The organism is Veillonella parvula, assembly GCF_036456085.1.
Lineage (GTDB): Bacteria > Bacillota > Negativicutes > Veillonellales > Veillonellaceae > Veillonella > Veillonella parvula_E.
Genome location: NZ_CP138632.1, coordinates 865,073 through 922,743, shown reverse-complemented (window position 1 = coordinate 922,743; position 57,671 = coordinate 865,073). Strand labels below are relative to the sequence as shown.

At 40.0% G+C, this 57,671-nt stretch carries 51 protein-coding genes, 1 tRNA gene and 3 rRNA genes (1 of these 55 cut by a window edge); 50 read left to right on the top strand and 5 right to left on the bottom strand.

Translation table 11 applies throughout. The features are described from left to right. The 4 genes in view from carA to PK1910_RS04405 are tightly spaced (at most 5 nt apart) and all read left to right on the top strand, a layout consistent with a single transcriptional unit that may run on beyond the window. Positions 1-991 carry the 3' portion of a glutamine-hydrolyzing carbamoyl-phosphate synthase small subunit gene (carA, locus tag PK1910_RS04420; RefSeq protein WP_004695539.1) on the top strand. It extends 77 nt beyond the left edge of the window, so only the last 991 of its 1,068 coding nucleotides appear in the window; the start codon falls outside the window, past its left edge; it ends in the stop codon at positions 989-991. 1 nt (position 992) lies between these two features. Continuing rightward, positions 993-4,193, top strand: a complete 3,201-nt coding sequence (gene carB, locus PK1910_RS04415) for a carbamoyl-phosphate synthase large subunit (RefSeq protein ID WP_058948520.1) — start codon at positions 993-995, stop codon at positions 4,191-4,193. A 5-nt stretch (positions 4,194-4,198) separates the two neighbouring features. Further along, positions 4,199-4,966, top strand: a complete 768-nt coding sequence (locus tag PK1910_RS04410) for a dihydroorotate dehydrogenase electron transfer subunit (protein WP_004698480.1) — start codon at positions 4,199-4,201, stop codon at positions 4,964-4,966. Further along, a complete protein-coding gene (locus PK1910_RS04405; RefSeq protein WP_004698485.1) occupies positions 4,966-5,916 on the top strand; it encodes a dihydroorotate dehydrogenase in 951 nt (316 codons plus the stop codon). The genes PK1910_RS04410 and PK1910_RS04405 overlap by 1 nt, the downstream gene beginning before the upstream one ends. 188 nt (positions 5,917-6,104) lie before the next feature. On the opposite strand, the gene PK1910_RS04400 is transcribed toward PK1910_RS04405, so the two are convergent. Beyond that, on the bottom strand, positions 6,105-6,995 hold the full coding sequence (locus tag PK1910_RS04400) for a LysR family transcriptional regulator (protein WP_004695545.1): 891 nt from the start codon (positions 6,993-6,995) through the stop codon (positions 6,105-6,107). Between the two features lie 195 nt (positions 6,996-7,190). On the opposite strand from PK1910_RS04400, the gene PK1910_RS04395 reads away from it, so the two are divergent. After that, complete coding sequence (locus PK1910_RS04395) at positions 7,191-7,376, top strand: hypothetical protein (RefSeq protein ID WP_004698441.1); 186 nt, start codon at positions 7,191-7,193, stop codon at positions 7,374-7,376. 23 nt (positions 7,377-7,399) lie between these two features. Here the strand turns inward: PK1910_RS04395 and PK1910_RS04390 are convergent, their stop codons facing one another. Beyond that, positions 7,400-8,053: a YigZ family protein gene (locus tag PK1910_RS04390; RefSeq protein WP_058948521.1), complete on the bottom strand. Its 654-nt coding sequence runs from the start codon at positions 8,051-8,053 to the stop codon at positions 7,400-7,402. A 407-nt stretch (positions 8,054-8,460) separates the two neighbouring features. Here PK1910_RS04390 and PK1910_RS04385 point away from each other — a divergent pair, with 407 nt between their 5' ends. Both PK1910_RS04385 and PK1910_RS04380 read left to right on the top strand, forming a co-directional pair. After that, positions 8,461-10,635: a heavy metal translocating P-type ATPase gene (locus tag PK1910_RS04385; protein WP_058948522.1), complete on the top strand. Its 2,175-nt coding sequence runs from the start codon at positions 8,461-8,463 to the stop codon at positions 10,633-10,635. A gap of 207 nt (positions 10,636-10,842) precedes the next feature. After that, on the top strand, positions 10,843-11,370 hold the full coding sequence (locus PK1910_RS04380) for an ECF transporter S component (RefSeq protein WP_024060993.1): 528 nt from the start codon (positions 10,843-10,845) through the stop codon (positions 11,368-11,370). A gap of 195 nt (positions 11,371-11,565) precedes the next feature. On the opposite strand, the gene PK1910_RS04375 is transcribed toward PK1910_RS04380, so the two are convergent. Then, a complete protein-coding gene (locus PK1910_RS04375; RefSeq protein ID WP_058948523.1) occupies positions 11,566-12,891 on the bottom strand; it encodes an FAD-containing oxidoreductase in 1,326 nt (441 codons plus the stop codon). A gap of 327 nt (positions 12,892-13,218) precedes the next feature. Between PK1910_RS04375 and ylxM the strand changes: the two genes are divergently transcribed. From ylxM to rrf, 27 genes are all read left to right on the top strand, one after another. Next, positions 13,219-13,554: a YlxM family DNA-binding protein gene (ylxM, locus tag PK1910_RS04370; RefSeq protein ID WP_004695559.1), complete on the top strand. Its 336-nt coding sequence runs from the start codon at positions 13,219-13,221 to the stop codon at positions 13,552-13,554. Beyond that, positions 13,544-14,896 (top strand): signal recognition particle protein, encoded by a 1,353-nt coding sequence (gene ffh / locus PK1910_RS04365; RefSeq protein ID WP_058948524.1) that lies wholly within the window; start codon positions 13,544-13,546, stop codon positions 14,894-14,896. The genes ylxM and ffh overlap by 11 nt, the downstream gene beginning before the upstream one ends. 60 nt (positions 14,897-14,956) lie before the next feature. Next, complete coding sequence (gene rpsP, locus PK1910_RS04360) at positions 14,957-15,220, top strand: 30S ribosomal protein S16 (protein ID WP_004695565.1); 264 nt, start codon at positions 14,957-14,959, stop codon at positions 15,218-15,220. Positions 15,221-15,241: 21 nt separating this feature from the next. Next, positions 15,242-15,469 (top strand): KH domain-containing protein, encoded by a 228-nt coding sequence (locus tag PK1910_RS04355; protein ID WP_004695567.1) that lies wholly within the window; start codon positions 15,242-15,244, stop codon positions 15,467-15,469. A 14-nt stretch (positions 15,470-15,483) separates the two neighbouring features. After that, on the top strand, positions 15,484-15,891 hold the full coding sequence (locus tag PK1910_RS04350) for a YlqD family protein (protein WP_004695569.1): 408 nt from the start codon (positions 15,484-15,486) through the stop codon (positions 15,889-15,891). Beyond that, positions 15,891-16,388, top strand: a complete 498-nt coding sequence (gene rimM / locus PK1910_RS04345; RefSeq protein WP_058948525.1) for a ribosome maturation factor RimM — start codon at positions 15,891-15,893, stop codon at positions 16,386-16,388. The genes PK1910_RS04350 and rimM overlap by 1 nt, the downstream gene beginning before the upstream one ends. Before the next feature lie 120 nt (positions 16,389-16,508). Next, positions 16,509-17,339, top strand: a complete 831-nt coding sequence (gene trmD, locus PK1910_RS04340) for a tRNA (guanosine(37)-N1)-methyltransferase TrmD (protein ID WP_058948526.1) — start codon at positions 16,509-16,511, stop codon at positions 17,337-17,339. A 111-nt stretch (positions 17,340-17,450) separates the two neighbouring features. After that, the gene (locus tag PK1910_RS04335) at positions 17,451-18,515 is read left to right on the top strand and encodes a hypothetical protein (RefSeq protein ID WP_004695575.1); all 1,065 of its coding nucleotides are present in this window, start codon (positions 17,451-17,453) and stop codon (positions 18,513-18,515) included. Between the two features lie 36 nt (positions 18,516-18,551). Then, positions 18,552-18,983 (top strand): DUF350 domain-containing protein, encoded by a 432-nt coding sequence (locus PK1910_RS04330; RefSeq protein WP_004695577.1) that lies wholly within the window; start codon positions 18,552-18,554, stop codon positions 18,981-18,983. A gap of 11 nt (positions 18,984-18,994) precedes the next feature. Then, complete coding sequence (locus tag PK1910_RS04325; protein WP_004695579.1) at positions 18,995-19,555, top strand: hypothetical protein; 561 nt, start codon at positions 18,995-18,997, stop codon at positions 19,553-19,555. A 14-nt stretch (positions 19,556-19,569) separates the two neighbouring features. Beyond that, positions 19,570-20,871, top strand: coding sequence for a glutathionylspermidine synthase family protein (locus PK1910_RS04320; protein ID WP_287511624.1), 1,302 nt, complete (start codon positions 19,570-19,572; stop codon positions 20,869-20,871). A gap of 115 nt (positions 20,872-20,986) precedes the next feature. Continuing rightward, complete coding sequence (locus tag PK1910_RS04315; protein WP_058948528.1) at positions 20,987-21,559, top strand: RNA methyltransferase; 573 nt, start codon at positions 20,987-20,989, stop codon at positions 21,557-21,559. 9 nt (positions 21,560-21,568) lie between these two features. Next, entirely contained in the window at positions 21,569-22,306 is a 738-nt protein-coding gene (locus PK1910_RS04310) for a YebC/PmpR family DNA-binding transcriptional regulator (protein ID WP_004695585.1), read from the top strand. Between the two features lie 203 nt (positions 22,307-22,509). Continuing rightward, the gene (gene ruvC, locus PK1910_RS04305) at positions 22,510-23,004 is read left to right on the top strand and encodes a crossover junction endodeoxyribonuclease RuvC (protein ID WP_004695586.1); all 495 of its coding nucleotides are present in this window, start codon (positions 22,510-22,512) and stop codon (positions 23,002-23,004) included. Next, complete coding sequence (gene ruvA, locus PK1910_RS04300) at positions 23,004-23,612, top strand: Holliday junction branch migration protein RuvA (RefSeq protein WP_039965487.1); 609 nt, start codon at positions 23,004-23,006, stop codon at positions 23,610-23,612. Before ruvC ends, ruvA begins: the two co-directional genes overlap by 1 nt. Positions 23,613-23,614: 2 nt before the next feature. Beyond that, on the top strand, positions 23,615-24,619 hold the full coding sequence (ruvB, locus tag PK1910_RS04295; RefSeq protein ID WP_004695590.1) for a Holliday junction branch migration DNA helicase RuvB: 1,005 nt from the start codon (positions 23,615-23,617) through the stop codon (positions 24,617-24,619). A gap of 2 nt (positions 24,620-24,621) precedes the next feature. Continuing rightward, positions 24,622-26,412 carry a SpoIID/LytB domain-containing protein gene (locus PK1910_RS04290; protein WP_039965486.1) on the top strand — a complete coding sequence of 597 codons (1,791 nt, stop codon included), beginning with the start codon at positions 24,622-24,624 and terminating at the stop codon, positions 26,410-26,412. A gap of 11 nt (positions 26,413-26,423) precedes the next feature. Further along, positions 26,424-27,449 carry a tRNA preQ1(34) S-adenosylmethionine ribosyltransferase-isomerase QueA gene (gene queA, locus PK1910_RS04285; RefSeq protein WP_008603395.1) on the top strand — a complete coding sequence of 342 codons (1,026 nt, stop codon included), beginning with the start codon at positions 26,424-26,426 and terminating at the stop codon, positions 27,447-27,449. A gap of 8 nt (positions 27,450-27,457) precedes the next feature. Beyond that, positions 27,458-28,573, top strand: coding sequence for a tRNA guanosine(34) transglycosylase Tgt (gene tgt / locus PK1910_RS04280; RefSeq protein ID WP_008603393.1), 1,116 nt, complete (start codon positions 27,458-27,460; stop codon positions 28,571-28,573). A 77-nt stretch (positions 28,574-28,650) separates the two neighbouring features. Continuing rightward, a complete protein-coding gene (gene yajC / locus PK1910_RS04275; protein WP_004695596.1) occupies positions 28,651-28,941 on the top strand; it encodes a preprotein translocase subunit YajC in 291 nt (96 codons plus the stop codon). Next, positions 28,941-29,507, top strand: a complete 567-nt coding sequence (locus PK1910_RS04270) for a 5-formyltetrahydrofolate cyclo-ligase (protein WP_004695599.1) — start codon at positions 28,941-28,943, stop codon at positions 29,505-29,507. The genes yajC and PK1910_RS04270 overlap by 1 nt, the downstream gene beginning before the upstream one ends. Before the next feature lie 18 nt (positions 29,508-29,525). Then, entirely contained in the window at positions 29,526-30,800 is a 1,275-nt protein-coding gene (gene secD / locus PK1910_RS04265) for a protein translocase subunit SecD (RefSeq protein WP_004695600.1), read from the top strand. After that, positions 30,797-31,690, top strand: coding sequence for a protein translocase subunit SecF (secF, locus tag PK1910_RS04260; protein WP_004695602.1), 894 nt, complete (start codon positions 30,797-30,799; stop codon positions 31,688-31,690). The genes secD and secF overlap by 4 nt, the downstream gene beginning before the upstream one ends. Before the next feature lie 231 nt (positions 31,691-31,921). Next, positions 31,922-33,097, top strand: coding sequence for an MFS transporter (locus PK1910_RS04255; RefSeq protein ID WP_021147928.1), 1,176 nt, complete (start codon positions 31,922-31,924; stop codon positions 33,095-33,097). 460 nt (positions 33,098-33,557) lie between these two features. Further along, positions 33,558-35,120, top strand: a 16S ribosomal RNA gene (locus PK1910_RS04250). Between the two features lie 600 nt (positions 35,121-35,720). Further along, positions 35,721-38,655, top strand: a 23S ribosomal RNA gene (locus PK1910_RS04245). Between the two features lie 219 nt (positions 38,656-38,874). Continuing rightward, positions 38,875-38,991 (top strand): 5S ribosomal RNA (gene rrf, locus PK1910_RS04240). Together the 16S, 23S and 5S rRNA genes form the textbook arrangement of a ribosomal RNA operon. A gap of 682 nt (positions 38,992-39,673) precedes the next feature. Here rrf and PK1910_RS04235 read toward each other — a convergent pair. Together PK1910_RS04235 and PK1910_RS04230 are read right to left on the bottom strand one after the other, a co-directional pair. Beyond that, a complete protein-coding gene (locus PK1910_RS04235) occupies positions 39,674-39,883 on the bottom strand; it encodes a TOBE domain-containing protein (RefSeq protein ID WP_004693239.1) in 210 nt (69 codons plus the stop codon). Between the two features lie 88 nt (positions 39,884-39,971). Then, a tRNA-Gly gene (locus PK1910_RS04230) sits at positions 39,972-40,045 on the bottom strand. 138 nt (positions 40,046-40,183) lie between these two features. Between PK1910_RS04230 and PK1910_RS04225 the strand changes: the two genes are divergently transcribed. The 16 genes from PK1910_RS04225 (at position 40,184) to PK1910_RS04150 (ending at position 57,565) form a co-directional block, all read left to right on the top strand. After that, positions 40,184-41,515 carry a PepSY-associated TM helix domain-containing protein gene (locus PK1910_RS04225; RefSeq protein ID WP_008600513.1) on the top strand — a complete coding sequence of 444 codons (1,332 nt, stop codon included), beginning with the start codon at positions 40,184-40,186 and terminating at the stop codon, positions 41,513-41,515. A 97-nt stretch (positions 41,516-41,612) separates the two neighbouring features. Then, positions 41,613-42,770, top strand: coding sequence for a Na+/H+ antiporter NhaA (gene nhaA, locus PK1910_RS04220; RefSeq protein WP_004693243.1), 1,158 nt, complete (start codon positions 41,613-41,615; stop codon positions 42,768-42,770). Between the two features lie 35 nt (positions 42,771-42,805). Then, positions 42,806-43,978: a Na+/H+ antiporter NhaA gene (gene nhaA, locus PK1910_RS04215; protein ID WP_024060197.1), complete on the top strand. Its 1,173-nt coding sequence runs from the start codon at positions 42,806-42,808 to the stop codon at positions 43,976-43,978. A gap of 261 nt (positions 43,979-44,239) precedes the next feature. Further along, complete coding sequence (locus PK1910_RS04210; RefSeq protein WP_004693247.1) at positions 44,240-44,848, top strand: peptidoglycan-binding protein; 609 nt, start codon at positions 44,240-44,242, stop codon at positions 44,846-44,848. Positions 44,849-45,074: 226 nt separating this feature from the next. Next, entirely contained in the window at positions 45,075-45,893 is an 819-nt protein-coding gene (purR, locus tag PK1910_RS04205) for a pur operon repressor (protein WP_008713583.1), read from the top strand. A gap of 131 nt (positions 45,894-46,024) precedes the next feature. After that, positions 46,025-47,398, top strand: a complete 1,374-nt coding sequence (gene glmU / locus PK1910_RS04200) for a bifunctional UDP-N-acetylglucosamine diphosphorylase/glucosamine-1-phosphate N-acetyltransferase GlmU (protein ID WP_008713585.1) — start codon at positions 46,025-46,027, stop codon at positions 47,396-47,398. 127 nt (positions 47,399-47,525) lie between these two features. Then, positions 47,526-48,479 (top strand): ribose-phosphate diphosphokinase, encoded by a 954-nt coding sequence (locus PK1910_RS04195; RefSeq protein ID WP_008713587.1) that lies wholly within the window; start codon positions 47,526-47,528, stop codon positions 48,477-48,479. A gap of 10 nt (positions 48,480-48,489) precedes the next feature. After that, a complete protein-coding gene (pth, locus tag PK1910_RS04190; protein WP_024060200.1) occupies positions 48,490-49,068 on the top strand; it encodes an aminoacyl-tRNA hydrolase in 579 nt (192 codons plus the stop codon). 57 nt (positions 49,069-49,125) lie between these two features. Further along, the gene (locus tag PK1910_RS04185; protein ID WP_058948399.1) at positions 49,126-50,607 is read left to right on the top strand and encodes an aminotransferase class I/II-fold pyridoxal phosphate-dependent enzyme; all 1,482 of its coding nucleotides are present in this window, start codon (positions 49,126-49,128) and stop codon (positions 50,605-50,607) included. Between the two features lie 2 nt (positions 50,608-50,609). Continuing rightward, positions 50,610-51,296 carry a dTMP kinase gene (locus PK1910_RS04180; protein WP_058948400.1) on the top strand — a complete coding sequence of 229 codons (687 nt, stop codon included), beginning with the start codon at positions 50,610-50,612 and terminating at the stop codon, positions 51,294-51,296. Positions 51,297-51,371: 75 nt separating this feature from the next. Continuing rightward, a complete protein-coding gene (locus tag PK1910_RS04175) occupies positions 51,372-52,412 on the top strand; it encodes a DNA polymerase III subunit delta' (protein ID WP_058948401.1) in 1,041 nt (346 codons plus the stop codon). Continuing rightward, positions 52,413-53,258 carry a PSP1 domain-containing protein gene (locus tag PK1910_RS04170; RefSeq protein ID WP_008600533.1) on the top strand — a complete coding sequence of 282 codons (846 nt, stop codon included), beginning with the start codon at positions 52,413-52,415 and terminating at the stop codon, positions 53,256-53,258. After that, positions 53,251-53,976, top strand: coding sequence for a tRNA1(Val) (adenine(37)-N6)-methyltransferase (locus PK1910_RS04165; protein ID WP_058948402.1), 726 nt, complete (start codon positions 53,251-53,253; stop codon positions 53,974-53,976). Before PK1910_RS04170 ends, PK1910_RS04165 begins: the two co-directional genes overlap by 8 nt. After that, positions 53,966-54,814: a 16S rRNA (cytidine(1402)-2'-O)-methyltransferase gene (gene rsmI / locus PK1910_RS04160; protein ID WP_058948403.1), complete on the top strand. Its 849-nt coding sequence runs from the start codon at positions 53,966-53,968 to the stop codon at positions 54,812-54,814. The genes PK1910_RS04165 and rsmI overlap by 11 nt, the downstream gene beginning before the upstream one ends. Before the next feature lie 34 nt (positions 54,815-54,848). Beyond that, a complete protein-coding gene (gene metG / locus PK1910_RS04155) occupies positions 54,849-56,795 on the top strand; it encodes a methionine--tRNA ligase (RefSeq protein ID WP_058948404.1) in 1,947 nt (648 codons plus the stop codon). Further along, positions 56,795-57,565, top strand: a complete 771-nt coding sequence (locus tag PK1910_RS04150) for a TatD family hydrolase (RefSeq protein ID WP_004693274.1) — start codon at positions 56,795-56,797, stop codon at positions 57,563-57,565. The genes metG and PK1910_RS04150 overlap by 1 nt, the downstream gene beginning before the upstream one ends. The last annotated feature ends 106 nt before the right edge of the window (positions 57,566-57,671 follow it).

Here is a 57,671-nt window from a genome sequence, read left to right as displayed (position 1 = left end):
AGTTGTATTTAACACAGGTATGACAGGGTATCAAGAAATCTTGACTGATCCATCCTATGCGGATCAAATTATTACATTAACCTATCCTTTAATTGGTAATTATGGTACTTTAAATTCTATTACTCAAGGTCCTAAACCATATTGTAAAGGTTTTATTGTAGGTGAACTGTGTGACTTTCCATCTAACTGGCAAAATGAAGGCCTATTTAGTGAGTATCTTCGTTTGCACGGCATCCCTTGCCTTTATGATGTAGATACACGTGCAATTACACGTGTTCTTCGTAACCATGGTGTAATGAAGGGCGTACTAGTACGCTCTGATTACCCTATGGAGGATATTCAAAAATTGTTTAAACAAGACTTGCCAACAGATCAAGTTATGCGTGTAACTACAAAATGGCAAGGTATGCGTGGAGATAAAAATGCTGAATTCCACGTAGCGGTAATGGATTATGGTGTAAAGGAAAATATCCTTCGCTCTCTAGAAGCTGCAGGCTGTCGTCTTACTGTATTTCCTGCAGATGCTAAGGCCGAAGATGTGTTGGCAGCAAATCCAGATGGTATCTTTTTATCTAATGGCCCTGGAGACCCTCAAGATCTTGGCTATGCAGTAGAAGAAGTAAAGAAGATGTTTGGTAAGAAACCAATCTTTGGCATCTGTATGGGGCATCAAGTATTGGCACAAGCCTATGGTGGGACTACATTCAAATTGAAATTTGGTCACCGTGGTTCTAACCATCCTGTACAAGATTTACGTACTGGTCGGGTATATATTACATCTCAAAATCATGGCTATGCGGTAGATGATACTTCTTTGCCAGCTTTTGTAGAAATTACACATCGTAGTGTAAATGATGGAACCGTAGAAGGTATGCGTCATAAAGAATTGCCAATCTTCTCCGTACAATACCATCCAGAAGCATCCCCAGGACCTACTGATAACCTATATTTATTTGACGAATTTGAAGACTTAATGAGAAAGGGAAAATAATATGACCTCAGAAGCAAAAAAAGTACTTGTAATTGGTTCTGGTCCAATTATTATCGGCCAAGCTGCAGAGTTTGACTATGCTGGCACACAAGCATGCCGTTCCCTTCGAGAAGAGGGTTATAAAGTAGTATTGGTTAACTCTAACCCTGCTACTATTATGACTGATACAGATATTGCAGACCGCGTATATGTAGAACCGATTAGTTTTGAATTCGTAACAGAAGTAATTAAAAAAGAACGCCCTTGGGGCTTGTTGGCTACATTAGGTGGTCAAGTAGGCCTTAATATGGCCGTACAATTGTCTGAAGCTGGCGTATTAGAAGAATATGGTGTAAAACTTCTTGGTACAACTCTTGAAGCTATTAAACAAGCCGAAGACCGTGAACTCTTCAAAGAAGCGATGAAGGAAATTAATCAACCAGTTCCTGAATCCGATATCTTTAACGATCTTGAAGAAGCAGTAACCTTTGCTAATCGCATTGGGTATCCTATTATCATCCGTCCTGCATACACATTAGGCGGTACTGGTGGAGGTATTGCCCATAATGAAGATGAAATGTATGAAATCACACGTCGTGGTTTGAAACTTTCACCAATTCACCAAATTCTAGCAGAACGTTCTGTTGCAGGCTGGAAAGAGATTGAATACGAAGTAATGCGCGATAGTGCAGATAACTGCATCATCGTATGTAATATGGAAAATATTGACCCTGTTGGTGTGCATACTGGGGATTCTATCGTTGTGGCACCAAGCCAAACCTTGAACGATATTCAATACCAAATGCTGCGTACCGCATCTGTAGAGATTATCCGTTATTTAAAAATCGAAGGCGGTTGTAACGTACAATACGCTTTGAATCCAAATAGCAACGAATATATTGTTATCGAAGTAAACCCTCGCGTATCTCGTTCCTCTGCATTGGCATCTAAAGCAACTGGGTACCCAATTGCGAAGGTAGCAGCAAAAATTGCAGTAGGCATGACATTGGATCAAATTACAAATGCTGTAACAGGCGAAACAAAAGCATGCTTCGAGCCTACACTCGACTATGTAGTAACGAAGTTCCCACGTTGGCCATTTGAAAAATTCAATTTGGCGGACCGCACATTGGGCACTCAAATGAAGGCTACTGGCGAAGTTATGGCTATCGACCGCTCTTTAGAAGGGTCTTTGTTAAAAGCAATTCGTTCCTTGGAGATCGGTTTAGACCATATTGAGCTTAAGAAAATCGCCCATGAATCCATGGAACAGCTTATCGAACGTTTACACTTAGTAGATGATGAACGTATCTATGTTGTGGCAGAAGCTCTTCGCAAGGGGATTAGTGTAGAAAAAATCCACTATATTACAAAAATTGATACATTCTTTATTGAAAAAATCAAAAACATTGTTAATGTAGAAAAAGCATTGGCTGAACAGGGCTTAACAGAAGATGTATTGCGCAAAGCAAAACGTTATTCCTTCACTGATTCTGTTATCGCTCGTTATGCTAATACAACTGTAGAAGATGTTCGTGCAAAACGTAAAGAATGGAATATTCTTCCAACATATAAATACGTAGATACTTGCGCAGCTGAATTTGAATCTAAAACACCTTATTACTACAGTGCGTATGCACAAGAGGATGAGGTTCGTCCATTAGGCGATAAATCCGTAGTGGTACTTGGTTCCGGTCCAATCCGTATCGGTCAAGGCGTAGAGTTCGATTACTGTTCCGTACATTCCTCTTGGGCCCTTCGTAAAGCGGGTTACCAATCCATTATGATTAATAACAACCCAGAAACAGTTTCTACAGACTTTGATATTTCTGATTCTTTATACTTTGAGCCATTGACTGTGGACGATGTTATGGAAATCATTGATAAAGAACAGCCAGTTGGCGTTATCGCTCAATTCGGTGGACAAACAGCGATTAACTTGGCAGGCCCATTGGCTAAGCGCGGTGTAAAAATTCTTGGTACATCCGTGGATAGCATCGATATGGCAGAAGACCGTGAACGCTTTGATGAATTGTTGGCGAAACTTGGCATTCCTCGTCCAGTAGGTGCTCTGGTAACCTCTGATGAAGAAGCACAAGAAGCAGCTAAAAAGTTAAAATACCCATTAATCGTTCGTCCTTCCTATGTATTGGGGGGGCGTGCGATGGAAATCGTATACAATGATAAAGAGCTTGATGTATACATGAAGGAAGCCGTAGTAGCATCTAAGGAGCATCCTGTTCTTATCGACCGTTACATGGTTGGTATGGAGGTAGAGGTTGATGCTATTTCCGACGGTACTGATGTATGTATCCCTGGTATTATGGAACAAATCGAACGTGCCGGTGTTCACTCTGGTGACTCCATGGCCGTTTACCCAGCTCAACACTTGAGTCAAGAATTGATTGATCAAATTGTTGACTATACACGTCGTATTGCAGTAGGTCTTAATGTTAAAGGTGTGCTTAACATTCAATACATCGTGGCTGATGGTGAACTTAATGTAATCGAAGTTAACCCTCGTTCTAGCCGTACCGTGCCATTCATTTCTAAGGTAACAGGTATTAACATGGTGGAATGTGCAACACGCATTGCGCTTGGTGAAAGCTTAATAGATTTGGGCTTGCCACTTGGTCTTGTACCTAATAAACCTTATGTAGCTGTAAAAGCACCTGTATTCTCCTTCTCCAAAATGGGGCTTGTGGAAATCGCCCTTGGACCTGAAATGAAATCTACTGGCGAAGTTATGGGGATTGGTCGTACATATTCTGAAGCTTTATTCAAAGCTATCAATGGTGCAAACATGCGTATTCCAGAGGATGGTACAATTCTCATGACAGTAGCAGACCGTGATAAAGCAGAAGCTTGTGAACTTGCAAAAGGGTTCATCGATCTTGGTTATCATATTGAAGCAACTGGTGGTACAGGTAAATACTTTATCGAACACGGTGTTGATTGTAAGGTGGTTAATAAAATCTCTGAAGGGGATGACAACTGTGCTGACCACATTCGTCAAGACAAGGTCGATCTTGTACTTAATACATTGACTGCAGGTAAACGTCCTGAACGCGAAGGCTTCCAATTACGTCGTCTCGCTGTAGAAATGGGTACACCTTGCTTAACAAGTCTTGATACAGCACGGGAAGTATTGCGTGTTGTGGCGAATCGTAAAGATGATGCTAACTACTCTGTAGAAGCGTTACAAGATTTTGAATTGGAGTAATAACCATGAGTGGCTATGTAGAACAGGGCGAAGTCGTTCGCAATGAGCAAATAGGCTCTGATGTGTGGATTATGGATATTCACGCACCAAAACAAGCAGTAGAAGCAAAGGTAGGACAGTTTTGTAATGTTCGCGTAGCGGACTCTACGGCGCCATTATTGCGCCGCCCTATTAGCTATGCTGGATTTGATGCCCGAAAGGGTACGATTACCCTTTTGTATCGCGTCGTAGGTAAGGGGACTGAGATTATGACACATCTCGTACCTGGCGATACATTAGATTGTTTAGGCCCTTTGGGCGAACCGTTTGTAACATCTAATAATATGCTTCTCATTGGCGGTGGCGTTGGTATTGCACCGATGCTATGTATCGCATCTCATTTGAAAGAAGGTGAAGAAGCACAAGTTATTTTGGGCTTTAGAAATGAAAGCGAAACCTTCTGGGCAGATTTATTTAAAGATACACCTGTTCAAGTCCACATCACTACTGATGATGGTAGTGTGGGCACAAAAGGTTTCCCTACGGCTATTATGCCTGACCTAATTAATGCTAATTCCTTTACTTCTGTCATGACTTGTGGTCCTACGCCGATGATGAAAGGCGTAGCTCAAGTGGCTAAAGAACTGAATGTGCCTTGCCAAGTTTCTCTTGAGGAGCGTATGGGCTGTGGTACTGGAGGTTGTTTAGGCTGTGCTTGTGATGGTGCAGAAGGTAAACGCTATAAAGTTTGTAAGGATGGTCCTGTATTCCCCGCTGAGGAGGTGTTCTTTTAATGCATGAACGCGATTTAAATAACACCGTTACGCCAAATCCAAAGCTTGCCATTGATTATTGCGGGATTAAGATGAAAAATCCTATTATCGCCGCATCTGGCACCTTTGGCAATGGCCCTGAGTATGCTGGGTATTTAGATCTTAGCAATGAGATAGGAGCTATCTCCGTAAAAGGTTTAACACCTAAGGGGCGTCACGGAAACCCTGGAACTCGTATTGCAGAAACACCATCTGGCGTATTGAACTGCATTGGCCTTGAAAATCCTGGAGCTGAACATTTTGTTAGAGAAATTCTACCAGAGCTTAAGAAATATGATGTACCATTGCTAGCGAATATGTCTGCGGGCACAATTGATGAGTTTGCTTGGATGGCAGAGACATTATCTGTAGATGGCATTGCAGGGTTAGAAGTCAACGTATCTTGCCCAAATGTAGAATGTGAAGGCATGGCTTTTGGTGTAGATCCAAAGGTTGTTGAATCGGTAACTAAAGCGGTTCGTAAGGTAACGGATAAACCTGTTATCGTTAAGCTTTCACCAAATGTAACAGACATTGTAGAAATCGCAAAGGCTGTTGAAGCAGGCGGTGGTAATGGAGTAAGTCTAATTAATACCTTGTTGGGCATGGCTATAGATATTCACCGTCGCAAGCCTGTATTGGGGAACACTTATGGTGGATTATCCGGCCCAGCCGTAAAACCCGTGGCTCTTCGCATGGTGCACCAAGTTTATAAAGGGGTAACTATTCCTATTATTGGTCTTGGTGGTATCATGACTGGCACAGATGCTATCGAATTTATGATGGCAGGGGCGCAAGCCGTTCAAGTTGGTACAGCTACGATGGTAGATCCAACAGCAATTTCACGTATTGCCCGTGAAATGAGCGAATATGTAGAACAATATAATCTTAACAGCATCACTGATATTGTAGGTGCTGTTCATCAAGTATAACAGAATCATATATACGGCGAGCTTAAACAACCATAAGAATTGTCGTTATATAGGATATGATACAAAAAGACCTAGTACATTTAGTACTAGGTCTTTTCTTATGTATTGAATTGGGGTCTATAATTACATAGATGCCAATTATATAGACTGTTAATGTCATAGTATGGTAATAATATGTATAATTATGATTATACATATGCTTTGTAGAAGTCAATAAATTGCTGTGCTACTGGGGAAAGTGCATGGCCTTTAAGTGTGATAAAAGCTTTTTTGAAATCCCCCGAGAATTCTGGTAATTTGATGCGGGCCATTTTGCGATGATTGATGAGTTCCTTAGCGTCCATTGGGACTAAAGAAACTGTACGTCCAGAAGAGGCCCACTCAATAGCTGAGCTTTTAGTTGTGGTGATAGCTACCGCATTAAGTTGCTCCATATCTGTTAAGCTAGATTGCATAATCATTCGGACAGAGCCACCAGAAAGGGATAGAGGACATTTTTTTATGTCTTCCCACGTGATGGTATCATGCTCACGATCTGTCCAGAATACATCACGGCGGAAAATAGCGTATAAATGCTCTTCTTGGGTAAGCAGAATATCGAATTTATCGATATCTACCATTTGAATATTGGCGATACCTAATTCGGCGCTACCGTTGATGAGTTGGGTCACTACATTTGTCATAAGTCCTTCATAAATTTCAAAATGGACAGATGGATATTTCATGGAAAAAGCTGGTAAATATTGCTGTACGATTGGCGTTGAACGAGATGCAGACGTCGCAATGCGTAAAGTACCTTCAATGCGTGAATTCAATTGTTGTACAGCATTATATGTAGATTCTTCAATAGAGCAAAGTTGTTGTGCTTTTTCATAGAAGATTTTACCAGCATCTGTTAATTGCAAGTTTGATCCTCGTTGGCCGCGTTTAATGTTGATTAATTGAGCCCCAAATTCAGCCTCTAAATATTTCAACTGCTTACTTAACGCTGGTTGTGTAATATGAAGAATCTCTGCGGCCTGTGTCATATTGCCCGTTTGAACAAGGGTAATAAAATTGTGGTAGTAAGATGTATCCATAGAATCTCCCTATTATACACATAATATGATAAATAAAAATTATAACGAACTAAGTAACGGTCATTTCACATTTAATAAAATGCTATATATACTAAATTCAACAAAGTAATAGAAAGTAAATTAAGTTTTAAATTATCTTTCTATACTTATCACAAATTTTGATATATAACAATAGTTAAGAAAGTAGGTACTACTATGGGCGTGGTAAAAAGAACATTAAGTCGAGCAATTCGTAATTGGGAAGCACGTAGATTAATGACGGCTCGTAATAAAATTAGCCGGAAAAAACAATTAGAACGAGTATGGCCTTATCCTATGACTAAGGAAAAACGTCGTGAACTCGGTCAAGGTATAGCCGGTTTAGTTAATAACGGCAATTAAAAGTTTGGAATCTACTAACTAGATTATTTATCTAGTGGTAGTACCACCTCAATAGAATCTAATACATTACAAGTAGCAGCTCCATGACTTATGTCTTGGAGCTCTTTTTGTATGCGCTCTACATCAGTAGGTGGTATTAGGATTGTTATGTCTACATATTCACCAAAGCTTGCTTCATAGTGTAATTTTTCATCCTGTACATATCTTTCTACTGCTCCATACAGTGAATAGTCAATCTTTGCTTGTAGCCGAGTTCGTGTTGTATGTAGTTCTTTAGGCGCAAGACGTAAGGTTTCCGCAACGGAGTGTGAATAGGCCCGAATCAAGCCACCAGCGCCCAATTTAATGCCTCCAAAATAACGTGTTACGACGACGGCTACATTGGTAATACCAGTCTTTTTGAGTACTTCTAGCATTGGTTTACCTGCTGTGCCTGATGGTTCTCCATTATCGGAAGATCGTTGTTGTTCTTGCTGTGGGCCTAATGTATAGGCTGTGCAGTTATGGCGCGCATCCCAGAATTCTTTATTGATGCGGCTTATAAAGGTTTGGACTTCCTCTTCAGTCTTGCAAGGATATACTGTTGTTATAAACCGTGATTTTTCAACAACATATTCATGGCGAAATTCCTTTGCTACCGAAGTAAATTCCACTGTAGGGCTTACTGATTCAGACATATATTCACCTCCTTTGGAATCAAAGTTTATGTTTATTCATCATCACTTTATTATAATCTATTTATGAAGGCTATGTATAGGTAAAAGCGGTTAATTCCCTTATAAAAAAGAAATAGCCTCTATATTTGGTAGGATATTGACGTAATGAGAATTTATGTTATTATTAAATGTAGATATATGAGTAGTTAGTCATGTAATATGTTCATATATTGAAGTTTTAAAATATATTGAAACATTCTTAGTGAACTTGTTTATGGCTATTTTATTTACAATAGGATATATAGCTTTTTATAGATAGATGTTTAGACATATATTTAAGTACATAAATACAAAATATAGTACGAATTTGTAATAATATAGTAAGTTGTAAGATAAGATATATCTACAGAGTAGAAAGGCCTGTGAATATGAGCGTAAAAAAACAAGAATTTGATATTACAGGTATGCACTGTGCAGCCTGTGTAAAACGTGTTGAAAACGTTGTTTCTAAAGTTGATGGCGTAGAATCTGTTAAGGTTAACCTCTTAACTCGAAAGGGGAGCGTTGAATATAAAGACGGGGCTACTGTAGACTCACAACAGATTATTGATGCCATTACGAATATCGGCTTTGGTGCTGCAGAAGCAGACGAAACAAAGCAAGAAATAGAAAAGGTTAACTTAAAACCTCATATTACACGCCTTATTATTGCCGCTTGTATGGCAGTACCGATGATGATTAATATGACGTTACATCGATTTGGTATTCAGGCATTGCCTGTATGGGTAGAGTTTGTTCTTGCTACTATTGCTCAGTTCGGTCCTGGTCTCATGTTCTATAAGAGTGCCTGGAGTGCAGTGAAAAATGGAGCACTTACGATGGATGTGCTCGTAGTAATGGGCACGACGGTAGCCTATCTATTCAGTATTTATAACTGGCAATTTCACCCTGAATTAGGCCCTCATGGAATATATTTTGAAACCTCTGCGTGGCTCATTACATTTATCCTTCTTGGTAAGCTATTAGAAGAAATTGCGAAGGGGCGTACCTCTGAAGCACTTCAAAAGTTGATTGCCTTACAACCCGCAACAGCTCATGTGTTGCGTGATGGAGAATTTATTGATATCCCTACATCTAAGGTGGTAGCGGGTGATATTTTACAAGTTCGTGCAGGCGAAAAAATCCCTGTTGATGGTACAATTACTGAGGGGTATTCCACAGTAGACGAGGCTATGCTGACCGGTGAAAGCTTACCAGTTGAAAAGCAAGTTGGCTCTGAAGTTATTGGTGCTACTATAAATCTAAGTGGTGCTTTTACCATGGAAGCAAAGCGTATCGGTTCCGATACGATGTTATCTCAAATCATCAAGGTTGTCGAAGAGGCACAAACCTCTAAGGCTAGTATTCAACGCATTGCAGATATCGTGGCTCAATATTTCGTACCGACTGTTATTGGACTTGCTGTTTTGACAGGTCTCGTATGGTACTTCATTATGGGAGATTCTATTAACGTTGCTCTCATTAACGCAACAGCGGTACTTGTTATCGCATGTCCTTGTGCGCTTGGCCTTGCTACTCCAACATCTATCATGGTTGGGTCTGGACTTGGTGCGGAACACGGCGTGCTCATCAAGAGTGCAGAATATCTTGAAAAGGCGGGTAAGCTCGATGCCATTGTTATGGATAAAACCGGTACCCTTACACAGGGTGTATTGGATGTGACGGCTTTTAAAAATTACAATGGTGATGAAAGTACGAATATGTCTATTATGATGGCTCTTGAAAGTGGCACATCTCATCCGATTGCAAAGGCTATGGTTTACTACGGTGAAGATCAGGGCTACAAAGGTAAAGCTGTTGAACTTGAAAGTTTCGCTGATGTACCAGGTAAAGGGTTACAAGGTGCCTACCAAGGCGTATCCATACAACTTGGGCACAGTCGTTGGATGAACGAACTAGGTTATGATTTAACTGCGGTTCAAGAAGATATTTTACAATTTGAAGAACAAGGTGCTTCTGTATCTGTTCTAGCTGTAGATGGAGTTGTTAGTGCTTTGTGGGCTGTAGAAGATGAATTACGTCCAGAAACTATTGAGGTTGTAAAAGAGTTACATGCTCAAGGTATTGATGTATGGATGCTTACTGGTGATAATCGTCGAACTGCTCAATATATTGCTAAACAAGCGGGTATCTCTCATGTTATAGCTGAAGTATTGCCTCAAGACAAGGCTAGCAAGGTAAAAGAATTGCAAGATAAAGGTCTTGTAGTGGGGATGGTTGGTGACGGTATCAATGATGCTCCGGCGCTTGTTACGGCAGATATTGGTTTTGCCATCGGTAGTGGTACAGATATTGCGGTAGAAGCAGCCGATATCGTCCTCGTACGTAATGATTTGCATACACTGGTACAAGCTGTACGCCTCAGCCGTAAGACAATGACCAACATTAAACAAAACCTATTCTGGGCATTGATCTTTAACTGTATTGGCATTCCTTTGGCCGCTATCGGTGCGTTAAATCCTATGATTGCTGGTACAGCGATGGCATTTAGCTCTGTTACAGTCGTAAGTAATTCACTTCGTTTGAAACGAGCTAAAATTTAAGATTATACATATAATTGAATACTATAAAGCACCTATACAGAGGTATAGGTGCTTTATTATATCTACAGACATATAGTTAAGTATATATTTATATCTTGTATTGAGACGTGAAATGGATATTTAATTCCTACGATAATGGTGTTTTTAGACGGCTTATGATTTGTTATACTGAATATAGTGATTGATTTAAAAGAGAGGTTCATGATTATGAAATTAAGTACTCGAGACATTGTCTATATTGGCTTTATTGCCGCGTTATGTGCAGTGGCTACTACAATTCGCATTGAAATACCAGGTGGCGCTATGGTTCATTTAGGATCTGCTGCACTCTTTACAACATCTATCCTCTTTGGTGGATTATATGGCGGCTTAGGTGCGGCAATTGGATCTGCACTATTTGATCTCTTTGGTGGTCATACGCAGTATATCGTATTCTCTTTCTTTATTAAAGGCATTGCAGGACTTATCGTAGGTGGTATGACTGCAGGCTATTTGCCACCCTCTATTACAAAACCAACGGCATCCTTTGGTCGTATTTTAGTAGCCCTTATTATTGGTGCTATTTGGACAGCTTTAGGCTACTTCCTTGCGTGGTGGTTTGTTCTTGAAAGTGCGGTCGTTGCGGCTAGCAAAATTCAATACTCCTTGATTACAAGTGCCGCAGGCATTGTAGTAGCAATTATATTAACACCTAAATTACAAACGATAGTACGCAGATTGTTTACTAAAAATTAATTTATATAATGTTTTAGGCAGATAATGGTAAAATATCTATAATAATCTAATATATTTATAATGACCTAATACACTTATATATAACTGCCTTTTCATTACATACAAAAGCCTTTAGATGCTAAATTAGTTTAGTGTCTAAAGGCTTTTGTGTTAGGTTATTAATTTAGACTAGTGTTTGTATTAGCTATTAAGCTATTAGAAATTACACAAGTCATTTAGGTTTTCTGCCATTGTAGGGTGTGTGAAGATTTGATTTTTGAAATATGTATATGGAATGTTGTTATCCATAGCCATTTTAATCAAGTTAATCAATTCTTCAGCACCTTGGGAATAGAGTGTAGCACCGAGGATTAAATCGTTTTCTGCATCTACAACGATTTTAAAAGCACCTTTTAAATAGTCGTTTACGTGGGCTCTTGGCATGGTAGCTACGAGCATTTCCTTGGTTTTAATCGTATATCCTTGGTTGATTGCATCTTCTTCTGTAAGACCTACCCGAGAAAGTGGAGGTGTTAGGAAGGTAGTATAAGGTATATTTTTACGATCTTTTAAGGTATAGTGGCCGCTGCCTGTAAGTGCACCAAATACGATACGGAAGTCATCAAGAGATACATATGTGAATTGAGGACCACCGTTTACATCGCCGACTGCGTATACACCAGGAACGGAGCTTTCACAAGTATCATTAACTACAATAGCACCGCGTTCGTTAGTAGCGATATCAGTATGTTCTAAACCGATATTAGCTGTATTGGCTTTGCGACCTGTAGCGTATAGAACAGCATCAAATGTATAGTTTTGATTATTAGCTTTGATAACTGGTTTGTTGTCATCATTGGATACAGAGTCTAATGTTACATTATTAAGAATGGTAATGCCTTGTTCAGTTAAGTACTCAGTAGCTAGCTCTTGAACGATAGGTTCTTCGCGTTTTAAGATGCTAGATTCGATGTTGAATACAGTTACCTTAGCACCAAGTTTTGCATATAGACTTGCAAATTCAAGACCGATAGGACCAGCGCCGATAACACCTAATGTACTAGGTTGAGTAGGTAATTGTTGAATTTCTGTACTATTATAGAAACCTGTAGCTGTATCAATGCCAGAAATATTAGGTTTAATCGCTACAGCGCCAGTGTTTATAACGATAGTGTCAGCAGATAATATAATCTTATCCTCGCCAGCGGTAACGGCGATTTCTTTATTGCTAATAAATGCACCATGTCCAGTATAGACATCGACATGTTCATTTGTATCTAACATACCGAAGTTTTTATTGCGTAAGCGAGATGTAACAACTTCACGTTGGTTTAATACTTGATCGTATGATAAGCCTTTTGACGCGGCAATGATCATCGTCTTAGTAGGGATACATGCGATATTAATACATGTACCACCGTACATTAGTGGATTTTCTTCAATCATGGCTACGGATTTGCCCATAGAGCCAAATTTTGCGGCTAATGTTTTACCAGCCTTGCCGAAACCTAAGACGATAATGTCATATTGTTTGGTATTCATATAATACCTCCTGTTTTTTTATATTGAAAATATTAGATATTGATATTATAGCATATTATTATAGATATAAAAGTAGAAATTAGAAATTAGAAATTAGAAATAATTATCATTGATTATGAATTAAATTTGTCTAGAATGATTATGTTAAGGTAGTTAATTAGTTTATGGTTTTTGGTTCATTTAAGAGGATGAGATAGCTTGTATAACTGTGATTTATATGTATTATAGCAATAAATTAAGTGTGTTAAGTATTTCTACTTGACACATTTCTTTATGTACGGTAGTATATGTAAAGTAATATGACTTGACAGTGATGGAGGTGGCGAAATGGAAGAACGAGTACTCATAAGTTTGCTCTTAGATTTCTATGGGCCATTGTTGACGGACAAGCAACGCATGTCCTTACAACTTCACCACGAAGATGATATGTCCCTTGGCGAGATTGCTGAGGAATTAGGCGTATCACGACAGGCTGTACACGATAACTTACAGCGTGCTCGACACATTTTAAATGATTACGAATCTAAATTGCACTTGGTGGCACAATATGAACAACGGGAAGGCTTGCTTTCACAGTTGAAAGCAACATTGCCTAAAGAGGTGTTAGCCGAAACCAAGGTGCAACAAGTATTGGCGCAAATGGAGGGATATTATGGCATTTGATAGCTTGTCAGAAAAACTGCAAGAAGCCTTTCAATCCTTAAAAGGGAAGGGCAAAATTACAGAAGATGATGTCAATCTTGCGTTGCGTCAGGTACGTACAGCTTTATTAGAAGCTGACGTTAACTTTATGGTAGCAAAGGACTTTGTTAAGTCCATTAAGGAAAAGGCCCTTGGTGAAGAGGTGTTCGGATCCTTGAATCCAGCCCAAACGGTTATTAAAATCGTAAATGATGAGTTAACGGCTCTCTTGGGTGGTACGCAAAGTCGTATCATGATTTCTAGCAAGCCACCAACAATTATTATGCTCGTTGGTTTGCAAGGTGCTGGTAAGACTACAACAGCTGGTAAACTAGCTGTATACTTACGCAAACAAGGTAAACGTCCGATGCTTGTCGCTGCCGACGTATATCGTCCAGCTGCGATTACTCAGTTGCAAGTTGTAGGTAAGCAAATTGATATTCCTGTATTTGCCGATGAAACACCTGGTGTGAATCCAGTAGATATTGCGCGTCGTGCCGTAGAGCAAAGCACGCATATGCTGAAAGATGTTGTTATCATCGATACCGCAGGACGTTTGGCTATAGACGAAGTCCTCATGGATGAGTTGTCAAACATCAAAGCTGCTGTTCGACCTCATGAAATTCTGCTCGTTGTAGATTCTATGATCGGTCAAGATGCAGTAACAACCGCTCAAACCTTTAACGAAAAATTAGGTGTTGATGGTGTTATCCTTACTAAACTCGATGGTGATGCGCGCGGTGGTGCCGCATTATCCATCAAAGCTGTAACAGGCTTGCCAATTAAGTTCACTGGTGTGAGCGAAAAAATGGATGGCTTTGATGTATTCTATCCAGACCGCATGGCTTCTCGTATTCTCGATTTGGGCGACTTTAAAACATTGATTGAAAATGTACAAGGCGCCATTGATGAAGAAGAAGCTCGTGAAATGGCAAAGAAAATGGCGAAAAACAATTTCACCTTGGATGACTTCTTAAAACAGATGAACCAGGTGCGAAAGTTAGGGCCATTACAAAATATTATTGGCATGTTGCCAGGCATGGGACAAATTAAGGATCAATTAAAGGACCTTGATTTGAATAGTAAAGAGGTGCGTCGTATTGAGGCTATCATTACATCCATGACGGCGGCAGAGCGAGAAAATCCAAGTATTCTTAATGGTTCTCGCCGTAAGCGTATTGCATTAGGTTCTGGTACACAGGTCCAAGATGTAAATCGCTTGTTGAAACAATTTGAAGAAGCGCGGAAGATGATGAAGCGCATGCAAGGTTTACGTGGCGGTAAGGGCGGCTTCCCTGGAATGCCTAAATTACCGTTTATGTAATACATGGGCAGGGGCGCTGAACTTGTCCATCCACATCAGTATAAGGAGGTGAATTTCACAATGTTAAAAATTCGTTTGACTCGTTTAGGTGCTAAAAAAGCTCCTTTCTACCGTATCGTAGTTGCTGACGCACGTGCTCCACGTGAAGGTCGTCCTGTTGACACAATTGGTCAATATGATGCTACTAAACAACCAGCTATCGTTAATGTAGACGAAGAAAAAGCTTTGGCTTGGTTAGCTAAAGGTGCTCAGCCTACTGACACTGTTCGCTCCTTGTTCAAAAAACAAGGCGTTATGCAAAAATTTGCAGACGCTAAAAAGTAATTAATAGAGAGGCATACTGTGATGATAGAATTAATTTCATTAATTGCGAAATCATTAGTGAAGCAGCCTGATGCCGTTTCTGTTACCATGGTCCAAAAGGGGAATGTGGAAGTTTATGAACTTCATGTAGCCCCAGAGGATATGGGTAAAGTCATCGGAAAGCAAGGTAGAATTGCTAAAGCGATTCGCTCTGTGGTGAAAGCGGCGGCTATTAAAGAGAACAAAAAGATATCTGTTGATATTGTTTAAAAGGGAGTATTCCAATGGAAGAAATGACATTACGTGTCCCTGTAGCAGTAAAAGCAAAAGTAACAGATGACTTGAAAGCGAAAATTGTTTCCGATCTTGAAACTCGTCTTGATATGGTGAATAAAGATTTGGAAGCAATTGAGTTCCAAGCTCAACGTATTTTGGCTGATGCAGCTAAAGTTGATGCTACAAGTCTCACGGCTATTCGTCAACAAATCGACGAAGAAAAAAATAAACGCTTGGCTTTCAAAGAAGAAGTAACAGCTAAATTGAAGGATGCTAAGGAGTTGTCTTTAGGAACTGAAATTCCTCAAGGTACATTAGAGCAAACAGTTACCGTTAAAATCGGGGATAATTTGGATGCCTTGATGGGCGCTGAAATCCTATTAGAAGACGGTAAGATCGTTGCGTTTCGTCAATAATGAAACATAACGATTTCATCACAATAGGTGTTATCATCGCCCCGCACGGCGTGCGGGGTGATCTTCGTATTATGCCTCAAACCGATTTTCCAGAACGGTTTATGCATATGGATGCCTGTTACATCGATGGTAAAGAATACCACGTTGCATCCGCACGATTTCACAAACAATTTGTATTAGCATCCTTTAAGGGAATTCCTGATCGTAATACGGCTGAATTATTGAGTAAGAAAGAAATTCAAGTGCGCCGTGAAGATTTAGTGGAATTGCCAGAAGGTCGCTATTATATCTTTGATATCATTGGCCTTGAGGTACAAGATACTATGGGTAATGTGCTTGGCATAGTTACTGATGTATTACAACCAGGTGCTAATGATGTCTATGTGGTCTCTAAAGATGGGGAACCAGATCAATTATTTGCAGCCATTGAAGAGGTCGTTAAAGACATCGATGTGGAAAATAAATTGATGATCGTAGATCCGCCTGAATGGATATAATCCTTTGGGCGGTTTTGTTTTATCTACATATAGGTATATTATCGTAAAAGGTATATAATATAGCTATATATAGATAATACTAATGAGTTAATGTGAGTTAATAAGTACAGGGGACGGTTTATGCGTATTGATATTGTATCTTTATTTCCAGAGTTTTTTGATGCGTTTTTTAATCATTCCATCATAAAACGAGCTATCGAGGCAAAACGTCTATCTGTAGGTGTAACGAATCCTCGAGATTTTAGCCATAATAAGCATGGTCAAGTAGACGACACACCATATGGTGGCGGGGCTGGTATGCTCATGATGGCACCTCCTATTTTTGAAGCCGTAGAATCCGTTATTGCTCAATATGATAGTGATATTAATGATACTTATACCACAGATGAAATGTGTGATGAAATGAGTCTTATTGGTAATCCTAATGAAAGTATACGACGTCGTATTATCTTTATGGGACCTACAGGACAGCCTTTCACTCAGGAGAAGGCTCGTGAATTGGCTAGCTATGATCAAGTGGTCCTTATTTGTGGTCACTATGAAGGTGTAGATTATCGCGTAGAGAAACATCTTGTAGATGAAACGATTTCTATTGGTGATTATGTATTAACCGGTGGTGAGTTGCCAGCCATGGTAGTTACTGATGCAGTGGCTCGCATGATACCTGGTGTATTAGGCGCGGCTAGTGGGGCACAAGAGGACTCTTTTTATGAGTCTCTTTTGGAGTGCCCGCAATATACAAAGCCTCCAGAATTTAGAGGGTGGGCTGTTCCAGATGTTTTGCGCAGTGGTCATCATAAAAATATTGCCACTTGGCGTCAAAAAGAAGCACTTAAAAGAACTCGGTTGTTACGTCCAGATTTATTAGAGCGTCCATTAACAAAAGAAGAAATTAAGCTTTTAAAAGAGATAGTTGAGGAAGAGTCTGTAAGACATAAAGGTGAAGAATGAAACTATTCATGAACGGATAGGTTACTTTAAAGCTTAATTTCATTAAATTCCGTTTTTGAGAGGGAATAGAGCAAGACACGTATGATTTTGCCTATTCGAGCGAGGTTATTTATGGAGTTTAATTGTTATGATGTCCTTGAGGTTCAGGGCAGTCGTTATGTAATAACTGAAAAAATTAAATATAACGAGATTATTCCAAAAGCAGATCAAGAACAGGCCTATAAAGCTAAGCCGTCAATGCAAAAGTCGCCTGGTGATTATTGGCATGAATATGGCCTCGAGGATGTTGAGGGGTCTGATAATATATGGGTCACCATTGAATACAATGATAATGAATGGTGCACTGTATCTAGAACATCCTATCGCAAACGAGCACCGAAGGGCTTTACGTTACATCAAATTGGCTTAGAAAAGGTTGTGGCTGTAGATGGTGATAGTGGTGCTTCCGTAGGTGACAGGGCTGGCTATAAGGAATATCAATTGCCTTGTGAAGGCGGTGCTAGTGTATTCTTTGAAGAAAACTGGTTTAAAGGTGAGAAGATGTTCGCCGAAGGGGCACGTGTTCCTTTGAGGAATATTCGTCTCTGTAATGATACGGCAGCTAACGCTATTAGTAAAAAGAAACGGAATCAACGTTTGAAAAAACGCTTTGAAGGAGTTGCTAGTGCTATAGGGGTCGGTGCATTATTTTTTATGTGCCTTATTAGCTGGGAGGGCGATATGTCTTGGCATGACGTACGTGCTACATTCGGATTCCCATACACTGCAAAGGAGCATATGCACGATACATCCGTGTATTATACTAAGACGGATTCGGAGAATGAATATATATATACTTCCAGTTTAGATCCTGTAAGTACAGCCTTAGATTTAATCGAATCTTTAGACGGAGAGATTAGAAATGAAGGTGATGACCTACAAGAGGGTCGTGAAGTCATTGTATTCTATGATGCTAAGTCCGCCTATATTATTACAAATACGGACGGTCAAACCCGAGTTAAGGTGTGTGAGCCAGGAAAGTTGACACAAGAGGATCTAGATATTATTAATGGCACAATGCGAAAGTCCCATGTACTTGATTCCTATGCCTATATGGTTCGCCAAAAGGATAGTGGGGGACGCGATAAATTCTATAACGGATATAATCATAATGCGGCTAGTCCATATAACCGTTAACTATGAAAATAAAGGAACAATCTTAGGAGGTTTATCATGATTTATATTCCTGATGTATTATTGACGATTTTTTATGCTTGCTTTGGAATTTTCCTAATGTTAACAGCTAATACTGTTATTGATTTCTTTGTACCTGGCAAATTCAGTGAAGAAATTAAACGTGGTAACTGTGCTGTAGCATGGCTCTCAGCAGGTTCATTTATCGGAATTGGTGAGATTTTGCGAGCTGTTATTATGTCTCCTGTAGTGACTACAGCTGATACATCTTTATTGCACGGTGTTGTGGCCAGTATCGTATATGCTATTTTAGGTATTATATTGTTTGTAACCGGCTATATGTTTATTAATTTATGGCATCGAAAATATAATTTATCTGAAGAGATTATGCGTGGTAATACGGCAGCGGGTATCCTCGTATTTGGTATCTTTGTAGGTCTTGCTCTCGTTGTTAGTGGTGCTGTGCACTAAGGGAGTGTCCTATGTATAAGCCAAGTAAGAAAACTATATACATAACGAGTGCCTTTGCCGCTGTGGCGGGACTTGTTGGTGTGTCCTCATACTGGAATGACATTGCTTATGTTGTATGTGATAAAATCTATCCCAAAGCAAATGATGGGGAAGTCCGATTAAAGGATAATCAAGGTAATCGTTATTCTCTATTAAACCATGGAGATGGTAAAGAGACGGCTTTATATGACGACAATCGGTCTGTTACCTTTCACCGCGATACCAGTGGAAATTTAGTATGGGATGCTGGTTTAGCAGGGCTTTTACCTAGTATTGCAGCAGGCTACTATATGTTTTATGGATTTAATCCACCTACAGCGCGTATGGATGGACGAACCATGACATATCGTGTGGCAGCCCCATTAAAACCGTATGAAGAAACGACACCATATACGGCATCTGGTTCAAATGTGCATAGTTCTTTGGGCCGAAGGACTTATTTAGATTATGAAAAGCGTAGAAGTAGTAAAGCGTCCTCCATAGGTCAAAAGTCTGGATTTGGTAGTGCTGGAGTGCGTTCTAGTAGTTCCTAATGGAGGCCGATATTATGAAATCGTATATAGATGAACTTGATACGAATATATTGCCTTTTGTGGATTATGAGGGCTATGCTGATAGGTATCCTGCGCTTTCTGCACAATCTTTTTCAGCTGATTTTTATGATGAAATACGACATGCGTCGCGCATGTTGTTTCAGATATTTTGTAAAGCCGCCAAGGTATTTCAACAGGCACCTAATGAGTTTGCACTCAATATGGATATGCCAGAAAATTTGATTCCTTATTTACATCGTGGGAATCCATTGGGCTTACCTACATGGTTATCTCGATTTGACTTTGTCCTTGATGATAGAAGACAATTGCGCATGGTAGAGATTAATGCGGATACACCCTGCTTTCTGATTGAAAGCTATTATGCTAATGGTGTAGCGGCACGATATTTCGATAAAGTAGATCCTAATATAGATGCTTATAATGAACTTGAGCGTTTTTTGAAACGCGTATATGAAGGAACGTCTCGTAAAAAATATAGTGTGACTAATAAACATCATAATATGATGACTGATAATGAAATAGAACCCTTTGTTTTCGGGTGCTTTCATGATTATTTAGAGGACTATGGAACTACACAGTTTCTCTTACATGCTATGAAATCAGCATGTCCAGAAGCAGATATTCGATTCTTATCCTTTTATGATATGGTCATTGATGATGATGGTATTCTGTTATCTGATGGTAGTCATGCAGCAAACCTGTATCGTTTACATCCTATGGAACTATTGATTGATGAAACTACAGCAGATGGTGAACCATTAGGTGAAATGTTTTTAGATTTATATAATGAATACCGCTTTAATCTATTTAATCCACCAGAGACGATTATTCTGCAGAATAAATCGTTTATGTCCTTGGTATATGCCTTATATTTAACAAACCAGTTCTTTACAGGACCTGAGCGAGATATTATTAAACGCTATTTGACGCCTTCTTATTTTGAAAGTGATTTCCCAAACCTTGATGATGGGCTATATATTCAAAAAGAAATTTGGGGACGTGAAGGGCGAAATATTCAGGTTGTTCAAAAACGTGGAAATCAAGGTGAACTATACATGGAGAAATTTGTAGATAACTATGATGATATAGTTTGTCGGGACAGCCAAAAGGTTATGTATCAGGAGTTCATCAAGCAGAAACACTTTACTCATACCGTAGATAGCGGTACTAAAGAAGGCTGTTTGACATTATCTTGTTTTATGCTTGGAGATCAAGCTTCTGCAGTCGGTTGTCGTTTTTCTCCAGAAGAAATTGCCGGTACTGAAGCTTATTTTGTGCCACTCTTAGTGGAATAATTTTACGTTGTTATTTTAATTTTAGTTTTAGTATCTTAATCTGAAAGATTACTAGTCGTTTATACTGATTATCTTATCAGTTAAGTATTATTTATTTTTTTGGAGATTTTAGGCTTTGGCTAATTTATATATTGGACTTGTTCATTATCCTATTATGAATAAACATCAAGAGGTCATTACGACGGCTATTACAAATTATGATATACATGATATTGCACGAGCATCTATTACCTATGATGTGTCTAAATATTTTGTCATTCATAATATTCCAGCTCAACGTGAGTTGGTAAGTACGATTATGGAACATTGGAAATCTGGGTTTGGTTCTACTTATAATCCTGATCGTAAGGATGCTTTCACAGGTGTGGAATTGGTAAATTCAATTGCGGTAGCGGTGCGAACAATTGAAGATATAGAAGGAACGAGACCGATTGTAGCTACAACAGATGCTCGCACCTATGATAATACGATTTCCTATGCACGGATGCGTGAACATCTTGAAAATGAGGGGCGCCCTGTGTTAGTATTATTTGGTACCGGTTATGGTATGACAAAAGAAACGATGGAAAGCTTTGACTATATTTTAGAACCTATATATGGCCATGGTGAATACAATCATTTATCCGTGCGTAGTGCCGTATCAATCATCTTAGATCGGCTGCGGGGCGAAGCATGGTGGAATAAATAGGAGGCGTCTATGTCAGGACATTCTAAATGGGCAAATATTAAACATAAAAAAGGTAAAACCGATGCATTAAAAGCTAAATTGGCTACAAAAATCGGTCGTGAAATTACCGTTGCAGCACGGATGGGTGGTGCAGATCCAACTGGTAATATGCGTTTGAAATTGGCTTTGCAAAAAGCTCGTGAAAATAATATCCCTAAGGATAACATTCAACGTGCTATCGACAAAGGTATCGGTGCTACGGACATGAATGCATATGAAGAAATCGTATACGAAGGTTATGGTCCTGCCGGTGTTGCCGTTACTGTTGAGGTGATGACCGATAATCGTAATCGTGCTGCTGCAGACGTGCGCCATGCATTCTCTAAACAAGGTGGTAACCTTGGTGAAAGTGGCTGTGTAGGCTGGATGTTCAAATCTAAAGGCGTATTTGTTATCGATAAAGAAGGTCATGATGAAGATGAGGTAACTATGCTAGCTCTTGAAGCTGGAGCAGAAGACCTTAAGTCTGAAGATGATGTATTTGAAATTTATACAACACCAGAGGATTTTGATGCGGTAGAAGCAGCGCTTGCTGATGCGGGTATCGAAACTGTAGTAGCTAAAATCACGATGATTCCAGATACAACGATTGAGTTGACTGGTGATGATGCTGTGAAAATGCAGAAAATGCTTGACGTATTGGATGATCTTGATGATGTACAAAACGTATATCATAATGGTATTTTGCCGGACGATGAAGAAGAATAATAATAAACGGGGCACTCTATGGGGTGCTCCTTTTCTATTGAAATTAAACTCGGATATTTATTAAAGTTAAGAAAATTAATATGTCTTATATATAATTCATAGGGGAATTCATGAACTTCGATGTGAAATTATGCTATAATAAAATAGATTATGTAATGGAGGTAGGCGGTAGCTTATCTCATTTTTAAACTAAGGGGGTTGGGGTGCGCATTATAGGAATTGACCCAGGCACGGCTATATGCGGATATGGCATTATTGACGTGAAGGGTAGCAAACTAACACCAGTAGCCTATGGGGCTATTACAACTCCTAAGGAATTAACTGATTCACAGCGACTGGAAATTCTATTTAATGATCTTAGTGATTTATTGGAGGAATATAGGCCTGATAAGTTCGGTGTGGAGGAATTATTTTTTAACCGCAATGTAACAACAGCCATTAAGGTAGGGCAAGCACGTGGTGTTATTTTATTGGCTGCTGAACAACAACGGATTCCTATTTATGAATATACACCATTACAAATTAAACAAGCTGTCACAGGTTATGGTAAAGCTGATAAGAATCAGGTCATTTATATGACGATGAATATTTTGGGGATTCGTGAGAAAATTAAGCCTGATGATACGGCAGATGCATTAGCTGTTGCTATCTGTACGGCTCATAGTTCTCACAATGATAGATTAAAGAGGTTGGTATAATGATAGGGTATGTGCGAGGTATCGTAACACATCTTTTTAAAGAATCGTGCTATGTTGATGTACATGGCGTAGGGTATCGCGTATATGTGCCGACCACTACGCGTCAACAGCTGACAGAGGGCCATGAGGCGACGCTATTCACGTATCTTAATGTACGAGAAGATGCGATGCAACTTTATGGCTTTTGGACGGAAGAAGAATATGAGTTGTTTATACTCCTCATTTCTGTTTCTGGTATCGGGCCCAAGGTGGGGCTTGGCATCTTGTCAGGCATGACACCTGAGGCTTTCAAATTAGCGATTATCAATGGGCAGGTACAGCAATTAACTAAGTTACCTGGCATTGGTAAGAAGTCTGCGGAGCGACTTGTTTTAGAGTTAAAGGATAAAATTGCTAAGATGACACATATTTCTACGGAATCGTCTGCGACTATTCAGCCTGTTGGCGTTGCTGCAAACGGTGCTGTAGGAGAAGCCATTGAAGCCCTCGTATCCTTAGGATACTTGGAACGGGATGTAGCAGATATTGTAGAGTCTTTAGATGATGGTAAGCGTGATGTATCTGAGTTGATAAAAGTCAGCTTAATTGAGCTTGGGAAAGGACGATAAGGATGAATGAGGAAGTACGCCTTGTCGGCAATGGCGAGCACGAAGAGGATATATGGCAATATAGCCTTCGACCTAAGCTTTTTAATGAGTATGTAGGTCAAGAAGAGGCTAAAGGTAATCTAAATGTGTATATTCAAGCGGCAAAACAGCGTGGGGAAGCATTGGATCACGTGCTGCTCTATGGGCCTCCAGGCCTTGGCAAGACAACATTAGCAGGGATTATTGCAAATGAATTGGGTGTTAATTTTCGTATAACTTCTGGTCCGGCTATTGAAAAGTCTGGTGACTTAGCTGCAATATTAACAAATTTGGACGACCATGATGTATTATTTATCGATGAAATTCATCGCTTGTCTCGTAGTGTAGAGGAAGTGTTGTACTCTGCTATGGAAGACTATGCTATTGATATTATCATCGGTAAGGGTCCAAGTGCTCGAACTGTGCGCATTGACTTGCCAAAATTTACTTTGGTAGGCGCCACGACTCGAGCGGGTGCTTTGGCAGCTCCATTACGGGACCGATTTGGTATTATTAATCGGTTGGAATATTATAAACAACCAGAGTTAGAATTTATTGTGTCTCGCGCCGCAGAGATACTTAATATTGGTATTGTGCCAACTGGGGCAAGCGAAATTGCGCGTCGTTCACGAGGAACACCGCGTATCGCAAATCGTCTGCTTAAACGGGTACGCGACTTTGCACAAGTCATTGGTGATGGGGTTATCACTCAAGAAATTGCAGATGAAGCATTACAACGTTTATATGTAGATAAAATGGGACTTGATCGAATTGATCGACGTGTGTTGGAATGTATTATTGAAAAATATGATGGCGGTCCTGTAGGGATTGATACCATTGCAGCGGCCATCAGCGAAGAGAGAGATACCATCGAAGATGTGTATGAACCATATTTGATGCAATTAGGATTTTTAGGACGCACACCGCGTGGGAGGGTAGCTACTAAATTAGCCTATGAGCATTTAGGTATTTCACAGACAGGGAAATAACAATGAAAACAAAACGATTACAATTGATGATAATGGCCACTTTGTTTTTAGGTGTAAACATTGGCGGTGTTTCTATAGCACATGGAGCGACGCTGCAAAATAAAGGTGCAGTGGTAACGAAAAAGCCAACGCCAAAATCAACAGTATCTAATACAACTGTATCGAAAGTAAATACGACGAAGAAATCTAGTTTTCGTCCACTTGCTACTAAACCAGCTGCAAAGCCGGTTACAATAACTAAAACGGTTTCTAAGTCAACTGCTGCATCTACGGTGGCTAAACCTAGTGCAAAACCGGTTAGTGTAGCAAAGCCTGCTACATCTACAAAACCGGTAACGCCGGCTAAACCAGTTAGTGCAACAAAATCAACTAGTACTGCGAAATCTAGTACTAATGCAACAGCTACGAAATCAGCCACTACAGGTAAAGCTACAATGGCTATAAAACCTGCGGCTTCTGGTACTTCGAAGCCAACTGCTAAACCTGCAGTTACTGATGAAAAGCCTGTAGTACAAAAGAGAGCTACTGAAAAAACTGCTACTAAAAAGGTAGTAAAAACAACGGATGCGAATAGCATTCAAGCCAATACAGCAGTTATTACTCGCAACAAAGTGGGCTCCGTAGTGACGCCTGCTACAGAACGCAAAGAAAACATGCCAAATGTACGTGTTCTACTAGGTAGTCGTAGCTCTGATGCTACTGTTACATCTACAGCTAATATGGTTGTGTTGAACAGCGGTAATGGTCAAGTTAGCACAATCAGTGCTAATCGTGGTACATCTATTGGCGTTCGCGGCGGCAAGATTGCTGTAAATGGAAAGACTATTGATAGTGTGGTTACATTGAAGCCTGCGAATAGTGATGCACCATTTTTGTTCGAAGGTAAAGGTTATCGTGGTGGGCTCACATTACGTGCCAATAATGGAACCATGATGATCATCAACTCTGTGCCTCTTGAGGATTACCTGTATGGTGTTGTTCCACAAGAGGTAGTACCGTCTTGGCCAGCTGCTGCATTAGAAGCGCAAGCCGTAGCAGCTCGCACCTATGCTCTTCATACGATGGAACAAAATAAAGGTAAATTTTATGATGTGAGCAATTCCACGGATCATCAAGTATATAGTGGTGTGAGTGGTGAATCTCAAGCTACCACAAATGCTGTAAATAAAACTAAAGGCATAGTTATGCTTTATGATCAACGTCCTATTAATGCCTTGTTCCATTCCGATGGAGGTGGCTATACAGAGGATAGTGTAAATGTTTGGGGCAGTGATGTGCCATACTTAAAAGGGGTAAAAGACTTTAGTACTGGTACATCTACATCGAATTGGACTGTCACTACCTCTCGTCAAGCTCTTGAAAGTAAACTTAATGCGGCAAGTAAAGGGGTAGGTAAATTGAAGAGCATTCAGTTGACCCCGCTTGGTAAGCCTGGGCAACAAACATACGACCGCGGTGTATCAGGTCGTATAAAGAGTGCTACTTTCATAGGTACCTCTGGAAAAACTACTGTAGATGGTGATGCGCTGCGTAGCATTTTAGGTTTAAAATCTACATTGTTTGATTTCTATGTAAATCACAATCCTGCTAAAGGCACGGGTAAGGCTTATCATAGCTTTACTGGCAAGAATGATACTGTTTATATTAAAGGCCACGGTTGGGGTCATGGCCTTGGTATGTCTCAATGGGGTGCTGCGGAAATGGCAAAGCGCGCTAATCCTGGAGATACAAATTATTACCAAACTATTTTGCGTCACTACTATAGTGGCATTACATTGAAGAAAATGTACTAATAAGGATTACGATGAAAGTTACAGATTTTGATTATGAATTGCCAGAGGAACTGATTGCTCAGCATCCTGTAGAACCTCGTGATACAGCACGGCTTTTAACCTTAGATAAGGTAAGTGGTGAAGTTAAACATAAAGGACATTTTTATGATTTGCTAGAAGAGCTTCATGAAGGAGACGTGCTTGTATTTAATAATACAAAGGTTATCCCTGCGAGATTATATGGACATCGTCAAGGTTCTGGTGGCAAGGTGGAGGTACTTCTACTCACACCATGTGGTGAAAATCGATGGGAATGCCTTGTTAAACCGGGGAAAAAATGTCCTGTCGGGCAAGTTATAGAGTTTGATGACCGCCTAAGTGGAGTTATTATAGATAAAACAGATTTTGGAGGCCGTATCATTCAGTTCACATGCAACGGTGTGTTTGATGATGTGATTCAAGAAATTGGTGAAATGCCATTACCTCCATACATTCATGAAAAGTTAGAAGATAAAGATCGTTATCAAACGGTATATGCTAAGGAGAAAGGCTCTGCTGCGGCACCAACTGCAGGACTTCACTTTACACCTGACCTCTTAGAAAAGATTAAAGCTAAAGGTGTAGAGCTTGAGTTTGTAACCTTACATGTTGGACTTGGCACTTTTAGACCTGTATCGGCAGAGACTATTGAAGACCACGAAATGCATAGTGAGTTCTTTGTTGTATCTCAAGATACGGCGGATCGAATCAATGCGGCCAAACAAAAAGGGTCTCGTATCATTGCCGTAGGTACTACATCGGTGCGTACTCTTGAGTCTGCTACGAATGATGATGGTGTATTACAAGGTATGAGTGGTTGGACTCAAATTTTTATCTATCCTGGCTATAAATTTAAGATGATTGATGCGTTAGTAACGAATTTTCACTTGCCTCAATCTACATTGTTAATGTTGATTAGTGCACTAGCTGGTCGTGAACACTGTTTGGCGGCCTACGAAGAAGCTGTACGTGAACGTTATCGTTTCTTTAGCTTCGGCGATGCTATGTTTATACGTTAGGAGGGACTATGCCGAGTATTATTTATGAATTACAAAAGACATGTCCTCATACGGGGGCACGGGCAGGTTTATTGCATACGCCACATGGTACCTTCCAAACACCGATGTTTATGCCTGTAGGCACGCAAGCGACAGTTAAAACTATGACACCAGAAGAACTAAAGGCTATGGGTTCTCAAGTTATTTTGAGTAATACCTATCATTTATTTCTTCGCCCAGGGCCGGAGCTTGTAGAAGAGGCTGGGGGCTTACATAAATTTATGAATTGGGATCAAGCGATTCTTACTGATAGTGGTGGATTCCAAGTATTTAGTTTAGGCGATATGCGCAAAATTACTGAGGATGGTGTTACATTTAGATCCCACATTGATGGATCAAAACAGTTTCTATCTCCTGAAGTGGCTACAAAGGTACAAGAGCAATTAGGTTCTGATATTGCGATGGCTTTTGACGAATGTATTCCGTATCCCGCGGATCATGATTATGCGAAACGCTCTACGGCGCGTACCACGCGTTGGGCGCATCGTTGCCAAGAGGCTCGTAAAGCTCATGACCGCCAAGGCATGTTTGGTATCGTTCAAGGTGGCATGTACAAAGACTTGCGCAAACAAAGTGCGGAAGAACTTGTAGCTATGGATTTTGAAGGTTATAGCATCGGCGGTTTATCCGTTGGGGAACCTCATGATTTAATGAATGAAATCTTAGAATATACTACGCCATTATTGCCAACTAACAAGGCTCGTTATTTGATGGGCGTTGGCACCGCAGATTGTCTGGTAGAAGGTGTAGCACGTGGAGTTGATATGTTTGATTGTGTATATCCAACTCGTGTTGCTCGAAATGGGATGGCCATGATCTGGAATGGTCGCCTTAATATTCGAAATGCTCAATTTGCTCATGATTGGGGTCCTTTAGAAGAAGGTTGCCAATGTTATACATGTAAAAATTATTCCCGTGCATATATTCGTCACTTATATAAGGCAGAAGAGATTTTGGCATTACGCCTTGTAACATATCATAATCTCTATTTCTTATTAGAGTTTATGCGTCAAATGAGACAAGCTATCTTAGAAGATCGGTTCCCACAATTTAGAATGCAATTTTGGGATAGCTTTAAAAAATAGTAATTAAGTCTAGTCAAATTTATATTAGGTGGCTATACTAGAAAAGAAATACATATTTATTAACCTAGGAGGATAACATGGGAGATATTCAACAAATCTTGCAAACTAGCTGGCCTATTTTGTTAATGGTAGTGATTTTTTACTTTTTATTGTGGCGTCCACAAAAGAAACAACAAAAAGAGCGTGCTAGCTTGTTAGGTAGCTTAAAAAAAGGCCAAAAAATCGTTACTATTGGTGGTATTTATGGCGAAATTGTTGAACTTGATGATGAAAAAGTCAAGGTACAGGTATCTGAAAAAGTTGAATTAACATTTGCTCGTACAGCAGTTGCTAATGTACTGTCTAAGAAAAACAAGGAAGAAAAATAATGAATACAAAGGAAGCAGTGCGCCAGGCGTGTAAGTCTCAGCGCGCTGCTTTATCCGTTGCTGATTGTAGGTCGTGGACGCCGATGTTGACGAATCAAATCGTTAATAGTCCTGAGTATATATCGGCAAAAAACATTATGGCCTATTTGGCGATGCCTAAAGAGGCCAATTTAGACGATGTGATTCGTCATGCTTTAGAACATGGTAAATCTGTATACGTTCCAGTATGTACTGATAAGACGACTATGATTGCAGTTCGTCTTAAGTCTCTAGAATCTATCACTCGGGGTGTGTTAAATATACGTATTCCCGCTGAGCCATACGATATTATTGATCCGTGTGACTTGGATTTGATTTTAGTGCCTGGTGCTGGCTTTGACCGTCAAGGTGGTCGTATGGGAATGGGGAATGGGTATTATGATCGATTTCTCAAGGAACTTTCACCAAGTACATTTATGGGCGTATGTTGGACTATACAATTATGGGAGACACCAATCCCAATGGAAGCATTAGACCAACGAATGAGTAAAATTGTGACAGAGCAAGGCATTATACATTGTGTATAGCAGAAGGGAGCAACTATTTTGAACGGTAAAGCTATTATCAAGTTTTTAGTAGTCATTGCTGCCATCATTGGATTATTTGCGTATTTTATTCAACCATTAGCAGGCTCTTTGAAACAAGGCCTAGACTTGCAAGGTGGTACGCATATCGTATTGGAAGCAGAGGACTCTGCGACTGGTACAGCTGACAATGATGCAGTGGAACGGGCGAAGCAAATCTTAGAGCGTCGTATTAATGAAATGGGTTTATCTGAACCATTGGTACAACGTGAAGGTGCTCGTCGTATTATCATTGAATTGCCAGGTGTAAAAGATCCTGACGAAGCGATTAAACGTATCGGTAAAACAGCGGTCTTGGAATTTAAAAACGACCAAGGTCAAACCGTTATGACTGGTGATGACTTAAAAGATGCTAAAGAAGAGTTAGGTCAAAATAAACAACCACTCGTTGCTATTGAATTAAGTGATGAAGGGGCTAAGAAGTTTGCTGATTTAACATCTAAAAATATTGGTCGTCGTATTGCCATTACATTGGATGGTAAAGAATTGACTAATCCTGTAGTACAACAAGCAATTACAGGTGGTAAAGCCACTATTTCTGGTAGTCAAAGTTTAGAAGAAGCTAAAGACTTAGCTATTTTATTACGTTCCGGTGCATTGCCTGTTAAAATTAATGTATTGGAAGTGCGTACAGTAGGTCCTTCTTTGGGGCAAGACTCCAAGGATAAATCTGTTGTAGCCTTCAGTGCTGGTATTGCAATGATCATGATTTTCTTGGTTATCTTATATCGTTTTTCTGGCATCGTAGCTAATATAGCATTACTTGTATATGTTATGCTCTTATTACTCGTGTTGGGCAAGGGCTTTAATGCGACTATGACATTGCCAGGTATTGCTGGTATTATCTTATCCATGGGTGTTGCGGTAGATGCAAATATTCTTATCTTTGAACGTTTTAAGGAAGAGGTATTTTCCGGCAAATCTATGCGTGTTGCTATGGAAGCAGGCTTTAGCCGTGCGTTAGCCACAATTACTGATGCAAACGTATCCGTTATCATTACAGCTGGTATCTTAACTATTTTAGGCTCTGGTCCTGTAAAAGGCTTCGCTATCAGCTTAGGCGTAGGTGTTGTGGTGAGTATGTTCACTGCGATTACTGTGAGTCATTTCTTATTGCGCTTATTAATCGATTGTAACTTTACAAACCATCCATTCTGGTTTGGTGCGAATATTTCTCCGAGCACAAGTGCTGACGCATTTGCACCTAAATCTTTGAAAGGAGGTAAACGCAAATGACATTAGACGTAATTAAACATCATCGTTGGTGGTTTGCTATTTCCTCCACACTTGTTATAATCAGCTTAATTTCCATATTTACTAAAGGGTTTAACTTTGGTATTGATTATACTGGTGGTACGATTGTTGAAGTTGTATTTGATCAACCTGTAGAGGTTAGTCAAGTTCGTGACGTTCTAAAAGAATATAATCTTGAAAATGCACAAATTCAGCTTTCCGGTGATACTACTGGTGATACAGCGGGCGAAGACGTAATGATTCGTACACGTAATCTCGAGTCTAGTGAAAGTGCCGCTGTTGTTGATTCTTTGACTAAATCTATTGGTAATAATACAGTTAAACGTATTGAAACTGTAGGAGCTGTAATTGGTTCTGAAGTTACAGAACATGCGTTATTGAATCTTGTTATAGCATTTGCAGCATTAGCTCTATATATTTCTTATCGTTTTGAATATAAGGTTGCCATTTCTGCGTTAGTTGCCATTTTCCATGACTTGATTATGGTTCTTGGTGTTTTCTCTTATTTCCAACTAGAAATTGATGCATCCTTCTTAGCTGCCATTCTTACGGTTGTAGGTTACTCCATGAATGAATCTGTAGTTATCTTTGACCGTGTTCGTGAAAATACGCATACACATAAACGTTCTGATACATTTGCAGATTTGGCGAATGCGTCTATTACACAAAGTATTCACCGCAGTTTCTATACATTGGCTACCGTTATGTTTGCTTGTGTATCCCTTTATCTATTCGGTGGGGACACTACAAAGAACTTTGCCCTTTGCATGATCATCGGTTTTGCTAGTGGTGCGTACTCCTCTATCTGTGTAGCTACATCCTTGTGGGTTATGTGGAAGAGCCGTAATAAAAATGACGTACGTAATCAATAATAAGTTATAAATTATTATTATTGTGTTAATGATTAAAGTATAAGAACCTCTCTAGATTTATTTTTAGAGAGGTTCTTTTATTTTGCTATCTTTTATTATGTAAAATGGTATAGGTATTTTACAGATAACAGTCATTTTTAACTATATAAAATTTAAAAAGGCTTGTTCTTGAATTCTATAAGATAGAGGCGTAAAATGGCTAGGTGACACGATACAAAAGGAGATACAAATATGGATTCAAATAGATTATGGAGCCCTGCTTTTACTAATTATGGTATTAGTAGTGGTATTTTATATATGACTCAATATGTTCTCGTAGCGGCATTGCCAATTGTAATAACGTCTGAGCTGGCTGGCAGTGATCTTGATGCGGGTTTAGCGATGACATATTTCCAAATTGGTACAATTTTATGTAGGATTTTTGCAGGACGATTAATAGATGGTTTTAATAAGCGTATTGTTCTATTAATATCAACAGCCTTGTTTTTCATTATTATGGGATTATTTAATTTTACTACATCCTTAGAGGCTGTTTTCGTACTACGTGGGTTACATGGTGTTGTGTTTGCCCTTGGAACAACTGTAATGGCTACTCTAGCAGTATTAGTATTACCTCCTAGTCGAAAAGGTGAGGGAGTTAATATGTTTGCTATCTTTTCAAATATAGCAATGGTATTAGGACCTGCTATCGGCCTATATGCTTTATCGTCATACGGTAGTATGGCATTGTACATATTTTTAACGGTTATGACTGGATTGGCTATGGTCTTAAGTAATATTATTCCCCTATCAAAGGAGTTAGCATTACCTAAACAATCAAAATATAAAGGTTGGCATATTTCCCAGTTTATAGAAAATAAAAGTTTACCTTGGGCTTTAATGGGCTTATTTATTGGTTTTACTTATTCTGGTGTTTTAGTTTTTATACCCATAGAACTTAATAGCATGGGGGCAGGAATATGGGGAAGTGCTTTCTTTGCTATTTTTGCGTTGATGATTATTATTAGTCGACCTATAGTAGGAAAAGTATATGCTCGATATGGTTCAAAAATTATTATCTATACAGGATTAGGATTATTTATACTAGGCTTATTTGTATTGGGATTAGCTATAACCCCATTAGCTATTCTATTCACCGCTCCGTTGTTGGGGTTAGGCTATGGTGCAGCACAACCTGCATTTCAAGCGCTGGCTATACAATCAGCTCCTATTGAGCGTGCGGGTGTATCAACAGCAACATATTTTTTAGCATTAGATATAAGTGTTGGCGCTGGATCAGTTATACTTGCAGTATTAGCTAGTGCGTGGGGCTATCAATATTTATATATGTTCACTGCATTGGTTATGGTGATAGCGCTTGCTTTGTATCATATATGGGTAAAAAGATATACTCCTTTAGAACTATAGTTGTTTAAGGTAAAAATTGGGTAAATAAATATTAAACAAGTTAAAATGGCTTCTAATGAGATATTATGTATAGGATGCAATAAAAATAATGAAAGCAAGATGAAATTTTTGAGATAACAATTTTATATATTGACGTTTATTATATTTATGCTATACTTATACAAGTCATTAGGACACAGCTCAAATGATAAGTATGAAAAACTTCTTAGAAGTTAAAAAAAGCACTTGACGGAATGAGCTGGACTTGATAGAATAATCAAGTCGCCAGTTGATGAAACACTTCGAAGAAAGAGTGTGTAGACTGGTACAGATCTTTGAAAACTGAACAATGATAGGTAATCAATCATATGATTGAACATATGCCAGAGTGCGGGTTTTGACATAGTCAAAACCAACCATAATTCAAAGTTACTTAAAAGTAACGACAACAAATAATGAGCTATTCAAATAGCTTCAAGATATCTTGGAGAGTTTGATCCTGGCTCAGGACGAACGCTGGCGGCGTGCTTAACACATGCAAGTCGAACGAAGAGCGATGGAAGCTTGCTTCTATCAATCTTAGTGGCGAACGGGTGAGTAACGCGTAATCAACCTGCCCTTCAGAGGGGGACAACAGTTGGAAACGACTGCTAATACCGCATACGATCTAATCTCGGCATCGAGGATAGATGAAAGGTGGCCTCTACATGTAAGCTATCACTGAAGGAGGGGATTGCGTCTGATTAGCTAGTTGGAGGGGTAACGGCCCACCAAGGCGATGATCAGTAGCCGGTCTGAGAGGATGAACGGCCACATTGGGACTGAGACACGGCCCAGACTCCTACGGGAGGCAGCAGTGGGGAATCTTCCGCAATGGACGAAAGTCTGACGGAGCAACGCCGCGTGAGTGATGACGGCCTTCGGGTTGTAAAGCTCTGTTAATCGGGACGAAAGGCCTTCTTGCGAATAGTGAGAAGGATTGACGGTACCGGAATAGAAAGCCACGGCTAACTACGTGCCAGCAGCCGCGGTAATACGTAGGTGGCAAGCGTTGTCCGGAATTATTGGGCGTAAAGCGCGCGCAGGCGGATAGGTCAGTCTGTCTTAAAAGTTCGGGGCTTAACCCCGTGATGGGATGGAAACTGCCAATCTAGAGTATCGGAGAGGAAAGTGGAATTCCTAGTGTAGCGGTGAAATGCGTAGATATTAGGAAGAACACCAGTGGCGAAGGCGACTTTCTGGACGAAAACTGACGCTGAGGCGCGAAAGCCAGGGGAGCGAACGGGATTAGATACCCCGGTAGTCCTGGCCGTAAACGATGGGTACTAGGTGTAGGAGGTATCGACCCCTTCTGTGCCGGAGTTAACGCAATAAGTACCCCGCCTGGGGAGTACGACCGCAAGGTTGAAACTCAAAGGAATTGACGGGGGCCCGCACAAGCGGTGGAGTATGTGGTTTAATTCGACGCAACGCGAAGAACCTTACCAGGTCTTGACATTGATGGACAGAACTAGAGATAGTTCCTCTTCTTCGGAAGCCAGAAAACAGGTGGTGCACGGTTGTCGTCAGCTCGTGTCGTGAGATGTTGGGTTAAGTCCCGCAACGAGCGCAACCCCTATCTTATGTTGCCAGCACTTTGGGTGGGGACTCATGAGAGACTGCCGCAGACAATGCGGAGGAAGGCGGGGATGACGTCAAATCATCATGCCCCTTATGACCTGGGCTACACACGTACTACAATGGGAGTTAATAGACGGAAGCGAGATCGCGAGATGGAGCAAACCCGAGAAACACTCTCTCAGTTCGGATCGTAGGCTGCAACTCGCCTACGTGAAGTCGGAATCGCTAGTAATCGCAGGTCAGCATACTGCGGTGAATACGTTCCCGGGCCTTGTACACACCGCCCGTCACACCACGAAAGTCGGAAGTGCCCAAAGCCGGTGGGGTAACCTTCGGGAGCCAGCCGTCTAAGGTAAAGTCGATGATTGGGGTGAAGTCGTAACAAGGTAGCCGTATCGGAAGGTGCGGCTGGATCACCTCCTTTCTAGGGAGACATACACCGAGCCAAGAGCTTGGATGTCACTTAGGTCGACACTTTGGTCAGTAAGTAGACGTAGCATAAGCGCTAGCTGTACTTACACACTTATCATTGTTTGGTTTTGAGAGATCTGTAAAGACTCTCAGATGGTTTAATACCAGTTACAATTTAATAGATTTCGATGGCTATCTAGGCGCATGAGATGAACGACGTCGCCGCGTAATGGTAATTACGCAAGACAAGTGAAGCGAATGCAACGACGATAGACGCGAAATATATGAATTGTTTGTTCTTTGAAAACTGCATAGAAGAATTAATATATATTTGTAAGGTCATCTCTTAGAATTTCTAAGTAGGTTGACCCGAGCACATAGGAAATAATTCTCTGACTTAATGGTGACGTACATGAAAATGTACGGCTACAAAAAACGACAATGTATCTAATGCATGTCAATATTATCTCTCATGTATTCAATCATGAGATTTTCGTTAGCATTTGATGCATATCTAGGAGCCTGAGCGAGATGAAGCCGCCGCGTACTATTGTACGTAAGGCAAAATCGAGCGTGAGGCGACGACGATAGGCGCAAATGATAACGCAAAATAAGTAAAGATAATAAGGGCGTACGGTGGATGCCTTGGCGATATCAGCCGAAGAAGGACGCGGTAAGCTGCGATAAGCTACGGAGAGATGCAAGCAATCTTTGACCCGTAGATATCCGAATGGGGGAACCCGGCAGTGGTTATGCACTGTCACCCATAGCATAGACTATGAGGAGGGCACCCGGGGAACTGAAACATCTAATTACCCGGAGGAACAGTAATCAAACGAGATTTTCTTAGTAGCGGCGAGCGAACGGGAAAGAGGCCAAACCGGAGCGGGCAACCGCACCGGGGTTGAGGACAGTCATCAAGTGTAAATGAGGTAGAAGAATCGAGCTGGAAAGCTCAGCCGTAGAAGGTGAAAGCCCTGTAATCGAAACCTTGCATACACGGGACTGTATCCAGAGTACCACGAGACACGTGAAACCTTGTGGGAAGCAGGGGGGACCACCCTCCAAGCCAAAATACTGATATCGACCAATAGCGCATAGTACCGTGAGGGAAAGGTGAAAAGAACCCCTGGCGGGGAGTGAAAGAGAACCTGAAACCGTATGTCTACAAACAGTCGAAGTCTGTATATATATCAGGACGACGGCGTGCCTATTGAAGAATGAACCGACGAGTTACTGTTGCTAGCGAGGTTAAGTGGAAAACATGGAGCCGCAGCGAAAGCGAGTCTGAACAGGGCGTTCAGTTAGTAATAGTAGACCCGAAACCGTAGTGATCTATCCATGGCCAGGTTGAAGCACAGGTAAAATTGTGTGGAGGACCGAACTCGTGAGCGTTGAAAAGCTTTGGGATGAGTTGTGGATAGGGGTGAAATGCCAATCGAACACGGAGATAGCTGGTTCTCCCCGAAATAGCTTTAGGGCTAGCCTCGAGGTAGAGAGTATAGGCGGTAGAGCACTGATCGGGCTAGGGGCCATACCGGTTACCGAACCTAGTCAAACTACGAATGGCTATACTTATACTCGGGAGTCAGACAGTGAATGATAAGGTCCATTGTCAAGAGGGAAACAGCCCAGAACACCGACTAAGGTCCCCAATGTTACACTAAGTGGCGAAGGATGTGGAATTTCCAAAACAACCAGGATGTTGGCTTAGAAGCAGCCACCATTTAAAGAGTGCGTAATAGCTCACTGGTCGAGAGACTCTGCGCCGAAAATGTCCGGGGCTAAAGTGTAAAACCGAAGTCGTGTCATATGCAGCAATGTATATGGGTAGGGGAGCGTTCTCATCGGGCTGAAGCAGTACCGTAAGGAGTTGTGGACTGATGAGAAGTGAGAATGTCGGTATGAGTAGCGAAAAGAATGGTGAGAATCCATTCCACCGAAAGCCTAAGGGTTCCTGAGCAACGATCGTCGTCTCAGGGTAAGTCGGGACCTAAGCCGAGGCGGAATAGCGTAGGCGATGGACAACAGGTTGAAATTCCTGTACCGGTGTGAATCGTTTGATCGATGGAGTGACACAGTAAGGTAGGTCAGCACGCGATTGGAAGAGCGTGTTTAAACAGGTAGGTTGAGCTATAGGCAAATCCGTAGCTCTAAAAGCTGAGATGTGATGACGAGCGACTAGCAATAGTCGCGAAGTGATTGATCCTACACTGTCGAGAAAAGCTTCTAGGTAGAGACACATCGCCCGTACCAAAACCGACACAGGTAGGCGGGGAGAGAATCCTAAGGTGCGCGGGAAAACCCTCGTTAAGGAACTCGGCAAAATGCCTCCGTAACTTCGGGAAAAGGAGGACTCATGTAGTGTGAAGTGCAGAAGCGCATGGAGCATGAATGAGTGGCACAAGAGAGGCGCAAGCGACTGTTTACCACAAACACAGGTGCCTGCTAAAGCGAAAGCTGATGTATAGGTGCTGACACCTGCCCGGTGCTGGAAGGTTAAGAGGAGGGGTTAGACTTCGGTCGAAGCTCTGAATTGAAGCCCCAGTAAACGGCGGCCGTAACTATAACGGTCCTAAGGTAGCGAAATTCCTTGTCGGGTAAGTTCCGACCCGCACGAAAGGTGTAACGACTTGCGCACTGTCTCAACGAGGGACCCGGTGAAATTGAAGTACCTGTGAAGATGCAGGTTACCCGCGACTGGACAGAAAGACCCCATGGAGCTTTACTGCAACCTAAGATTGAACTTAGTTAATGAATGTACAGGATAGGTGGGAGACTTAGAACCTAGGACGCCAGTTTTAGGGGAGTCGCTGTTGGGATACCACCCTTTCATTAATTGATTTCTAACGGGCCGAGTAACGACCGGCCGGACAGTCTTAGGCGGGCAGTTTGACTGGGGCGGTCGCCTCCAAAAGAGTAACGGAGGCGCCCAAAGGTTCCCTCAGAGCGGACGGAAATCGCTCGAAGAGTGTAAAGGCAGAAGGGAGCTTGACTGCGAGACGGACAGGTCGAGCAGGGACGAAAGTCGGGCTTAGTGATCCGGTGGTGCCGAGTGGAAGGGCCATCGCTCAACGGATAAAAGCTACCCTGGGGATAACAGGCTAATCTCTCCCAAGAGTCCATATCGACGGGGAGGTTTGGCACCTCGATGTCGGCTCATCACATCCTGGGGCTGAAGTAGGTCCCAAGGGTTCGGCTGTTCGCCGATTAAAGTGGTACGTGAGCTGGGTTCAGAACGTCGTGAGACAGTTCGGTCCCTATCCATCGCGGGCGTAAGAAACTTGAAGGGGGCTGCTCCTAGTACGAGAGGACCGGAGTGGACGAACCGCTGGTGTACCAATTATCCTGCCAAGGGTACAGTTGGGTAGCTACGTTCGGGACGGATAAACGCTGAAAGCATCTAAGCGTGAAACCAGCCTTGAGATGAGGTTTCTCATAGCAAAAGCTAGTAAGATCCCATGTAGACGACATGGTAGATAGGCCAGGTGTGGAAGAGCCGTGAGGTTTGGAGCTGACTGGTACTAATCGATCGAGGGCTTTACTTAAGCAGCGTAACCAACTTGAAGGAGCAACGCGACGCACAAGTTGCGTGGAGTCGCTTACGTCGAAACGTAAGATTTCACGATGTGAAATCCACAGGCTTCGACGCAATCCTCCAGACGTGTACTTTGAGTATGGGACGCAACATATAACAAAACATTAAGCAGAATGTGCAATAAATATATATACTTCTATGTGGTTTTCAGAGTACAAACTCTGACAGATTCAGTGGCGATGGCTATGAGGATCCACCTGTTCCCATCTCGAACACAGTAGTTAAGCTCATAAACGCCGAAAGTACTTGGCTGGAGACGGCCTGGGAGGATAGGAAGCCGCTGATTGACTAAAAGAAAAAGGTCTACCTAAAGGTAGGCCTTTTTCTTTTTGCTAGTCTTCGACTAGCTAACCCTACTAGAGCAGCCTCCAGCCAAGGTTGTAGAGGTTGTATCTATGTACGTGTCCGTGTAAGACGGCCCTGGGAAAAGCAGGGCAGTAGAAGATGGAGGAGTGAAACGACGACAGATTCACTGCATCGCTTTCTTCCGAACGTAAGATTTACCGAGCTGCGAAGCAGAGAAGGGAAATCCACAGTGAGGAAGCAAGTAGGGCAACCGAAGAGGTCTTAGAGCTAAGCGACGCAGCCGAACCATATGAGTTCTTCCGAACGTAAGATTTACCGAGCTGCGAAGCAGAGAAGGGAAATCCACAGTGAGGATTGATAGGAAGCCGCGGCTAATGGTAGTATCTAACTAATCCATACGGTAACGAGGCACAACGTGCCAATGTTACCGAACCGTAAAGCAGTTGAGCTACTTTAAATATATGTAAATAAACTTTATCTAATCGATACCGCGGTGCGCAGCACCAATGGTATCGAACCGTAAACTAGTTGAGCAACTCCATATTTATGTAAATAACAAGCCCCATGATCACAAAATCATAGAGCCTATATATTAATAACAACTTATTAGGAATTTAATATATATACAAAAAAAGAGCTGCCTAAGCAGCTCTAATTCTTTATTATTCTACACCAACCATTACGCTAGTGGATTTGATAACAGCGACAACTTCTTTGCCAACTGCTAAGCCTAATTCTTTAACGGATTGAATAGTAATGTCAGCAGTAACAATATTATTATTACCTACGTTGATTTTTACGATTGCATTTACAGCGCCTTCTTGGATCTCAACGATAGTACCTTTTAATTGATTTCTTGCACTTAATTTCATGGATATCTCCTTAAAAAACAATACAAAAAGTATATATATTATAATATTTTGCATATAATTTGTGATATACATTACATCACAAATTATATGGAGCGGGCGAAGGGAATCGAACCCTCCTCTCAAGCTTGGGAAGCTCGCATTCTACCGATGAACTACGCCCGCACGATGTAAATATTGTATCATATATTTACATATACATTCAAGTAATCATAGATATATCTATGATTATACCTATAGTAGTAAATGTATTGAATTACTTTCAATCTAGATGTATAAAATAATAGAAAAGGAGGAATTCGTATGTCAAAAGTATATAAAGTTCATAAATGGTTATCTATTATTTCCTTAATTTTCTTCTTAATGTTTTGTATTACAGGATTAGTACTCATGTTTCGAACTGAGTTAAATGCATGGGCTCAAGGTGGAACAATACATCATTCATCAGCTATAATGTCGATGAATGAACATGAAGAATCTATATTTAAGTATGCTGATCAGGGGGCACTACTTGTTAAACAGAAATATCCATCAAAAGATATTTTGAATATATCCCCTGCTATGGGGGCTACACATATTTTACGGTATCGTATTATTGAATCTACGGCTACGGTAGCACCTCCAGCTCGCATGGGAATGGGTGGGGATTATGTTTTATATAATCCTATATCTAAAGAACTGATTACTTCACATAATGAGCCTCCTGTACATCCTTGGATTCGTAGTATGTTACATACTCTTCATCAATTACATACACGATTAGATTTAGGTAAAATTGGCATATATATTGTAACATTCTTATCATTTTTATGTAGTCTCACTATTATTTCAGGGATTTTTTTATATGGTCCATTTCGTAAAAGTTATTCTAAAGCCTCTGTTTTATCTAAGAAAATGAAAATAGGTGTATTACATCGTGAATTCTCAATAGTTGCAACGGTCTGGGGATTTATATTATGTATAACAGGTGTATGGATTGGGGGCTTTTTTATTGCAAATGATAACTATAATGCCGATGTACTTCATAATGCTAAACAGGAACTTTCGATTGGACAATCTGAAATATTGCAACCATCAGAAGCAATTTCTCGTATAATGAAAGTATATCCAGATCGACAAGTTATTTCTATGGATTATCCATCTAAGTTTAACAATTACCATTATGCATTTTATTTAGGTGCAGAAAATGATGATGATCCAGCTATGTTTCTTGGACAGCCTGTATATGCTAACTTGTATGTCGATTCTAGTAATGATAGATTTTCTACTAAAGCAGTTCCATGGTATTTTACAGGTATGACGACTATGATTAACCTACATATTCATAATCATAATACGATGGCTCTGAAGATATTGTGGGCTATATGGGATATTGTTCTCATTATTGGTATCGTGACTGGACTTATGATGACTATTATTAGAAAGTATAAAAAATCAGATGTAATTCTATCTAAAGTATCGGTAGAGGAAAAGCATATTTGGCGTACACCATTATTTTGTAGTATATCTGTTCTTATAGGATTGCTTCTACCACTTTGGCAAAATCCTGTTATGAATACGATTGCTGCTATTTGTTTAACTGTATCACTTATTGTATTTTTTATCTCTTTACTTAAAGAAAGTAAACAATATTGATTATTTTCGAACTGAAATGATATAATAATAAATATAGTTGTTTTTATATACATAAAAATACGTATTATTATTTATGACTCAGAAAGTGGTAGTTATTATGAATTTTATAAAAGCATTTTTCCAGTCAGAGTCTGCTGGTGGGATATCCTTGCTGTCCGCTGCTATTTTAGGCGTTCTTGTGGCGAACTCACCGATTGCAGCACAGTATTTTGCAGTCATGCAAATACACCTTGGTCCAATGACTATACTGGAGTGGGTAAATGATGCCTTAATGGCTCTTTTTTTCCTTTATGTTGGTATAGAGATCAAGAAGGAAATGATTTCTGGGGAGCTTGATACGAAGGCGAAACGTGTGCTTCCCGTATTAGCCGCATTTGCAGGTGTTATTACGCCAGCTATTGTGTATTATTTTGCGGCTGGATATATGCCAGAATATAGACATGGTTGGGGGATTCCTACCGCTACAGATATCGCTTTTGCTATAGGCGTTATTACAATGCTTGGTAATAAGGTATCTACAGCGATGAAAGCCTTTCTAGCTGCATTAGCTATTATTGACGACTTGATTGCCATAGTCGTTATTGCTCTCTTTTATGGGGCAGGCGTTAATTTTATGGATTTAATAGCTGCTGCGGCTGTAACTGGTTTACTGATTTATACTAATAAGCAAGGCTATTTAAGACCACTTCCGTATTGTGTTCTAGGATTAGTTCTTTGGTATTTAGTTTTAAAATCTGGTGTGCATGCTACCATTGCTGGTGTTGTACTGGCTATGACAATTCCTTTTAAAGGTAAAGTTATAGATAAGGTAGTATATCCTATGGAAGAATGGGCCCATGCTTTACGCAATTGGGTAAACTTCTTAATTATACCATTATTTAGTTTTTTAAATGCTGGTGTATCCTTTGCTGATTTTTCCATAGATAATTTATTCCATCCTGTAATCATAGGTGTTTCATTCGGTTTAATCTTAGGAAAACAATTAGGTATATTCTCTGCCGTCTACATTTTGGTTCAATCTAAGGCAATTAAGATGCCTACAAAAACGACGTGGCCTGAAATTTATGGGACAGCTATTTTGTGTGGTATTGGCTTTACTATGAGCCTTTTTGTTGCTACACTGGCTTTCCCACCAGGTATAACACAAGAAATGGCTAAGGTAGGTATCTTTATAGGATCAATCACGGCAGGCTTGCTAGGTGCGATTGTCCTAATTTTAGCTTATCAAATACGCAAGATGCGTGGTAAAATTTAATAAAATAATCTTTTGTAAGTATAGAAAGGATTCAAATGGAACGCATTTTTGTTTTCTTACGTTCTCCAGGTGCAGCTACATCTGTACTCCTAGGAGCAACAGTACTCGCTTTAATTTTAGCGAACTCTCCATCATCTGAACAATACTTTCAAATCGTTAATCACCATATAGGTAATCTAACAATTTTAGAATGGGTTAATGATGCATTGATGGCAATCTTCTTCCTTTTTGTAGGTCTCGAAGTTAAGCGTGAATTAGTATCAGGTGAGCTTAATACTAATGCTAAGCGTGTGATGCCAGGCATTGCCGCATTATTTGGTGTTCTAACGCCCGCTTTTATCTACTACTTAATTGCAGGTTTTCATTCTGAATATATACATGGTTGGGCAATACCAACTGCTACGGATATTGCATTTTCCATCGGTATTATATCTGCATTAGGCTCTAGAGTACCGAATTCAATGAAAGTATTTCTAACAGCTCTTGCCGTTATAGATGATTTGATTGCTATCATCGTAATTGCAATCTTCTATGCGTCAAGTATTCACATGATGTATTTAGGTGCAGCTGTCGTAGTTGTAGCTGCTTTAATCTATTGTAATAAGCAAGGATATGTACGACCTTTACCATATATCATTCTAGGGTTTATCCTTTGGTATTGTGTATTAAAATCTGGTTTACATGCAACTATGGCTGGTGTAATCTTAGCTATGACAATTCCTTCAAAAGGCAAACGAGGCCGTAAGTATGTTCGCCCAATGCAACATTGGGAACATTTATTGTCCAATTGGGTTAGTTTTTTAATTGTACCAATATTTGCATTCTTTAATGCTGGTGTAGATTTACGTAATGTATCTGTTAATGACTTAACGCATCCTGTAGTGCTTGGTGTTGCATTAGGCCTTATTATAGGGAAACAAATAGGTATTTTTGGTGCAGTATTTGCGATGGTGAAATGTGGCCTTGTACCAATGCCGACAGAAGCTAATTGGAAGCATGTATATGGTACTGCGATTGTATGTGGTATAGGCTTTACAATGAGTATCTTCGTATCTATCTTGGCATTTGAACCCGGTCACGCTCAAGAAATGGCAAAAGGTGGCGTTATACTTGGCTCATTAATCTCTGCATTATTCGGCTACATCTTCTTAAGACTTGTTGGTGCAAACCGAAAAGAATGTCATATTGGTGTATACCATAACTGCTAAAATTAAATATAACTATTAAATCTCCATTGTAGACTGAAGAGAATTTCCGACTTTAGAAGTAATCTAAGTGAATATTCTTGCAGGATATAATGGAGATTTTCATTGGTATCTTATAATTTTATGATATATATGTAATACACCTTTAAAATTATTACTATAACTATAATTTAATATATGAATTATTGATATTAATAGAACCTTTATGGTTTATAGATTATTTAAAACTGTATAGTATACTACTTAATGTAAGGTGAGGTGTATATGATAAAAAAAATAATTATTACATGTACGCTTGTTTGTATGATTGTAATGGTATCCTCTGTATCATTAGCAAAAACTATTGATCGGGGGCAACGAGGGCATCACGTTAGTAAGGTGCAAACCATGTTAAAGCATCAAGGTTTTTTACATGATTCTATAGATGGCATTTACGGTCATAATACAGAACAAGCTGTTCGAAAATTTCAAAAATCTAAAGGGCTCCCTGTAGATGGTCGTGTTGGTCCTGCTACGATGAATGCTTTGGAAAAGATGGAGACTCGTTATGGAGGCCATGGCACAGAACGCAATCATAATGGAGTGCCTAATAAATACTCTAAAGTTTTAACGATGGAGGCTAGTGGCTATTCATCTCAAGATCCTGGCAACGGAAAATATACAGCTACAGGTAGTCGTCTACGGAAGGGACTTGTGTCTGTAGACCCTAAATTAATTCCTTTGGGAACGCGATTATATATTGAAGGTTATGGCTATGCTGTAGCTGACGATGTAGGTGGTGCTATTAAAGGGCATCGCATTGATTTAGCTTTTGATTCTCGTGCAGAAGCATTACAGTTTGGACGTCAATCTGTAAAGGTTTATATTTTATAATGATAACTCTCTAGTTTTATATGATTATATGATAGATGTATAGACTACAATCATATTCTTGTATAAAATGCTAGAGAGTTTTTCTTTTACCGAATTATAATGTATTCAAAACCTCGAATATTCGGAAATTATGGTATAATAAATAATAGATATATGATGATGACTCATGATGTTAAATTAATGAGCATACTCAATAGTTATATGATGAATAGTAAAGGATAATCCTATGGATAAAGTACGGCGTGTAGAACGAATGGTGGCAATGACAAAACTGTTAGTTGATTCACCGCAAAAATTGATTCCTTTAAATTACTTTTGCGACTTTTTTGGCATGGCTAAATCAACGGTTAGTGAAGATTTGACATGTGTAAGGCAGTCTATGGAACACTTTCAACTGGGGACCTTAGAAACGGTGGCCGGTGTAGCTGGTGGGGTACGATTTATTCCGCATCGTAAGGGAACACAAGCGAACGATATTTTACGCGATGTACAAGCTCGTTTAATGGAGCCAGATCGCATCATTCCAGGTGGTTTTATTTATATGTCTGATATCTTATATGATTGGCACGTAATGACACGTCTGGGTGAGATTATTATGACTCGTTTTGTGAACCGTGAACCAGACTATATTTTGACTGTAGAAACAAAGGGGATCCCTTTGGCTGTAATGGTAGCGAGAGCTTTCAATAAACCACTTGTTATTGCTAGACGTGATAGTAAGGTAACAGAAGGTTCTGCTATTAGCATTAATTATGTAACAGGTTCCTCTGGGCGCATTCAAACTATGACACTAACTAAACGGGCAATTCCTCCTAATGCGAAGGTGTTAATTATCGATGACTTTATGAAAGCTGGCGGTACTGCTAAGGGGCTTAAAGAATTAGTTCTTGAAATGAGTGGGGTCGTTGTTGGCACAGGTGTTCTTGTAGCTACAGCTGAACCAAGTCCGAAATTGATCGATGATTATGAATCACTATTTACTTTTTATGGTATCGATGAAAATACAAAGAAAATTAGTATAGAGCCTGTGTTAGATGAAGAGTAAATCATTAATATTAGGAAGATTATAGGCTGATATAATGGTTTATATTGAGTATTGACCTATGGGCTAAATAATGACGTAAAGAATATTTAAAATGGTATAGAGATATAAGAGATAACAGATAGGAGATTACTATGAATATTGCAAGCCTTATTTTAGCTGCTGGTAAGGGCACGCGTATGAAGTCTAAATTGCCAAAAGTGTTACACAAGGTCGGCGGTAAGGCGATGGTAGAACGCGTTCTTGAAACGGTTCAATCCATTGGTACCAATCGCGATGTTGTTATCGTTGGTTTTGGTGGCGATGCAGTACAAAATTACTTGGGAGAGCGTGCTGAATTTGTTCGTCAAGAAGAACAAAATGGTACAGGTCATGCAGTTAAGATGGCTCAACCAGTACTTGGTGATTATGATGGTACAATCTTATTGTTATGCGGTGATACTCCCCTGGTTACAAAAGAAAGTTTAGAAGCACTTTTAGAAGAACATAAAAATTCCGGTGCAGCAGCTACAATCTTAACTGCTCATATGCCGGATCCAACTGGTTATGGACGTATCATTCGTAATGAAGCGGGTTCTGTAGTTCGTATCGTAGAACAGAAAGATGGTAAACCTGAAGAATTAGCGGTTCAAGAAGTAAATACAGGTATGTACGCTTTTGATAGTAAAAAATTATGGCCTTGCTTAGATCAATTATCTGATGATAATGCCCAAGGTGAATTGTATATTACTGATGTAGTTGGTATTCTCGTAAATGGTGGCGACAAGGTAAGTGCATACATGACTAAGGATTTTGAAGAATCTTTAGGTGTAAACTCACGTTTGCAATTAGCAGAGGCTGAAGCTATATTAAAACATCGTAAAAATGTTGAGTTAATGACTGCTGGCGTAACAATTATTGATCCTGAAAATACCTATGTGGCTCCTGAGGTAACAGTAGGTGCAGATACAATTTTGCATCCTGGTACAATTCTTGAAGGTGATACCGTGATTGGTGAGCGTTGTGAAATTGGACCACATACTCGTTTGACGAATGTAAAAGTCGGTAATGATACGATTATCCATTTTACTTATGGTCATGACTGTGAAGTAAAAGACGGTGTAGATGTAGGTCCATATGCCCATTTGCGTCCAAATACAGTTTTAGGTAATAAGGTTCATGTAGGTAACTTTGTAGAGGTTAAGAACTCTATTGTTGGGGAAGGTACCAAGTTTCCACATCTCTCCTATATCGGCGATAGTGATGTTGGGGCCGGTGTTAATATTGGCTGTGGCACTATTACCGTAAATTATGATGGGAAAGTTAAGCATCGTACGACTATTGGTGATGGTGCATTTGTTGGTTGTAATAGTAACTTAGTTGCTCCTGTAACAATAGGTAATTATAGCTATGTAGGTGCGGGCTCAACTATTACTAAAAACGTACCAGATAAGGCCTTGGCGGTAGGTCGTAGCAAGCAAATTGTGAAAGAAAATTGGGTAACAGAGGATACTTTCAAAAAGAAATAAAAAAAATCTCATATTTTTTAACACAATTAGGTCAAAATAGTATACAATAAAAAGGCAATAGTGTGTATCTGTAATGTATAGATTATGGATAAGTAACCAGTATAGGAGCAAATGAAAGGGTAACAAAATGGCATTTGAAGACGGCAAAAAACTCAAGATTTTCACAGGTAATGCAAATCCTGCATTGGCAAAGGAAATTTGTGATTATTTAGGGTTGCCTTTAGGTGAAGCATTTGTAGGTCGTTTTAACAATGGCGAAGTACAAATAATGATTGATGAAAGCGTACGTGGCAAAGATGTATTTATCATTCAACCAACTAGCTATCCTGTAAATGATAATTTAATGGAACTCATGGTTATGGCTGACGCGTTAAAACGAGCTTCTGCACGTCATATCACTGCAGTAGTTCCTTACTATGGCTATGCTCGCCAAGACCGTAAGACTCGCGGTCGTGAGCCGATTACAGCTAAATTAGTAGCTAATTTGATGCAAACGGCAGGTATTACACGTCTTGTAACAATTGATTTGCATGCAGGACAAATTCAAGGTTTCTTTGATGTGCCTGTAGATCATTTGTTTGGCGCATCTATTTTGGCTAAATATATTAATGAAAAAAATATGGAAGATATTATCGTTGTATCTCCTGACCTTGGCGGTGTTACAAGAGCTCGTGATTTGGCTGACCGCATTGGTGCACCGATTGCAATCATTGAGAAAAAACGCCCTGAACCAGGTGTGGCTAAAGTTATGAATCTCATCGGTGATGTGGCAGGTAAAAACTGTATTATTATCGATGATATCGTAGATACAGCTGGATCCTTGGTTGAAGGTGCTAAAGCATTGGAAGAATTCGGTGCTAAATCCGTTACCGCCGCTGTTACACATGCAGTGTTGACAGATCCGGCAAGTGAACGAATTGCAAATTCCAATATTAAGGAACTTATCGTTACTAATACTATTCCATTGCCGGAAAATTGCAACTTACCAAATATTACGCAATTATCCGTAGCTCCATTGTTGGGTGAAGCAATTATGCGTATCTTCCATGAAGTGTCTGTAAGTAATTTATTTGATAAATAATAGGTGATTTTTGAAATTAGTAGTAGGCCTCGGTAACCCCGGCAAGCAATACGAAAAGACAAAACATAATATTGGATTTATGGTTATTGATGCCATTGCCGATAGTGTCCCTCACACGCCTTGGAGAGAGGAGCAACGTGCTGAGGTATGCAGTATTACCGTAGATGGTGAAAAAGTATTGCTTGTAAAGCCGCAAACATTTATGAATCTAAGTGGTGAGTCTGTAGGACCGTTAATGCGGTACTACAAAATTGATCCATCTGATGTGTATTGTATCTATGATGACATGGATTTACCTATAGGTAAGTTGCGTATTCGACCAAATGGTAGTTCGGGTGGACATAATGGGATTAAATCCTTAATTTCCCATATAGGAACAGAAAATTTTCCTCGATTCCGCGTGGGAATTGGACGTCCGTTACCACAATGGACTGTCATTGATCACGTTTTAGCACCATTTAGTGAAGAGTCGCAAGAGAAGGTACAAAAAGGTATTAAGGATACGGTAAAAGCCGTATTAGGCACCCTAGAGGTAGGTATGGATAAAGGCATGAATCAATTCAATCCTAAACGTCGTCCACAGCGATAAATACATGCATAAGGGCATGAGTCTCATTGAGATTCATGCCCTTTTTACGAGGTACATATGAGTAATCAAGAAAAAATGCCTTTTGTAGAGGCTTTAGAATCATATAAAGAACAACATTTCGTGCCCTTTCATACACCAGGTCATAAGATAGGCGTTGAAGCACCTCAACTATTAAAGAATTGGATGGGGCCAGCGTTACCCTATGACTTAGGTGTTATGTATGCTTTAGATGATTTACATGAACCTGAACGGGAATTAAAAGAAGCGCAAGACTTAACAGCAGAGTTATATGGAGTTGATTGTTGTTGGTTTTCTATTAATGGTACTACAGCTTTGATTGAAGCCATGATTATGGGGACTGTAGGGCCTGATGAAACCATTATTATTCCTCGAGAAGCACATCGTTCTGTTATTAGTGGGCTTGTTCTCTCAGGGGCCAAACCAGTATATATGGACTGTGATTTTGATGAACGCTGGGGAATTCCACTAGGTGTATCATTAGAAAATGCTATCAAATCAATGGATGCACATCCAGAGGCAAAGGCGATTCTTTTAGTGTATCCAAACTATTATGGCGTGGGCATAGATATTGTTAATATCATACAAGAGGCTCATAAGCGGGGACTTATTGTACTTGTTGATGAAGCTCATGGGCCTCATTTGCCGTTCTCTGAAAGTTTACCTATAGAGGCTATAGAGGCTGGAGCAGATTTGGTGGCTCAAAGTACACATAAATCTGTTGGCTCTTTGACACAAACATCTTGGCTATTAGGGCAAGGTAAAAAAATTGATAAGCGGCGTATTACGCAAATGCATCAAATGTTACAAAGTACGAGTCCAAACTATATTTTCCTTGCTTCCTTAGATATGGCGCGCCATCAATTAGCCACAGCAGGTAATGATTTAGTAAGTCGTGCAGTAGAGTTGAGTATGTACTTACGTGAGGAACTCAATAAAATTTCTGGTATTGCTGCTATGGAATACACGGATATTCAAGAGCGAGTAATAAATTATGATTGTACTAAGGTGCTGATTGATGCTAAAGAATTAGGGCTCACAGGTGTAGAATTTGAACGGATGTTACGAGAACATCATATTGAGGTGGAGTTAGTACAAGCTCATCATGTGCTAGTGCTCATTACCATAGGTGATACAAAAGAGTCTGTAACTGCTCTTATTAAGGCTGTACAAGCTGTAAGTGAAAAGGTGTTACGTGCATTTAAAGAATTTAATAAAACAGAGGAAGAGCAATTGCAAGACATTAGTAAAGATTCTGCGCTGCTGCCAGCGCCTATTGTGCGCATAACCCCTCGTAATGCTATGTATGCAAATCGTGAGCAAGTACCTTTAAAAGAAGCACTTCATCGCATTGCAGGGGAGACAATTGCTTATTATCCACCGGGTATTCCCTGTGTAGCAGTAGGTGAAGAGATTAGTGCCTCTGTGTTACAATATATAGAGAATCGCAAGGCTTTAGGTTTTGTACCGAATGGTGCTGATGATATGACATTGGAAACGATTTGGGTATTACAGGAGTAATTATGGGGACTTTGATTATATTAGAAGGTGGAGATGGCAGCGGTAAGGCTACACAAACTAAACTCTTAGGAGAACGCTTAACCAAAGAAGGGCATGCCGTTAAGTCTGTGAGCTTTCCAAACTATGATAGTGGCGCCGCTATGCCTATTAAAATGTATTTAGCTGGTGAATTTGGTAAAGATGTACATGATGTAAATCCTTATGTGGCAAGCTCTATGTATGCCATCGATCGATTTGCTTCCTTTAGAACTGATTGGGAGCAATTTTATAAAAATGGGGGTATCATCATTGCAGATCGTTATACAACGTCTAACATGGTGCACCAAATGGTAAAATACGATGATCCGAAGGAACGCACTGAATTTTTAGATTGGCTTGAAGATTTTGAGTTCCAAAAATTTGGCTTGCCTAAACCTGATGCGGTGTGCCTTTTGGATATGCCCCTTGAAGTGAGCGAAGCCCTTATGGCGGAGCGCACTGGTAAAACTGGGGGCAATACTGGTGATATTCACGAAGGGAATCATGCATATTTAGCAGCCGTCCACGATGCGTATGAAGAATTAGTAAAGCGTTATCAATGGCACCGCATACCTTGTGTGGATAAAGCTAAATCTAGTCAGTATACATTACGTACTATTGAAGAAATTCATAATGATGTATATAGTGTAGTAGAAAATCTACTACCTTAGAAAAAGGCGACTCTTTTAAAAGTCGCCTTTTTCCTATATAATATTAATATTGAGCATGTATTGATAGGAGGCACTATGACATATTTTGATTCTATAATTGGTCAAGATTCGATTAAGGCACACCTATCTGAACTTGTAAGTCGTAATGCATTACCTCATAGTCTCTTGTTTTATGGCGAATCTGGTCTTGGCAAGCTAGATATGGCCATAGGCTTAGCGTCTTTATTACTAGGGCGTCAAGTATTCTCTCAACCTAAGGGGGAATCTTATTTAGCAGAGGTTAAGGAAGCCCGTTTAGCAAATGGGGATACGGAAAAACGTATCGAAGCCGAAGGATTACCTATCTATATGGATAAGGGTGATGCCTTTTGGATTCGCCCTATGAAAACAACCTTAAAGGTAGAGCAGTGGTATTCATTATTACAAGATCATCTGTCTGTGGCGGGTAATGGGAACCGCGTTGTCATTGTGGAGGACTTTCACACAGCCAATGCAGTTATGGCAAATGCTATGCTAAAAACCATTGAGGAGCCACCTGAACAGGTGTACTTCATCATTATTACGAACAAGATTAACACCGTATTGCCTACCATCATTTCTAGATGTATGGGAGTTGGTTTTAACAGTGTTGATGTAGATACGATTCGCACCGCTCTTATAGCGCGTGGAATTACCGGTGATATAGAACAGGCTTTATTAGCTGGTCATGGTAATCCACAATTGGTGGAAAAACTGACGACACAAGGTCGCATTGAAATGCTAGAGTTAGCCGTTAAGGTGATGGATATATTAGCTTTTGAAACGCGATGGTTTACTATGATTTCCTTAGCTTGTGAAAGCTTATCTCGTGAAAGCCTAACAAAATTGATGCGCTGGCTACGCCTTGTAAGTAGAGATATGATGGCTCTTAAAATGGGGGCTCAAGACACGCAATTACAAGTACCTATGTACAAAACTCAATTATTACGATTATTACCGCGCTGGTCCATGCAAGCATTGTCAGAGGTTGTTACTGAAACATTGCAAGCAGAACGGGCTTTGCGCTTACATATAAAAACCGCTCTCGTGGTGGACGGTCTTAGTATCGCCCTTCATGATGCTCGGGAGGAGGATTAAATGCTAACCATAGTTGGCGTACGCTTTAAAAAGGCGGGAAAGATTTATTATTTTCAGCCTGAACAATTAGAACTATCCGTTGGGGATGGAGTTATCGTTGAAACAGCACGTGGTGTAGAATACGGCACAGTTGTGATTGGACCTAAAGAGGTCTATGAAGATTCTGTTGTTGCCCCTGTGAAGCCTGTTATTAGACAGGCGACGTCTAAGGATTTGAAACAAATCGAGAAGAATAAAGAGCGCGAAGAAAAAGCCTTTGAAATTTGTCTCGAAAAAATTGAAAAACGCAAGTTACCGATGAAACTTATCAATGTGGAATACACATTTGATATGAATAAGATTATATTCTTCTTTACTGCAGATGGCCGTATTGACTTCCGTGAGCTCGTTAAAGATTTGGCAACTATATTTAGAACGCGCATCGAGTTACGCCAAGTAGGTGTCCGTGATGAGGCTAAAGTACTAAATGGTATCGGTGCTTGTGGTCGACCTTTGTGTTGTTCAAATTTCTTAGGTGACTTTACGCCTGTATCGATTCGCATGGCAAAGGATCAAAATTTGAGCTTAAATCCTACGAAGATTTCTGGTGTATGTGGTCGATTGATGTGTTGCCTTAACTACGAAGATGATTTATATAAAAAAGGTGGCGACCTATATGTGAAGAAGGAACGCCCTCAATCTCCTCAAGATATAGCACCTCCTGGCATTGGTAAGGAGGTTGTTACCGATGAAGGTATTGGTAAAGTTTTAAAGGTAAATCATCATAAGCATACTGTAAAGGTACAGCTCGAAGCGGGCCGTACTATCGATTTGAAATGGTCCGAGGTGGCATTGCCTGATGAATGATCAAGAACGACTTGATGATTTAATTATCGATGGCTTACAGATTTATCAGCGTTCTGATATGTTTCGCTTTTCCTTTGACGCCATAGCACTCATTCATTTTTGTCGTTTTAATGGTCGTCATACCTATGTTGATCTTGGAACGGGGTCAGGGGTTATGCCGCTTATAGGTACGTCATTAGGGGCAGGTCATATTACAGGTATAGAAATTAATGAAACTCTCGTTGAGTTGGCTAAGCGTAGCGTAGAACATAATCGTAAACAAGATGTGGTAAATATATTATGTGGCGATTATCGACATATGACATATCGCGATATACAAGATAAGCCTTTTGATGGTGTTATTGTTAATCCCCCTTTTTATGATTGTGAAAGCGGTGCAAAGCCTACATCTGAAGAGCGTAATTTAGCACTTCATGATGGACATACAACTTTATGTGATGTTCTGAAAGCGGTACAGTCCTTTATTAAATATAAAGGTCGTTTGTGGATGATTTATAGTGCTAGTCGCTTGCAATATGTATTACATGAACTAGAAAGGTTTAACTTTCAAGCAAAACGAATTCGGTTTGTTCATGGTATGCTAGATAAACCAGCAAAATTAGTTTTGATAGAGTCTATTTTTCAAGGTCAGGCAGGTCTTGTACTTGAGCCACCACTCATCGTTTACAAAAAAACGAATGTGTACACGAAGGAGGTGTCCTCTTGGTATGAACGATAATGAATGGGGCACCTTATACTTGGTGCCTACACCGATTGGTAATTTAGAAGATATGACGTATCGATCTGTTCGTATTTTGGGTGAGGTAGATGCTATTGCGGCTGAGGATACGCGTCATACGGGCATATTGTTAAAACATTTTGATATTAAAAAGCCTTTGATTTCTTATCATGAACATAATAAGGAGGAAAAAGGTGCTTATATTTTGGAGCTTTTGTTAGAAGGTCAGTCGATTGCTTGCGTTAGTGATGCGGGTATGCCTGCTATTTCTGATCCAGGGGCAGACCTTGTAACAAAGGCCATTGAAGAAGGCATAACTGTAGTTCCATTACCAGGAGCCAATGCGGCGTTAACAGCACTTATTGCATCAGGTTTAGATACTAAATCCTTTACCTTTGCAGGGTTCTTGCCTAAACGGGGAAAACATCGTATTGAAGAATTAAAAAGACTTTCACAAGTGACGGGAACCTTGCTGTTTTACGAAGCCCCGCATCGATTACAAGAGGTTTTACAAGATATGTATGAAGTCTTTGGTAATCGCTCTATAACGGTGGCAAGGGAATTGACGAAGAAGTTTGAAACCTTTGTACGCACCGATCTAGAAAGCCTTATAAAGGATTTAGAACAGCTCACCTATAAAGGTGAATTCGTCCTCATCGTAAGCGGTGCTGATACAGTGGAGTCCGATACTTGTGAAGTGTTGGATGAACCAGTATCTTATGAAGATGCTGTGCAAGCCCTTGTAGATACTGGGGTACCTAAAAAAGAAGCTATTCGTCAGGTGGCAAAGCGTTTTAACGTTTCCCGCCGGGATGTATATAATATTGTAGAACGTTAAACCTTCCCATTCGAAGGTTAGAAGGAGGCTCATCATGGGAGACACAAAGAAAACGTATTATATTACGACACCTATTTATTATCCAAGTGCTAAGTTGCACATTGGTCATACGTATTGTACATCTGTAGCCGATACAATTGCACGCTTTAAACGATTAGCAGGATATGATGTACGTTTTTTGACTGGTTCAGATGAACATGGCCAAAAAATCCAACGTGCTGCAGAAGCACAAGGCATTACTCCTCTTGAATATACTACAAATATTGTAAATGGTTTTAAAGCATTGTGGGAAAAAATGCATATTTCCAATGACGATTTTATTCGGACTACCGATGAACGTCATGAAAAGGTTGTTCAAGCGTTATTTACAAAAGCTTATGAGAAGGGCGATATTTACAAAGCCGAATATGAAGGCTGGTATTGTACACCGGACGAAACTTTTTGGACAGAGCAGAAGCTAGGACCTAATCATACTTGTCCGGATTGCGGTCGCCCTGTAGAGCGTGTTAAAGAGGAAAGTTATTTCTTCAAACTCGGTAAATATACGGATCAATGGCTTAAGTTTATTGAAGAGAATCCTGACTTTATTCAGCCTGAATCTCGTCGTAATGAGATGATTCAATTTGTAAAGCAAGGTCTAGAAGACTTGGCGGTGTCTCGTACATCCTTTGATTGGGGAATCAAGGTCCCATTTGATCCTAAACATGTAGTATATGTTTGGTTCGATGCATTAGTGAACTATATTAGTGCACTCTCACCATTTGATGGTGATGGTGAACTATATAAAAAATACTGGCCTGCAGATCTTCATTTAGTGGGGAAGGAAATCGTACGTTTCCATACTATTATTTGGCCTATGATGCTCATGAGCCTTGAGTTGCCATTACCAAAAAAGGTATTTGGACACGGTTGGATGATTGTAGATGGTACAAAGATGAGTAAATCCTTGGGGAACGTAATCGATCCAATCCCATTGATTGATACATATGGTGCAGATTCTTTGCGTTATTACTTATTAAGCGAGATTACGTTAGGTAATGACGGAAACTTTACGTTACCTAACTTCGTTACAAAAATTAATGCAGATTTATCTAATGATTTAGGTAACTTATTAAACCGTACTATTGCGATGATTGAAAAATACCATGGTGGTGTGATTACAAAATGCGATGATATGGATGATTTGGACCGTGATGTATCTACATTAGCCGTTCAAACTGCAAAAGATTTTGAAGCGGCGATGGAAAATATGGAGCTTAATAAAGCTATCAAAACTGTATGGTCCTTTATTGGTCGCATGAATAAATACATTGATGAAACAATGCCTTGGGTATTGGCTAAATCTGAAGATGCTCATGATAAAGCGCGCTTGCAATCTGCTATGTATCACTTGGCAGAGGCATTGCGTATCATTGCCATCTTAGTAAGCCCTGTAATTCCTGTAGGAGCTCCAAAAATCTGGGAACAATTAGGGCTTACAGGTTTTGAAGCGGCTACGTTGGAAGATGCTAAAACTTGGGGATTATTGGCAACAGGTACTAAAGTTGTAAAAGGTGAGCCTATCTATCCACGTTTTGAAGTTCCTGAAATAGTAGATGTAGTTGTTACAGAAGAAGTTGAAGAAGCTGTAGATACATCTAATATTCCACCATTAAAAGAAAATATTACCTATGATGACTTTGAGAAACTCGATCTTCGTGTAGCTAAAGTTATAAGCTGTGAAAAGGTGCCTAAGTCCAAGAAGTTGTTGAAATTTGTATTGGATATCGGTATTGAAGAACGTACCGTATTAAGTGGTATTTCCCAATATTATGAACCGGAGACTATGGTTGGTAAAAAGGTAATCTATTTGTCTAACTTGGCTCCTAAAAAGATGATGGGCATTGAGTCTTATGGTATGATTTTGTCCGCCTCTGATTGGGAAGAACATTTAGAGGTAACAAATATCGAATCATTACCGGCAGGAAGTGTGGTTAAATAATGAAACTTTTTGATACACATGCTCATGTAAATGATGGGCGCTTTGATAATGATCGTAATGAGATGTTACAAGCCTGCTTTGATACAGGTGTAGAATATATTATGATTCCTGGTGTTGACAGAGGTACCGTTGAGTCTGGTTTAGCTTTGGCTAAACAGTACGATCAATTATATGCTGCTGTAGGGACTCATCCCCATGAATCAAAGGACTTTACAGAAGAAGACTACGAGTTTTATAAGGAACAAGCTCTTAACAATGATAAGGTACGTGCTATTGGTGAAATTGGACTAGATTATTACTATGATTTTTCTGACCGTGAAACACAAAAACGAGTATTTATTCGTCAGTTAGAGCTTGCTCGTGAAGTAGATCTCCCAATTATTATCCATGACCGCGATGCACATGGTGATATTATGAATATCTTACGCAATGAAGGGAAGGATAACTGGGGCATTTTCCATTGCTATTCTGGTAGCTGGGAGATGGCAAAAGAAGCCATTAAAATGGGCTTTTATATTTCCTTTGCAGGTCCTGTAGTATTTCCTAAGTCTACAAATCTTAAGGAAGTGGCAAGACAAGTGCCATTAGAACGAATACTTATTGAAACCGATTCACCGTATTTGACACCACCACCATTTAGAGGCCGTCGTAATGATCCAAGTAAAACTCAGTTTGTGGCAGAAGAAATTGCAAGCCTTAAAGGGCTTGATGTAGATGAGTTTTGTGAAATTGCTTTTAATAATGGTAAACGAGTATTTGGTATCGAGTAAATGTAGAACTAGTTCATAAGATTATTAGCGAATAAAATATCTGTTGGACTTTAATTACTAAGTTTTTGCGTATAAAGTATTAGAATACATGATAAAACTAAATTAG

What these genes read in the sequence shown, in the direction of transcription:
- carB (WP_058948520.1), top strand. Translation starts at nt 993, where the DNA reads ATGACCTCAGAAGCAAAAAAAGTACTTGTAATTGGTTCTGGTCCAATT.
- PK1910_RS04410 (WP_004698480.1), top strand. Translation starts at nt 4,199, where the DNA reads ATGAGTGGCTATGTAGAACAGGGCGAAGTCGTTCGCAATGAGCAAATA.
- PK1910_RS04405 (WP_004698485.1), top strand. Translation starts at nt 4,966, where the DNA reads ATGCATGAACGCGATTTAAATAACACCGTTACGCCAAATCCAAAGCTT.
- PK1910_RS04400 (WP_004695545.1), bottom strand. Translation starts at nt 6,995, where the DNA reads ATGGATACATCTTACTACCACAATTTTATTACCCTTGTTCAAACGGGC.
- PK1910_RS04395 (WP_004698441.1), top strand. Translation starts at nt 7,191, where the DNA reads ATGGGCGTGGTAAAAAGAACATTAAGTCGAGCAATTCGTAATTGGGAA.
- PK1910_RS04390 (WP_058948521.1), bottom strand. Translation starts at nt 8,053, where the DNA reads ATGTCTGAATCAGTAAGCCCTACAGTGGAATTTACTTCGGTAGCAAAG.
- PK1910_RS04385 (WP_058948522.1), top strand. Translation starts at nt 8,461, where the DNA reads ATGAGCGTAAAAAAACAAGAATTTGATATTACAGGTATGCACTGTGCA.
- PK1910_RS04380 (WP_024060993.1), top strand. Translation starts at nt 10,843, where the DNA reads ATGAAATTAAGTACTCGAGACATTGTCTATATTGGCTTTATTGCCGCG.
- PK1910_RS04375 (WP_058948523.1), bottom strand. Translation starts at nt 12,891, where the DNA reads ATGAATACCAAACAATATGACATTATCGTCTTAGGTTTCGGCAAGGCT.
- ylxM (WP_004695559.1), top strand. Translation starts at nt 13,219, where the DNA reads ATGGAAGAACGAGTACTCATAAGTTTGCTCTTAGATTTCTATGGGCCA.
- ffh (WP_058948524.1), top strand. Translation starts at nt 13,544, where the DNA reads ATGGCATTTGATAGCTTGTCAGAAAAACTGCAAGAAGCCTTTCAATCC.
- rpsP (WP_004695565.1), top strand. Translation starts at nt 14,957, where the DNA reads ATGTTAAAAATTCGTTTGACTCGTTTAGGTGCTAAAAAAGCTCCTTTC.
- PK1910_RS04355 (WP_004695567.1), top strand. Translation starts at nt 15,242, where the DNA reads ATGATAGAATTAATTTCATTAATTGCGAAATCATTAGTGAAGCAGCCT.
- PK1910_RS04350 (WP_004695569.1), top strand. Translation starts at nt 15,484, where the DNA reads ATGGAAGAAATGACATTACGTGTCCCTGTAGCAGTAAAAGCAAAAGTA.
- rimM (WP_058948525.1), top strand. Translation starts at nt 15,891, where the DNA reads ATGAAACATAACGATTTCATCACAATAGGTGTTATCATCGCCCCGCAC.
- trmD (WP_058948526.1), top strand. Translation starts at nt 16,509, where the DNA reads ATGCGTATTGATATTGTATCTTTATTTCCAGAGTTTTTTGATGCGTTT.
- PK1910_RS04335 (WP_004695575.1), top strand. Translation starts at nt 17,451, where the DNA reads ATGGAGTTTAATTGTTATGATGTCCTTGAGGTTCAGGGCAGTCGTTAT.
- PK1910_RS04330 (WP_004695577.1), top strand. Translation starts at nt 18,552, where the DNA reads ATGATTTATATTCCTGATGTATTATTGACGATTTTTTATGCTTGCTTT.
- PK1910_RS04325 (WP_004695579.1), top strand. Translation starts at nt 18,995, where the DNA reads ATGTATAAGCCAAGTAAGAAAACTATATACATAACGAGTGCCTTTGCC.
- PK1910_RS04320 (WP_287511624.1), top strand. Translation starts at nt 19,570, where the DNA reads ATGAAATCGTATATAGATGAACTTGATACGAATATATTGCCTTTTGTG.
- PK1910_RS04310 (WP_004695585.1), top strand. Translation starts at nt 21,569, where the DNA reads ATGTCAGGACATTCTAAATGGGCAAATATTAAACATAAAAAAGGTAAA.
- ruvA (WP_039965487.1), top strand. Translation starts at nt 23,004, where the DNA reads ATGATAGGGTATGTGCGAGGTATCGTAACACATCTTTTTAAAGAATCG.
- ruvB (WP_004695590.1), top strand. Translation starts at nt 23,615, where the DNA reads ATGAATGAGGAAGTACGCCTTGTCGGCAATGGCGAGCACGAAGAGGAT.
- PK1910_RS04290 (WP_039965486.1), top strand. Translation starts at nt 24,622, where the DNA reads ATGAAAACAAAACGATTACAATTGATGATAATGGCCACTTTGTTTTTA.
- queA (WP_008603395.1), top strand. Translation starts at nt 26,424, where the DNA reads ATGAAAGTTACAGATTTTGATTATGAATTGCCAGAGGAACTGATTGCT.
- tgt (WP_008603393.1), top strand. Translation starts at nt 27,458, where the DNA reads ATGCCGAGTATTATTTATGAATTACAAAAGACATGTCCTCATACGGGG.
- yajC (WP_004695596.1), top strand. Translation starts at nt 28,651, where the DNA reads ATGGGAGATATTCAACAAATCTTGCAAACTAGCTGGCCTATTTTGTTA.
- PK1910_RS04270 (WP_004695599.1), top strand. Translation starts at nt 28,941, where the DNA reads ATGAATACAAAGGAAGCAGTGCGCCAGGCGTGTAAGTCTCAGCGCGCT.
- secF (WP_004695602.1), top strand. Translation starts at nt 30,797, where the DNA reads ATGACATTAGACGTAATTAAACATCATCGTTGGTGGTTTGCTATTTCC.
- PK1910_RS04255 (WP_021147928.1), top strand. Translation starts at nt 31,922, where the DNA reads ATGGATTCAAATAGATTATGGAGCCCTGCTTTTACTAATTATGGTATT.
- PK1910_RS04235 (WP_004693239.1), bottom strand. Translation starts at nt 39,883, where the DNA reads ATGAAATTAAGTGCAAGAAATCAATTAAAAGGTACTATCGTTGAGATC.
- PK1910_RS04225 (WP_008600513.1), top strand. Translation starts at nt 40,184, where the DNA reads ATGTCAAAAGTATATAAAGTTCATAAATGGTTATCTATTATTTCCTTA.
- nhaA (WP_004693243.1), top strand. Translation starts at nt 41,613, where the DNA reads ATGAATTTTATAAAAGCATTTTTCCAGTCAGAGTCTGCTGGTGGGATA.
- nhaA (WP_024060197.1), top strand. Translation starts at nt 42,806, where the DNA reads ATGGAACGCATTTTTGTTTTCTTACGTTCTCCAGGTGCAGCTACATCT.
- PK1910_RS04210 (WP_004693247.1), top strand. Translation starts at nt 44,240, where the DNA reads ATGATAAAAAAAATAATTATTACATGTACGCTTGTTTGTATGATTGTA.
- purR (WP_008713583.1), top strand. Translation starts at nt 45,075, where the DNA reads ATGGATAAAGTACGGCGTGTAGAACGAATGGTGGCAATGACAAAACTG.
- glmU (WP_008713585.1), top strand. Translation starts at nt 46,025, where the DNA reads ATGAATATTGCAAGCCTTATTTTAGCTGCTGGTAAGGGCACGCGTATG.
- PK1910_RS04195 (WP_008713587.1), top strand. Translation starts at nt 47,526, where the DNA reads ATGGCATTTGAAGACGGCAAAAAACTCAAGATTTTCACAGGTAATGCA.
- PK1910_RS04185 (WP_058948399.1), top strand. Translation starts at nt 49,126, where the DNA reads ATGAGTAATCAAGAAAAAATGCCTTTTGTAGAGGCTTTAGAATCATAT.
- PK1910_RS04180 (WP_058948400.1), top strand. Translation starts at nt 50,610, where the DNA reads ATGGGGACTTTGATTATATTAGAAGGTGGAGATGGCAGCGGTAAGGCT.
- PK1910_RS04175 (WP_058948401.1), top strand. Translation starts at nt 51,372, where the DNA reads ATGACATATTTTGATTCTATAATTGGTCAAGATTCGATTAAGGCACAC.
- PK1910_RS04170 (WP_008600533.1), top strand. Translation starts at nt 52,413, where the DNA reads ATGCTAACCATAGTTGGCGTACGCTTTAAAAAGGCGGGAAAGATTTAT.
- PK1910_RS04165 (WP_058948402.1), top strand. Translation starts at nt 53,251, where the DNA reads ATGAATGATCAAGAACGACTTGATGATTTAATTATCGATGGCTTACAG.
- rsmI (WP_058948403.1), top strand. Translation starts at nt 53,966, where the DNA reads ATGAACGATAATGAATGGGGCACCTTATACTTGGTGCCTACACCGATT.
- metG (WP_058948404.1), top strand. Translation starts at nt 54,849, where the DNA reads ATGGGAGACACAAAGAAAACGTATTATATTACGACACCTATTTATTAT.
- PK1910_RS04150 (WP_004693274.1), top strand. Translation starts at nt 56,795, where the DNA reads ATGAAACTTTTTGATACACATGCTCATGTAAATGATGGGCGCTTTGAT.